The 55,701-nt window shown below is 68.5% G+C and carries 57 protein-coding genes and 2 pseudogenes (2 of these 59 running past the window's edge); 36 read left to right on the top strand and 23 right to left on the bottom strand.

The genetic code is table 11. The features are described from left to right. From EL338_RS25450 to EL338_RS25440, 3 genes are all read left to right on the top strand, one after another. On the top strand, positions 1 to 812 hold the 3' portion of the coding sequence (locus tag EL338_RS25450) for a CoA-acylating methylmalonate-semialdehyde dehydrogenase (protein ID WP_308213076.1). The gene continues 700 nt to the left of window position 1, outside the view; 812 of the gene's 1,512 nt are visible here — the last part of the coding sequence; the start codon falls outside the window, past its left edge; the stop codon is at positions 810 to 812. A 4-nt stretch (positions 813 to 816) separates the two neighbouring features. Next, positions 817 to 1,977, top strand: a complete 1,161-nt coding sequence (locus EL338_RS25445) for an iron-containing alcohol dehydrogenase (protein ID WP_126336406.1) — start codon at positions 817 to 819, stop codon at positions 1,975 to 1,977. A 180-nt stretch (positions 1,978 to 2,157) separates the two neighbouring features. Beyond that, positions 2,158 to 2,355 carry a hypothetical protein gene (locus EL338_RS25440; RefSeq protein WP_126336404.1) on the top strand — a complete coding sequence of 66 codons (198 nt, stop codon included), beginning with the start codon at positions 2,158 to 2,160 and terminating at the stop codon, positions 2,353 to 2,355. Here the strand turns inward: EL338_RS25440 and EL338_RS26905 are convergent. Genes EL338_RS26905 through EL338_RS25425 form a run of 3 tightly spaced genes read right to left on the bottom strand, consistent with a single transcriptional unit; the run spans position 2,262 to position 4,925 of the window. Beyond that, positions 2,262 to 3,314 (bottom strand): MOSC domain-containing protein, encoded by a 1,053-nt coding sequence (locus EL338_RS26905; protein WP_353961618.1) that lies wholly within the window; start codon positions 3,312 to 3,314, stop codon positions 2,262 to 2,264. The two genes, EL338_RS25440 and EL338_RS26905, sit on opposite strands and share 94 nt — an antisense overlap. After that, positions 3,229 to 4,113: a dihydrodipicolinate synthase family protein gene (locus EL338_RS25430; protein ID WP_126336402.1), complete on the bottom strand. Its 885-nt coding sequence runs from the start codon at positions 4,111 to 4,113 to the stop codon at positions 3,229 to 3,231. The genes EL338_RS26905 and EL338_RS25430 overlap by 86 nt, the downstream gene beginning before the upstream one ends. A gap of 26 nt (positions 4,114 to 4,139) precedes the next feature. Next, positions 4,140 to 4,925 carry an aldolase gene (locus tag EL338_RS25425; RefSeq protein WP_126336400.1) on the bottom strand — a complete coding sequence of 262 codons (786 nt, stop codon included), beginning with the start codon at positions 4,923 to 4,925 and terminating at the stop codon, positions 4,140 to 4,142. Between the two features lie 86 nt (positions 4,926 to 5,011). On the opposite strand from EL338_RS25425, the gene EL338_RS25420 reads away from it, so the two are divergent. Both EL338_RS25420 and EL338_RS25415 read left to right on the top strand, forming a co-directional pair. Continuing rightward, positions 5,012 to 5,605 (top strand): helix-turn-helix domain-containing protein, encoded by a 594-nt coding sequence (locus EL338_RS25420; RefSeq protein WP_126336398.1) that lies wholly within the window; start codon positions 5,012 to 5,014, stop codon positions 5,603 to 5,605. A 110-nt stretch (positions 5,606 to 5,715) separates the two neighbouring features. Further along, positions 5,716 to 6,843, top strand: a complete 1,128-nt coding sequence (locus EL338_RS25415; protein WP_126337142.1) for a coiled-coil domain-containing protein — start codon at positions 5,716 to 5,718, stop codon at positions 6,841 to 6,843. 1 nt (position 6,844) lies between these two features. On the opposite strand, the gene EL338_RS25410 is transcribed toward EL338_RS25415, so the two are convergent. Continuing rightward, entirely contained in the window at positions 6,845 to 7,645 is an 801-nt protein-coding gene (locus EL338_RS25410) for a DUF1906 domain-containing protein (protein ID WP_235666297.1), read from the bottom strand. A gap of 127 nt (positions 7,646 to 7,772) precedes the next feature. Between EL338_RS25410 and EL338_RS25405 the strand changes: the two genes are divergently transcribed. From EL338_RS25405 to EL338_RS25385, 5 genes are all read left to right on the top strand, one after another. Further along, the gene (locus tag EL338_RS25405) at positions 7,773 to 8,996 is read left to right on the top strand and encodes an oxygenase MpaB family protein (RefSeq protein ID WP_126336396.1); all 1,224 of its coding nucleotides are present in this window, start codon (positions 7,773 to 7,775) and stop codon (positions 8,994 to 8,996) included. 87 nt (positions 8,997 to 9,083) lie between these two features. Next, a complete protein-coding gene (locus EL338_RS25400; protein ID WP_126336394.1) occupies positions 9,084 to 10,472 on the top strand; it encodes an oxygenase MpaB family protein in 1,389 nt (462 codons plus the stop codon). Positions 10,473 to 10,517: 45 nt separating this feature from the next. Then, positions 10,518 to 11,942: an aldehyde dehydrogenase family protein gene (locus tag EL338_RS25395; RefSeq protein WP_126336392.1), complete on the top strand. Its 1,425-nt coding sequence runs from the start codon at positions 10,518 to 10,520 to the stop codon at positions 11,940 to 11,942. Positions 11,943 to 12,081: 139 nt separating this feature from the next. Next, a complete protein-coding gene (locus EL338_RS25390) occupies positions 12,082 to 13,038 on the top strand; it encodes a VldE C-terminal domain-containing protein (protein ID WP_126336390.1) in 957 nt (318 codons plus the stop codon). A 205-nt stretch (positions 13,039 to 13,243) separates the two neighbouring features. Further along, positions 13,244 to 13,462 (top strand): hypothetical protein, encoded by a 219-nt coding sequence (locus EL338_RS25385; protein WP_126336388.1) that lies wholly within the window; start codon positions 13,244 to 13,246, stop codon positions 13,460 to 13,462. Positions 13,463 to 13,467: 5 nt separating this feature from the next. On the opposite strand, the gene EL338_RS25380 is transcribed toward EL338_RS25385, so the two are convergent. From EL338_RS25380 to EL338_RS25370, 3 genes are all read right to left on the bottom strand, one after another. Further along, positions 13,468 to 15,612 (bottom strand): DNA gyrase subunit A, encoded by a 2,145-nt coding sequence (locus tag EL338_RS25380; RefSeq protein WP_126336386.1) that lies wholly within the window; start codon positions 15,610 to 15,612, stop codon positions 13,468 to 13,470. Positions 15,613 to 15,629: 17 nt separating this feature from the next. Further along, the gene (locus EL338_RS25375) at positions 15,630 to 17,663 is read right to left on the bottom strand and encodes a toprim domain-containing protein (RefSeq protein WP_126336385.1); all 2,034 of its coding nucleotides are present in this window, start codon (positions 17,661 to 17,663) and stop codon (positions 15,630 to 15,632) included. Positions 17,664 to 17,905: 242 nt separating this feature from the next. Then, positions 17,906 to 18,793, bottom strand: coding sequence for a serine hydrolase (locus EL338_RS25370; protein WP_126336383.1), 888 nt, complete (start codon positions 18,791 to 18,793; stop codon positions 17,906 to 17,908). Between the two features lie 112 nt (positions 18,794 to 18,905). Here EL338_RS25370 and EL338_RS25365 point away from each other — a divergent pair, with 112 nt between their 5' ends. Continuing rightward, positions 18,906 to 19,721, top strand: coding sequence for an LLM class flavin-dependent oxidoreductase (locus EL338_RS25365; RefSeq protein ID WP_126336381.1), 816 nt, complete (start codon positions 18,906 to 18,908; stop codon positions 19,719 to 19,721). 94 nt (positions 19,722 to 19,815) lie between these two features. Next, positions 19,816 to 20,679, top strand: coding sequence for a superoxide dismutase[Cu-Zn] (gene sodC / locus EL338_RS25360; RefSeq protein ID WP_126336379.1), 864 nt, complete (start codon positions 19,816 to 19,818; stop codon positions 20,677 to 20,679). Here sodC and EL338_RS25355 read toward each other — a convergent pair. Further along, complete coding sequence (locus tag EL338_RS25355; protein ID WP_126336377.1) at positions 20,665 to 21,879, bottom strand: MalY/PatB family protein; 1,215 nt, start codon at positions 21,877 to 21,879, stop codon at positions 20,665 to 20,667. The two genes, sodC and EL338_RS25355, sit on opposite strands and share 15 nt — an antisense overlap. Positions 21,880 to 22,085: 206 nt before the next feature. Here EL338_RS25355 and EL338_RS25350 point away from each other — a divergent pair, with 206 nt between their 5' ends. After that, positions 22,086 to 22,523, top strand: a complete 438-nt coding sequence (locus EL338_RS25350) for a hypothetical protein (protein ID WP_126336375.1) — start codon at positions 22,086 to 22,088, stop codon at positions 22,521 to 22,523. Positions 22,524 to 22,551: 28 nt separating this feature from the next. Here the strand turns inward: EL338_RS25350 and EL338_RS25345 are convergent, their stop codons facing one another. Continuing rightward, a complete protein-coding gene (locus EL338_RS25345; protein ID WP_126336373.1) occupies positions 22,552 to 24,138 on the bottom strand; it encodes a serine/threonine-protein kinase in 1,587 nt (528 codons plus the stop codon). Positions 24,139 to 24,304: 166 nt separating this feature from the next. Between EL338_RS25345 and EL338_RS26695 the strand changes: the two genes are divergently transcribed. Further along, positions 24,305 to 25,135, top strand: coding sequence for a peptidoglycan recognition protein family protein (locus EL338_RS26695; protein ID WP_235666296.1), 831 nt, complete (start codon positions 24,305 to 24,307; stop codon positions 25,133 to 25,135). Between the two features lie 97 nt (positions 25,136 to 25,232). Then, positions 25,233 to 26,338 (top strand): annotated as a pseudogene (locus tag EL338_RS25335) (glutamate--cysteine ligase). Positions 26,339 to 26,342: 4 nt separating this feature from the next. Here EL338_RS25335 and EL338_RS25330 read toward each other — a convergent pair. After that, positions 26,343 to 26,582 (bottom strand): DUF6480 family protein, encoded by a 240-nt coding sequence (locus EL338_RS25330; protein WP_126336371.1) that lies wholly within the window; start codon positions 26,580 to 26,582, stop codon positions 26,343 to 26,345. 107 nt (positions 26,583 to 26,689) lie between these two features. Here EL338_RS25330 and EL338_RS25325 point away from each other — a divergent pair, with 107 nt between their 5' ends. Further along, positions 26,690 to 27,031 carry an ArsR/SmtB family transcription factor gene (locus tag EL338_RS25325; protein WP_179967135.1) on the top strand — a complete coding sequence of 114 codons (342 nt, stop codon included), beginning with the start codon at positions 26,690 to 26,692 and terminating at the stop codon, positions 27,029 to 27,031. A gap of 4 nt (positions 27,032 to 27,035) precedes the next feature. After that, a complete protein-coding gene (locus EL338_RS25320; protein WP_126336369.1) occupies positions 27,036 to 27,521 on the top strand; it encodes an SRPBCC family protein in 486 nt (161 codons plus the stop codon). Positions 27,522 to 27,529: 8 nt separating this feature from the next. Here the strand turns inward: EL338_RS25320 and EL338_RS25315 are convergent, their stop codons facing one another. After that, positions 27,530 to 27,967: a type II toxin-antitoxin system VapC family toxin gene (locus tag EL338_RS25315; protein WP_126336367.1), complete on the bottom strand. Its 438-nt coding sequence runs from the start codon at positions 27,965 to 27,967 to the stop codon at positions 27,530 to 27,532. Next, positions 27,964 to 28,218: an antitoxin gene (locus EL338_RS25310; protein WP_126336365.1), complete on the bottom strand. Its 255-nt coding sequence runs from the start codon at positions 28,216 to 28,218 to the stop codon at positions 27,964 to 27,966. The genes EL338_RS25315 and EL338_RS25310 overlap by 4 nt, the downstream gene beginning before the upstream one ends. Before the next feature lie 105 nt (positions 28,219 to 28,323). On the opposite strand from EL338_RS25310, the gene EL338_RS25305 reads away from it, so the two are divergent. Further along, the gene (locus EL338_RS25305) at positions 28,324 to 28,686 is read left to right on the top strand and encodes a cupin domain-containing protein (RefSeq protein WP_235666295.1); all 363 of its coding nucleotides are present in this window, start codon (positions 28,324 to 28,326) and stop codon (positions 28,684 to 28,686) included. A gap of 141 nt (positions 28,687 to 28,827) precedes the next feature. Next, a complete protein-coding gene (locus EL338_RS25300) occupies positions 28,828 to 30,216 on the top strand; it encodes an alanine/glycine:cation symporter family protein (protein ID WP_126336363.1) in 1,389 nt (462 codons plus the stop codon). 37 nt (positions 30,217 to 30,253) lie between these two features. Here EL338_RS25300 and EL338_RS25295 read toward each other — a convergent pair whose 3' ends face one another. Continuing rightward, a complete protein-coding gene (locus EL338_RS25295; RefSeq protein WP_126336361.1) occupies positions 30,254 to 30,811 on the bottom strand; it encodes a TetR/AcrR family transcriptional regulator in 558 nt (185 codons plus the stop codon). Positions 30,812 to 30,928: 117 nt separating this feature from the next. On the opposite strand from EL338_RS25295, the gene EL338_RS25290 reads away from it, so the two are divergent. Then, complete coding sequence (locus EL338_RS25290) at positions 30,929 to 31,678, top strand: SDR family oxidoreductase (RefSeq protein ID WP_126336359.1); 750 nt, start codon at positions 30,929 to 30,931, stop codon at positions 31,676 to 31,678. Positions 31,679 to 31,891: 213 nt separating this feature from the next. Continuing rightward, positions 31,892 to 32,998, top strand: a complete 1,107-nt coding sequence (locus EL338_RS25285) for an NAD(P)-binding domain-containing protein (RefSeq protein WP_126336357.1) — start codon at positions 31,892 to 31,894, stop codon at positions 32,996 to 32,998. Here the strand turns inward: EL338_RS25285 and surE are convergent. From surE to EL338_RS25265, 4 genes are read right to left on the bottom strand one after another with little or no spacing between them, the layout of a single operon-like run. Further along, complete coding sequence (gene surE / locus EL338_RS25280; RefSeq protein WP_126336355.1) at positions 32,990 to 33,775, bottom strand: 5'/3'-nucleotidase SurE; 786 nt, start codon at positions 33,773 to 33,775, stop codon at positions 32,990 to 32,992. The genes EL338_RS25285 and surE overlap by 9 nt on opposite strands. Before the next feature lie 26 nt (positions 33,776 to 33,801). Beyond that, positions 33,802 to 34,791, bottom strand: a complete 990-nt coding sequence (locus EL338_RS25275; protein WP_126336353.1) for a 1-phosphofructokinase family hexose kinase — start codon at positions 34,789 to 34,791, stop codon at positions 33,802 to 33,804. Between the two features lie 34 nt (positions 34,792 to 34,825). After that, a complete protein-coding gene (locus EL338_RS25270; RefSeq protein ID WP_235666294.1) occupies positions 34,826 to 36,214 on the bottom strand; it encodes a serine hydrolase domain-containing protein in 1,389 nt (462 codons plus the stop codon). A 10-nt stretch (positions 36,215 to 36,224) separates the two neighbouring features. Then, a complete protein-coding gene (locus tag EL338_RS25265; protein ID WP_235666293.1) occupies positions 36,225 to 36,662 on the bottom strand; it encodes a DoxX family protein in 438 nt (145 codons plus the stop codon). A gap of 145 nt (positions 36,663 to 36,807) precedes the next feature. On the opposite strand from EL338_RS25265, the gene EL338_RS25260 reads away from it, so the two are divergent. Further along, the gene (locus EL338_RS25260) at positions 36,808 to 37,377 is read left to right on the top strand and encodes an antibiotic biosynthesis monooxygenase (protein WP_126336349.1); all 570 of its coding nucleotides are present in this window, start codon (positions 36,808 to 36,810) and stop codon (positions 37,375 to 37,377) included. Between the two features lie 9 nt (positions 37,378 to 37,386). Here EL338_RS25260 and EL338_RS25255 read toward each other — a convergent pair whose 3' ends face one another. Then, positions 37,387 to 38,160, bottom strand: a complete 774-nt coding sequence (locus tag EL338_RS25255) for a DUF1684 domain-containing protein (protein ID WP_126336347.1) — start codon at positions 38,158 to 38,160, stop codon at positions 37,387 to 37,389. A 180-nt stretch (positions 38,161 to 38,340) separates the two neighbouring features. Between EL338_RS25255 and EL338_RS25250 the strand changes: the two genes are divergently transcribed. Together EL338_RS25250 and EL338_RS25245 are read left to right on the top strand one after the other, a co-directional pair. After that, the gene (locus tag EL338_RS25250) at positions 38,341 to 39,285 is read left to right on the top strand and encodes an aldo/keto reductase (protein ID WP_126336345.1); all 945 of its coding nucleotides are present in this window, start codon (positions 38,341 to 38,343) and stop codon (positions 39,283 to 39,285) included. A 27-nt stretch (positions 39,286 to 39,312) separates the two neighbouring features. Then, positions 39,313 to 40,554, top strand: a complete 1,242-nt coding sequence (locus tag EL338_RS25245) for a UPF0158 family protein (RefSeq protein ID WP_126336343.1) — start codon at positions 39,313 to 39,315, stop codon at positions 40,552 to 40,554. A 12-nt stretch (positions 40,555 to 40,566) separates the two neighbouring features. Here the strand turns inward: EL338_RS25245 and EL338_RS25240 are convergent, their stop codons facing one another. From EL338_RS25240 to EL338_RS25230, 3 genes are all read right to left on the bottom strand, one after another. Then, positions 40,567 to 40,821, bottom strand: coding sequence for a hypothetical protein (locus EL338_RS25240; protein WP_126336341.1), 255 nt, complete (start codon positions 40,819 to 40,821; stop codon positions 40,567 to 40,569). Between the two features lie 72 nt (positions 40,822 to 40,893). Further along, the gene (locus EL338_RS25235; RefSeq protein ID WP_126336339.1) at positions 40,894 to 42,147 is read right to left on the bottom strand and encodes an MFS transporter; all 1,254 of its coding nucleotides are present in this window, start codon (positions 42,145 to 42,147) and stop codon (positions 40,894 to 40,896) included. Continuing rightward, a complete protein-coding gene (locus EL338_RS25230; RefSeq protein ID WP_126336337.1) occupies positions 42,144 to 42,905 on the bottom strand; it encodes an SDR family oxidoreductase in 762 nt (253 codons plus the stop codon). Before EL338_RS25230 ends, EL338_RS25235 begins: the two co-directional genes overlap by 4 nt. Positions 42,906 to 43,048: 143 nt before the next feature. Here EL338_RS25230 and EL338_RS25225 point away from each other — a divergent pair, with 143 nt between their 5' ends. The 8 genes and pseudogenes from EL338_RS25225 to EL338_RS25190 all read left to right on the top strand — a co-directional run bounded on the left by EL338_RS25225 (position 43,049) and on the right by EL338_RS25190 (position 51,007). Beyond that, positions 43,049 to 43,807, top strand: a complete 759-nt coding sequence (locus tag EL338_RS25225; protein WP_126336335.1) for an SDR family oxidoreductase — start codon at positions 43,049 to 43,051, stop codon at positions 43,805 to 43,807. Between the two features lie 3 nt (positions 43,808 to 43,810). Beyond that, the gene (locus EL338_RS25220) at positions 43,811 to 44,485 is read left to right on the top strand and encodes a GAP family protein (protein WP_126336333.1); all 675 of its coding nucleotides are present in this window, start codon (positions 43,811 to 43,813) and stop codon (positions 44,483 to 44,485) included. 72 nt (positions 44,486 to 44,557) lie between these two features. Next, a complete protein-coding gene (locus EL338_RS25215) occupies positions 44,558 to 45,016 on the top strand; it encodes a PPOX class F420-dependent oxidoreductase (protein WP_126336328.1) in 459 nt (152 codons plus the stop codon). Positions 45,017 to 45,067: 51 nt separating this feature from the next. Beyond that, a pseudogene (gene abc-f / locus EL338_RS25210) lies at positions 45,068 to 46,725 on the top strand (ribosomal protection-like ABC-F family protein). Between the two features lie 40 nt (positions 46,726 to 46,765). Beyond that, entirely contained in the window at positions 46,766 to 47,842 is a 1,077-nt protein-coding gene (locus EL338_RS25205; RefSeq protein WP_126336326.1) for an NADH:flavin oxidoreductase, read from the top strand. A gap of 81 nt (positions 47,843 to 47,923) precedes the next feature. Beyond that, positions 47,924 to 49,081, top strand: a complete 1,158-nt coding sequence (locus tag EL338_RS25200) for an acyl-CoA dehydrogenase family protein (protein ID WP_126336324.1) — start codon at positions 47,924 to 47,926, stop codon at positions 49,079 to 49,081. An 8-nt stretch (positions 49,082 to 49,089) separates the two neighbouring features. Then, positions 49,090 to 50,196 carry an acyl-CoA dehydrogenase family protein gene (locus tag EL338_RS25195; RefSeq protein ID WP_126336323.1) on the top strand — a complete coding sequence of 369 codons (1,107 nt, stop codon included), beginning with the start codon at positions 49,090 to 49,092 and terminating at the stop codon, positions 50,194 to 50,196. A gap of 52 nt (positions 50,197 to 50,248) precedes the next feature. After that, a complete protein-coding gene (locus EL338_RS25190) occupies positions 50,249 to 51,007 on the top strand; it encodes an SCO6745 family protein (protein WP_126336321.1) in 759 nt (252 codons plus the stop codon). A gap of 38 nt (positions 51,008 to 51,045) precedes the next feature. Here the strand turns inward: EL338_RS25190 and EL338_RS25185 are convergent, their stop codons facing one another. Both EL338_RS25185 and EL338_RS25180 read right to left on the bottom strand, forming a co-directional pair. After that, the gene (locus EL338_RS25185; protein WP_126336319.1) at positions 51,046 to 51,903 is read right to left on the bottom strand and encodes a TIGR03619 family F420-dependent LLM class oxidoreductase; all 858 of its coding nucleotides are present in this window, start codon (positions 51,901 to 51,903) and stop codon (positions 51,046 to 51,048) included. A gap of 67 nt (positions 51,904 to 51,970) precedes the next feature. Beyond that, positions 51,971 to 52,570 carry a TetR/AcrR family transcriptional regulator gene (locus EL338_RS25180; RefSeq protein WP_126336317.1) on the bottom strand — a complete coding sequence of 200 codons (600 nt, stop codon included), beginning with the start codon at positions 52,568 to 52,570 and terminating at the stop codon, positions 51,971 to 51,973. A gap of 182 nt (positions 52,571 to 52,752) precedes the next feature. On the opposite strand from EL338_RS25180, the gene EL338_RS25175 reads away from it, so the two are divergent. The 4 genes in view from EL338_RS25175 to EL338_RS25160 are tightly spaced (at most 34 nt apart) and all read left to right on the top strand, a layout consistent with a single transcriptional unit that may run on beyond the window. After that, positions 52,753 to 54,117 carry an aromatic ring-hydroxylating oxygenase subunit alpha gene (locus EL338_RS25175; RefSeq protein WP_126336315.1) on the top strand — a complete coding sequence of 455 codons (1,365 nt, stop codon included), beginning with the start codon at positions 52,753 to 52,755 and terminating at the stop codon, positions 54,115 to 54,117. 34 nt (positions 54,118 to 54,151) lie between these two features. Next, on the top strand, positions 54,152 to 54,676 hold the full coding sequence (locus EL338_RS25170; protein ID WP_126336313.1) for a hypothetical protein: 525 nt from the start codon (positions 54,152 to 54,154) through the stop codon (positions 54,674 to 54,676). After that, the gene (locus EL338_RS25165; protein WP_126336311.1) at positions 54,673 to 55,137 is read left to right on the top strand and encodes a hypothetical protein; all 465 of its coding nucleotides are present in this window, start codon (positions 54,673 to 54,675) and stop codon (positions 55,135 to 55,137) included. Before EL338_RS25170 ends, EL338_RS25165 begins: the two co-directional genes overlap by 4 nt. Then, on the top strand, positions 55,134 to 55,701 hold the start of the coding sequence (locus EL338_RS25160; RefSeq protein WP_126336309.1) for a cytochrome P450. It continues 725 nt past the right edge of the window; 568 of the gene's 1,293 nt are visible here — the first part of the coding sequence; its start codon is at positions 55,134 to 55,136; the stop codon falls past the right edge of the window. The genes EL338_RS25165 and EL338_RS25160 overlap by 4 nt, the downstream gene beginning before the upstream one ends.

The following is a 55,701-nucleotide window of genomic DNA, read 5'->3' as shown; positions in this document are numbered from 1 at the left end:
CCCCGATTGCCCAGTATGTCTACACCACCGGCACGGCCGCCGGTAAGCGCGTCCAAGCGCTCGGCGGCGCCAAGAACCACGCTGTGATCCTGCCCGACGCTGATCTCGACCTGGCCGCCGACGCCATGGTCAACGCCGGCTTCGGCAGCGCCGGTGAGCGTTGCATGGCGATCAGCGCCGTAGTGGCCGTTGGACCGATCGCCGACGCACTGGTCGCCAAGATCGCCGAGCGCGCCCACGGCATCAAAACTGGAGACGGCACCCAGGATTCGGATATGGGGCCGCTGGTCACCCAGGCGCACCGCGACAATGTCGCGTCCTACGTGGACGCCGGTGAAGCGGACGGCGCCAAGGTTGTCCTCGACGGACGGGGAGTGGCGCCGCACGGCGGCCAGGGTGGGTTCTGGCTCGGCCCCACCCTGCTGGACGACGTGACCCCGGAGATGAGCGTCTACACCGACGAGATCTTCGGACCGGTGCTCTCGGTGCTACGAGTCGAAACTTACGACCAGGCCGTCGATCTGATCAACTCCAACCCCTACGGCAACGGCACCGCCATCTTCACCAATGACGGTGGCGCGGCGCGACGCTTTCAGAATGAGGTGACTGTCGGCATGGTGGGCATCAACGTGCCGATCCCAGTGCCGATGGCCTACTACAGCTTCGGAGGGTGGAAGTCCTCCCTGTTCGGGGACACCCACGCGCACGGCATGGATGGCGTGCACTTCTTCACTCGGCAGAAAACCATCACGCAGCGTTGGCTCGACCCCAGCCACGGCGGCATCAACCTCGGCTTCCCGCAGAACGGATAATCCATTGTCATACAACGTCACTCTTCCCCGGCACAGTAAGATCGGCGCCGGTGCCGCCGAGGAGCTGGGATTGCTCTGCATGCAGGTCGGCATTCGTCGACCGGTCCTGGTCACGGATCAGTACCTCACCGAAACCGGCAAGACTGATCGGCTGATGGGCATCTTGCGCTCCGCCGGTTGCGAGCCGGCCGCCTTTTCCGAAACGGTGCCGGACCCGACGTCGTCATCGCTGGTTCCCGGTCTCGAGGCAGTGCGAAGGCACAAGGCCGACGGTGTGATCGGTTTCGGTGGCGGCAGCCCGATGGACACCGCCAAGGCGCTGGCCGTGCTGGCCAACTCCGAGAACAGCATCGCTTCGTTCAAAGCGCCCAATCTCTACAGCGGTCCAGCGTTGCCGATCGTCGCAGTTCCGACCACCGCCGGGAGCGGTTCGGAAGCAACGCAATTCACGGTCATCACGGACGACGAAACCGACGAGAAGATGCTGTGTCCGGGATTGTCTTTCCTGCCGTTGGCCACGGTGATCGACTTCGAACTGACCGTGTCGATGCCCGCGCGACTCACCGCAGACACCGGCGTGGATGCGCTCACCCACGCCATCGAAGCCTATGTGAGCCGCCGGGCGAATCCGTTCAGTGACGGGCTCGCGCTCGTGGCCATGCGCACGATCGGCACACACTTGCGCAGGGCGTACGCGGACGGTGAGGATCGAGCGGCACGGGAAGCGATGATGCTCGCCTCGACCCAGGCCGGGATGGCCTTCTCGAACGCCAGTGTGGCCCTGGTGCATGGGATGAGCCGGCCCATCGGCGGGCACTTCCATGTGGCGCACGGACTCTCGAACGCCATGTTGCTGCCGGCCGTGACCCGGTTCTCTGCGGACGCCGCCACCGACCGTTATGCAGACTGCGCCAGGGCGATGCAACTGGCCGATGACTCGGCCGGCGATGCTATCGCCGCGGGAGCGCTGGTCGACGCACTCGATGTCCTTTGTGAGGACGTGGCGGTGCCCTCGCCGGCGGGGTACGGCATCAACGAGACAGACTGGAACTCGCGCCTCGAGGTGATGGCCCAGCAGGCTCTCGCCTCTGGATCGCCGGACAACAACCCGCGGATACCCGACACCGATCAGGTTATCGAGTTGTATCAGTCGATCTACAACTAGCGGATTCCAGGTGTGGCGCCCGGATGCCTTAATCTAGCGGCCCGAAAGCCGTTCACCACGGCCGAGATCGAACTGCTGACAGCAGAATTGGGCGCGGACGCAATCCTGGGCCGGGCAGCCACCGTGCTGTCGAGCCAGACCGTCGGCAGCTTGGTCCAGAGCAGACGATCGGTGCCAGCTATGGCGGCTCTGCTGGCGGCAATCGGCGTCGGGCTGGTGCCACCCGAAACCGACTGGACTGTGATCGCCTCGGAGGTCACCCCAGATGCCGACAACAGTGAAAGCTACGACCTCGTATACCCAACGTGGCGTGAAGTGTACGCAGCGACAGAGGATTTGGTGCACCGGTTATCAGCTGAACCGACGAAAGAGCGTTGATGTGACCAACCCCGGCCACTGTCGAAGGGTGTTGACCCGAGGCGACGACTGACAACGATCACGGAGCGGTCACGAGGAGGTGCCGTAGAGACGTTCGGTCTGATCGTCGGGGGCGCCGTCGAGGCGTTTACGCAACGCCCGCGCCAGTGCGCCGGCAGCACATCGGCGTGGGCGAGAAGGCGGCGCGCAGCCGCTCGGTCAAGGCGGTCGATATTGAGGACGCGGTGCGTTTCGGCAGCAGTGATGCCGTGGCGAGGCTGGGAAACCAGCGCGATCGCGTCCCCGGCGCACACTGTGCCGGGCTGCAGAACGCGGAAGTAGACGCCCGTGCGGCCAGTCTGCTGGGTGCGCACCGCCATGTCTGGGCGTCGGTGAAACGCCGCCAGCTTGTAGCAGGGTTGGCGAGGCTTGGTGACCTGCAAGACCGTGGTGCCAATCTGGTAGACGGCACCGAGAACGATAGTGCTCTCCAGAAGACCTGTGGTGGTGAGGTTTTCGCCGAAGGCCGGATAGGCTAGGTCGCCCAGCTGCTCGGACCAGGCGGTGTAGTGTTCGCTGGCGTACGCGAGCACTGCTTTGTCGGGACCGCCATGATGCACTGTGTCGCCCTGCTCGTCACCGGTGAGGCCGAGTCGTGTGACCGCCACCGGGTCCCTCGTCGGCGACTTCGCGATCGCCGTGGTCACAGTGCGCCCTCGCCACGGTATCTGCCGGGCGCGGCCGACAGATACCGCGACAACCGCGGCTGCCGTCACGAGTTCGACACTGTTATTGCGGCGGCGGCGGCGGCGGGGCCGGGGCCGTAGGCCGGACCAGCCGGCTTGCCGGGAGAATCCGATATGGCGCTTCTGGACTTCGGGGGCGGCGAGCCCATCACGAGCGCCCCGCGAGCATGGCCTCCAGTTCGGTCCGCCTGGTGGCGTCCAGCGGCAGCAGCGGCGCGCGCGGGTCGCCGACATCGGTGCCCAGCAGGTCCAGACCGGCTTTGATGGTGGTGGGCAGACCGCCGGCGACGATGAAGCGCAGCAGCGGAGCCAAGTCGTCGTAGATCTGCTCGGCTCGCTGCACGTCATCGTCGCGGACGGCGGCGTAAAGGTCCAGGCACGGTTGCGGGCGCAGATTCGGTGCGGCGGTGCACCAACCGGAGGCGCCTTCGAGGAGGGCTTTCAGCACCAGTGGATTGCTGCCGTTGTAGAACGGCAGCGCGCCGCCGGAGAGTTCCTTGATGCGTTGCATTCGGGTGATGTCGCCGGTGGACTCTTTGACCATCTGAACGTTGTCGATCTCGGTGAACATCTGCACCAGTAGTTCGGGGCTGATGTCGATGCCACTGGTGGCCGGGTTGTTGTAGACCATGATCGGAAGGTCCACGGCCGCAGCCACCGCAGCGTAATGCTGGAAGATCTCGCGCTCAGTCAGCTTCCAGTACGAGATCGGCAGGATCATGACGACGTCAGCGCCGGCCTGTTGCGCGTACCGGGCGCGCCGAATGGTGTTGGCGGTGGTCAGATCTGACGCACCGACGATCACCGGGACGCGACCGTTCACGGTGGCCACGGTGGTATCCACGACGGTGTCGAACTCCTCCTCGGTCAGATAGGCGGATTCACCGGTGCTGCCGAGCGGGGCGATTGCGTGCGCGCCGGTGCTGACCAGCTGCTCGATGAGCGCGGCGAGCTTGGCCGTGTCGACCTTGTGGCCGCCTTCAGTGAACGGGGTGACGGGGTAGGCGATGATGCCTGCGATCGGGTGGTTCATGGGGCTGTCCTATCGGGGTGGTCGGGTCAGTTTTCGAGGGCGTCGGGGTGGTTGCGCAGCGCGCGGCGGGCGTAGTAGGCGAAGTTGGCCTGGCTGCGCTTGGGCCTCAGCGTCCAGTCGTGGGCCTCGCGCGCCAGCCGGTCGGGCAGCGGGGCGATGGTCCCGGCGGCCATGGCGGCAAGTTGGAGCTTGGCCCCCCGCTCGATCAGCATGGCCAGCGAGCAGGCCTCTTCGATGCTGGCGCCGGCGACGACGTGGCCGTGGTGGGCCAGCAGGATCGCCTTCTTGTCGCCGAGGGCAGCGGAGATGATCTCGCCTTCCTCGTTGCCCACCGGCACGCCGGGCCAGTCCGCAAGGAACGCGCAATCGTCATACAGCGGTGCGATGTCCATCTGGGAGACCATCAACGGGACCTCTAGCATCGAGAGCGCCGCAACGTGAAATGGGTGGGTGTGCACAATGCACTGGACGTCCGGCCGGGCGCGGTAGATCCAGGAATGGAATCGGTTGGCCGGGTTGGCCATTCCCGTCCCCTCGAGCACGTTGAGGCCCTCGTCGACCACGAGCAGGTTGCCCGCGGTGATCTCGTCGAAGCCCAGCCCGAGGCGCTGGGTGTAGTAGGTGCCGGGTGTTTCGGCGCGGGCGGTGATCTGGCCCGCCAGCCCGGAGTCGTGGCCGGCGTCGAACAGGGCGCGGCAGGTCAGCGCGAGCTTCGCCCGCGGCGTGAGTTCCGAGTCCGCGACATTGCGGCTCAGATCGTCGAGCGCGCGGCGCATCAGGTCGTCCTTGGAGTCCTGCAAAGTGCTGCTCATCGTTCTCCCTCAAGTTTCGTCTGGGACACGATAGACACTGTAGGACAACGTGTGTCATATAGGCAAAGCGCGTATAGTGCGTTGACGTGAGTGGTTTGGTACGTGCGGTGCGGCAGCAGCGCGGGATGACGTTGGATGAGCTGGCGGTGGGCACCGGCCTGACCAAGAGCTATCTGTCCAAGGTGGAACGTGGGCAGAGCGTGCCGTCGGTGGCGGCGGCGCTGAAGATCGCCAGCGCACTCGATGCGGATGTCGCACAGCTTTTTTCGGACGATCCGGAGGTCACCACCTTTGCCGTCGGACGCGCTGCAGACCGCGGTTCGGCCCGGCACCACGCCATCGCGGAGCGAATGCTCGGCAAGTCGATGTCACCGTTTGCGGCGCGCCCGGGCCGGCAGTTCAGCGCGTACCCACAGCCGACGCATCCGGGTCAGGAATTCCTGTTCGTGCACCGAGGCGCCGTCGAGCTGAATTACAACGGGGAGGTCACTCGACTCGACACCGGCGACTGTGCGTACTTCGACGCCGCGGCGCCGCACAAGCTGCGGCAAGTGGGAGATGAGCCCAGTGAGGTAATCGTGGTCACCTCGGATGTCCCCGCGCCCGGTAGCGGCGGGCCCGACAAGCCCAGCCGCACGGCGCCGTACCGCGCGGCGAAGCTGACCCCGCCGCGCATCTGACGAATCCGCCCTCACGGGTGGACATCCCACCAACCAGTTCGTAGCCTGTCCGAGGACGTAGACAGCTGGGCCACGAGCGGTCCTTGCAGTGAAGGACCGTGACAATCCGTATGACCTGGGCGCGCCGTTCTGTGCGGCGAGTGGTGTGCTGTTCGGCGGCCACGGTCTTGGTCTTCTCGGCTTCGGTCGCGAGCGTGAACGCCGATCCCGCCGCCGACGCGATGGCCAAACTCGAGGAGTTGTCCCAGCAGGCGGTGCAGACGCGCGAGGCCGTCACCGCGGCTCAGCACGAGGCCGACGCCAAGCTCGCCGAGCAGGTCGCCGCCGAGGAACGCCACCGCGCCGACGCCGAGACCCTGGCCGTCGTCAACGCCGAACTGCAGCCCCACCAGGAGGCGGCCAACCGGGTGGCGGCGATGACCTACATGAGCGGGCGCACCGGCGCGATGGCCGCGGTGCTGACCGCCGGGTCGCCCCAACAGCTCATCGACCGGCTGTCGCTGCAGCGCGCCGTCGCCGACATCACGGCCGACCAGTTGGCGGGCTTGCACGCGGCCCGCCAGCGTGCCGCCACCGCCGCCGCGGCCTCGGAGAAGTCGGCCGCCGAAGCCCGCGCCGCGGCCGAGCAGGCCACCGCGGTGCGCGCGGACCTGCAGGGCAAGTGGAAGGAACTGCTGCGGCAGATCGCCGCCGCCGAGGCGCAGTACGCCACGCTGACCCCGCAGCAGCAGGCGATCGTCGACAGCGCGCCCCCACCAGAGGCGGCGCCGCCCGCGCCGGAAGCACCGCCGGCCCCGCCGGAGGACCCGGCGATCCTCGCGTTGCCCGGCGAGCCGCCCGTCGAGAGCAACCCCCTGCTGACCGCGGCCCGCGTCGACCTCCCCGAGGTGTTGCCCGTCGGCGTCGCGAGCGAGGCGGGGCTGCAGCCGAACTCCATCGTGGCCGCCCGGGCCGTCAGCGCCCGGTTCCCCCAGATCGCCGAGATCGGCGGGGTGCGGCCGGACTCCAAGCCGTGGCATCCCAGCGGTCTGGCCATCGACATCATGATCCCCAACCACAACACCCCGGAGGGCATCGCGCTCGGCGATGCGATCATGGCTTTCGCCCTGGAGAACGCGGGCCGGTTCGGGCTACAGGACGTGATCTGGCGCGGCACCTATTACACGCCGGCGGGTCCGCAGGCGACGGGTTACGGCCACTACGACCACGTGCACATCACCACGACGCCGCGCCGCTGATTCAGGGGTGCAGGTTCCACTGGCCGACGTCGGCGGCCAGCACGTCGTTGACGTCGACGCGGCTGCCGCCGACCAATGGACCCGGGTTCGACGCGGTGTCGATGATGCGCTGGTAGAGGACGGCGGCGGGGTGGATCTTGCCGCGAGACCACGACCGGGTCTGCCAGGCCCACGCCTTGCCAGGCGTGCTCGACCGCCCGATGACACCGTCGGCGATCGCCCACTCGCAGACGTCGATGCCCCCGTAGACACCGGTGCGCAGTACCCCGATCACCGAGTTGATGCCGCGAAACCACGGCAGCGCCACGGTGTTCCAGGTGTTGCGGTCGATGTCGTCGTCGACACTGAAGTAGACCGGTGCAGTCTGGCCGCCGCCGGCCGCGGTATGCAACTGCCAGGCGGTGCGCGCGTCGGCGACGCCGCCGGCGAACCCGCGGGTGAAGTCCGACGGTGCGGTGCCGCCCGGCTTGCCGTACTGGAAGTTGCTGACGATCACCAGGCCCGCGGCGTGCAGGGAGCGGGCGTAGGGCAGCGTGATCGGCTTGGCCCCGAACGACGATCCGGGTCGTGACGTCGACACGTAGTTGATGACGCCGGCGTGCCCGGCGGCGCGGATGGCCTCGGCCGGGATCTGTTTCATGGCGAAGTCGATCAGCGTGGCCCCGGCGGCCGACGCCGTGGGCGCCGCGACCCCGGCGGCCGTTGCACCCAGGCCGGCCACCGCGGAGGCGGCGGCGGCGTAGCGCAGTGCCTCGCGCCGAGAAACCGCGCGCGACCCTGGGCCGCTCGGTGTGTCCCGCACGCCGGGGATGTTAACAAAGTGGCAGGTGTGAACAGCGGTGCCGCGCCGTGCGTTGACAGCGCCGAACGCCGAGCCTACTGTTTTGACTACATAGGTTGTCAGAATGAGTTCGAGGGGGCCTCCCGTCATGAGCGTGGCCATTCCGACGCGCCACCCGGACCGACCGCGGCCGATTCCCGCCGGTGTGCGCGCCATCGCGACGGCGCTGGCCATCAAGGATCCGTCGCCGCAGCAGTGGCAGTTGCTCGGCGAGCGGCTCACCGTCGGCGACGAGCCGATGGACCGCCTCGTCGCCTGGATGGCCGAGGTCGGCATGGCGCAGACCCGCCCGCTGTTCGAACGCGCCCTGAGCGACGGCATCGCCACCGTTCCCGATGCCCCGCAACCGCTGCGCGAATTCTTCGAGACCTACGAGGCGCGGCCCGACTGGGTGGACCCGGACACCGTGCGCAAGGGGCAGCGCGCGCTGCGCCGCGGCGGCGCCGACGGCATGTACGTCGCCCGGGACGTCTCGCTGCTCGGCGGCTATCAGTTCTCCGGATTCAACAAGACGCTGCTGCGCACCGGTGCGCTGGAGAAGGGCTCCAACAAGCGATTCGCCGAGACCATGCAGTGGGCCATGGACGTGATCTCCGAAGACGGCCTCGAGCCGCTCGGGCTCGGGTACCGGTCCACCATCCGGGTGCGGCTGATCCACTCGCTGGTCCGACGGCACGTCTCGGCCATGCCCGACTGGCGCGCCGACGAGTGGGGCCTGCCGATCAATCAGACCGACATGGCCGCCACCCTGGTCGGTGCGCTGGTCGCCCCGGCGGTCGGCGTCGCCGGCATGGGGGTGGTCCTCTCGCCCGCCGAATACGGCGCGGTCGCGCACTTGACCCGCTACGTGGGCTGGCTGATCGGCGTCGAAGATCAGTGGCTGCCAACGGATTTCCGCGACAGCGTCCGGGTGCTGGCCCACACGCTGTCCGCGCTGGCCGCACCGGACGAATCCAGCCGGCAGCTGGCGGTGCCCATGGTCGAGGACCCGCTGGTCTGGCACTACGACGTGTTGCCGAATCTGCGTCGCCGGCTGGCGCGCGCCCAGCATCTGTCGATCACCAGCGCCTTCCTGGGGCGGCGCGCGGTGCGCTCCCTGGGTCTGCCGTCCTACGCGCTGCCGTGGTACCCGCTGCTGCGGCTGCCGGTGAACCTTGCGCGCAGCCTCGCCGCACTGACGCTGCCGGGCGGACTGGAGCGCGCCGATGCCCGCGGCCGCCGCGAACATCAGCAACTGATGCGCACCATGATCGGCGCCGGCACCCCGGCCACCATCGGCGAGTCCGCCGCCCACGTCGGCCAGGTCGCCTGATGCCCCGCGGAATGACTGTTCACATCGGCGAGGTCCTGAGCTAACGTCGAAATCAGTGCCCTATTACTCAGCGAAGGGATTTACCGCATGACTGTCACCGGTGAACGTCCGGAAATCCTGCTCGAGGACGTCGAGTTCAACCGGCGCGACCATCCCGAGAAGCCGCTGCGGCCCATCCCGCCGGGCCGCGACCACTTCGCCGACCAGTGGCGGCACATGCGCGAATTCATGTTCGGCCAGTGGATCGACATCGACAAAGAGGTCGAACCCAACGAGCTCACGCGGCTGCGCGACGACTACTTCTGGCAGCGCGACGAACACATGATCGGCGTCGTCGACGCTTTCGAGCGCATCGGCCACGAGAAGGGCCGCGCGCTGTTCGAGCAGGCGCTGACCCAGGGCATCGACACGGTCGAGGACCCACCCCAGGAACTCGTCGACCTCTTCGAGCATCTGGATCAGCTGCCCGGCCAGTTCGATCTGGTCTCCGCCGAGCGCGGCCGGATGCTGGCGATGGCCAGCACCAGGGCCGCCACCACGATCATCCAGGGGTGGGCGTTCTACGAGACCGCGATGACCGGCGACATCTCGGCGTCCACCGGCGCCACCGGTCGGTTCGCCGACGACGGCCCCCGCCGCTTCATCGAGACCGCCCGGGTGTTCTCGCAATTCACGCTGCCCGACATCTTCGACCGCAACTCGGAGGCCTTCCAGGATGTGGTGCGGGTGCGGCTCATGCACGCCCTGGTCAGCAGGGGGCTGCGGCGCAAGTGGGGCGACAAGGTCTACCTCAAGTTCGGCGAGCCCATCCCGGTGACATCGCTGCTCGGCTTCGGCAGCGGGATGCTGCTCGGCCGGCTCGTCGACCACGGCTTCGGACGCAAGCTGACCGCCCAGCAACTCGAGGATCTCGCCGAATACTCGTCGTACTCCGGGCGGCTGTGGGGCGCCCCGGAACTGCTGCACTCGCCGAACGGGCTCGAGCTGATCAAGTCGTTGAACTATGTCCTGGCCCGGGGCGGCAATCCGTCGCCGTGGCGTGCCGAACTCGTCGACGCCATCGCCGGCCCCGACCACATCAAGACCCTGACCGAGACCATGCCCGACTGGGCCAAGAAGCTGGTGGCGCGCTACGCCAATCAGCTCACGGCCACCATCGCGCTCGCCCCGGCCGGCGTCGTCTTCGGATATCAGCAGATCGAGGCGATGATCGCGGGCTCGCTGTTCGAACCGCTGGGCTACAACTTCGAGCGACGGGTGCGGATCTTCGAGAACTTCACCAAGCTCAACGTCGCCCTCGCCCGGGTGGGAGACAGGCTGCCGTTCTCCAACCCGCGCCGGGAACACCGCAAGCGCACGGGTGCAGCGGCCCGGGAGCGGATCGCGATGCTGAACAAGGTCGCCCGCGGCAAGCAGATCCCGCTGACCTACACCCACCACGACCAGTCCACCCGGGGCGAGGGCTTCACCGGATAAGACCGCTGTGTCCACAACCGAACCGAAGCTGGAAGAGTGGGAGCCATGCGTGAGTATCTGAAGTTCTACATCAACGGCCAGTGGGTGGATCCGATCGAGCCCAAGACCCTCGACGTCGACAACCCGACCACCGAGCAGGTCTCCGGGCGGATCGCGATCGGCGGCGCGGCCGATGTCGACGCCGCGGTGGAGGCGGCCCGCAAGGCGTTCACCACCTGGTCGCAGACCACCCGCGACGAGCGCCTCGCGCTGCTGGGCGCCGTGCTGGCCGAGTACCAGAAGCGTTCCGCCGACCTGGCCGACGCGGTCAGCGAAGAGATGGGCGCCCCGGCGTCCCTGGCGGCCGGCCCGCAGGTCCAGATGGGCATGGGACACCTGGCCACCGCCATCGAGGCGCTGAAGAAGTTCCAGTTCGAGGAGGAACACGGCAGCACCCTGGTGGTCAAGGAGCCCATCGGGGTCTGCGGCTTGATCACGCCGTGGAACTGGCCCATCAACCAGATCGCCTGCAAGGTGTTCCCCGCGATGGCCACCGGCAACACCATGGTGCTCAAGCCGTCGGAGGTGGCGCCCTACTCCGCGCAGATCTTCACCGAGATCATCGACGCGGCCGGGGTTCCCGCCGGGGTGTACAACCTGGTTTACGGCGACGGACCCGGCGTGGGCACCGCGCTGGCCAGCCACCCCGACATCGACATGGTGTCCTTCACCGGATCCACCCGCGCCGGCATCGAGGTCGCCAGGAACGCGGCGCCGACGGTCAAGCGGGTCACGCAGGAACTCGGCGGTAAGAGCCCCAACATCGTGCTCGACGACGCCGACTTCGCCAAGAGCGTGGCCGCCGGGGTGTCGGTGATGATGGTCAACAGCGGGCAGAGCTGCAACGCCCCGTCGCGGATGCTCGTCCCGAACTCCCGGATGGAGGAGGCCGCCGCCATCGCCCGCGACATCGCGGGCGCGGTCAAGGTCGGCGACCCGGCGGAGAAGACCGCGATCGGGCCCGTGGCCTCGAAGGTGCAGTTCGACAAGATCCAGGGGCTGCTGCAGAAGGGCGCCGACGAGGGCGCCACCGTCGTCGTCGGCGGCGTCGGTCGCCCCGACGGACTCGACACCGGCTACTACGTCAAACCGACCGTGTTCGCCAATGTCACCAACGACATGACGATCGCCCAGGAGGAGATCTTCGGCCCGGTGCTCTGCATTCTGGGCTACGACGATCTCGACCAGGCCGTGGAGATCGCCAACGACACCGAGTACGGACTGGCCGGTTACGTGTCGGGCGCGGATCTGGAGACCGCCCGCGCCCTGGTCCGCCGCATCCGGGCCGGCTCGGTCGCGATCAACCACAACTTCGACATCAGCGCACCGTTCGGCGGGTACAAGCGCAGCGGCAACGGCCGCGAGTGGGGTCACTTCGGGTTCGACGAGTTCCTGGAGACGAAGGCCGCGGTGGGGTACGCGCCGCAGTAGATCCTGGTCCTGCGGTTGGACAAGGCCGACGCCGCTTCCGTAACCTGCACGGCAACTACGCCAGATGAACAGGTAGTTCGACGGGTCAGACGTCGATATCGTCAAAGGAAACGCAGTCTTGCAGGTACACCCACGGACGGTGGCGAAGCACGTCGTCTACAAGCCGGTGGTCGGTGCTCTCGTCGGATTGGTGGCTCTGAGCGCGGTGTCGGGCGGCGCGGCCTACGCCGAAGAGGCCGAGGACAGCGTGGCGAGAATCCACGAGCTGTCCCGCGAGGCCGAACAGCTGTCCGAGACCATCCTCAACGCGCAGCCGGACCTCGACAACAAGCTGCAGCTGCTGGCGGAGGCGGACAAGAAATACGCCGACGACCTGGCCGCGCTCGAAGCGACCACGACGCAGTTGGCCACCCACCAGGGTGCGGTGAACAAGTTCGCCGCCGCGATCTATATGGGCGGGCAGCCCGGCGACGTCAGCGCGATGTTGACCGCCTCGTCGCCCGCGGTCCTGATCGACACGCTGGCCACTCAGCGGGTGGTCGACACCGAGATGTCAGAACAACTGCGCGGCCTCCGCCGGGCGAACGAGGAGGCGCAGGCCGTCGAGGCGGCCTCGGCGGAGTCCGCGGCTGCAGCCAAGGCTGCCGTCGACGAGGCGGTTGCCGTGCGAGGAGATCTGCAGAACAAGCGGGCCCAGCTGCGGACCCAGATGGCGGCGGTCAACGCGAGCTATGCCGCGCTCCCGCCCGCTGCGCAGGCCGGGCTGATCCTCCCGACGGCGGCCGTCACGGCAGCGTTGGGCCCGGTCGCGCCCATTCCCACGGTCGGGATGCGCGGGTTGGTCCCCAACGCGAGGATCCTTGCGGACTACATCATGGCCACCTATCCCGGCGTGCAGTCGATCGGCGGGGTACGGGCGGACCCGCTTCCTGATCACCCGAGCGGGCGCGCCGTGGACATCATGATCGGCTCGGACATGGGTCTGGGGGACGCCATCAACGCCGACCTGCAGCAGCAGGCGGGACGCTTCGGCATCGACTACACCATGTGGCGAGTGGCAGCCCACTACGACCACGTCCACGTCACGGTCTCCTGAGGAACTCGTTGCCGCGAGGCCCTGTGGACCCAGCGTCGGAATCACGTTGGTACATCGCCTCTTTGGCGTCGTCCCAGCGTGATTCCGGGGCGGCAGAACACCTCGAGTGAGAAACGCTCCGGAATCAAACCGCCGGATTCCCTGTTGAAGCCGGTGTGGCGGGAGGCAACCCGCGTGGGACTTGATACGGAGAAGGGGCGATGGGATGAAGAGGTTCGGAGCGGCGGGATTGGTGGCCGGCATGGTGACGGCGGCGCTCGTCGGATTCTCCGGTACCGCCCAGGCTTACGACGACCCGGGCAGCAGCCTCCGAGACCGCGACGCGGGAATCTACCGCGGCGACAGCAACAACCCCTGGCGGCACTGGATTGTGCCGCGGGTGAAAGTACCGGAGGTCGACAACACCGTGCGCACCTCGCCGTAGGTGCGCTACTCGGCCGGCGTGACGTCGCTGCCGGAACCCTTGATCGCCGCCTTGGCACGGTTCTCCGCGCGCACGGACCGCTTGCCGCGCACATAACCGGTCGCGGAGATCGCGGCGGTCACCAGGGCCGCCTCGCCCTTGACGAAGGGATGGAATCCGACGCCGGCGCCGCCGCGGCCCTTGACCGGAATGTCGGCGACTTCGGTCACCTTCCAACTCTTTTCGGACACCGACAGGATGGCCTCGCCGTTGCCGCACGACACCGGCAGCGCGGCGATCACCTCATCCTCCGGGTCCTGCGCCGCTAGCTTCACGCCGGCCACGCCGTTGCCGGCCACACCCTGCGGGTTCACCGCGGCGGGGTCGATGCGCAGCACCTTGCCGCGGCGTGTCACCAGCGCCAGGTGGTAGCCGAGTGGGAGCACGCCCGAACCCAGCAGTCCGGTGATGTCCGGGGCCACCGGGATGTCGCGGATCTTGTACGGCAACCCGCTGCCGGTGGTGAACTTGATCCGCCCGTCGGTCCACACCGCCCAGCCCAGCCCCGAGGTGAGCAACTCGCCGTGGCTGTCGGAGAACACGCCCCGATCATCGAGGCGCCAGGCCGTGTTGACCTTGCGCTCGCGGGGACCGTCCTCGTCGGTGTTGGCCGTGACGGGCGTCGCTTCGAAGTCCAACACGGTGCGACGGTCGAACTCGGGGCCCTTGAACAGCTTTGCGGTCTCCACCAACTCCTTGTCGATCACCTTGCGTCGGGCGTCGAGGTTGGTCACCAGCTCGGTGAGCTCGGCGAACTCGGCGTCGAGCTTCTCGGCCTCGGCCTGCAGCTCGATGACGTCGAGTTTGGTCAGTCGCCGAAGCTGCAGTCCCAGAACGTAATCGGCCTGTAGCTCGTCGATCTTGAAGCGCTTCTGCAGGCCCTGCCGGGCGTCGTCCACGGTCTCGGATCCGCGGATGACCGCGACCGCGGCGTCGATGTCCAGGTGGATGGTCATCAGACCGGACACCAGGTGGCGGCGCGCGGTGACCTTCTCCAGCCGGTACTCGCTGCGGTGCAGCACCACCGAGTCGCGCAGGTGCAGGAACGCCGAGATCAGCTCGCGCACCGACCACCAGCGCGGCACCCGGTTCTCGTCGAGTGCCACCAGGCTGGCCGCGAACGTCGACTCCAGCGGGGTCAGCGCCAGCAGTTGCTCGCGGATCTTCTCCGCATCGTGGCCGCGCTTGGCGGTGACGACGATGCGCAGCCCGTTGCGGCGGTCGGTCAGATCCGACATGTCGGCCACACCCGACAGGTCCCCGGACTCGACCATGGACCGAATCCGGTCCTGCACAGTGCTACTCGCGACGCCGGGCGGCAGCTCGGTGATGATGCAGTTCTTGCCCTCGACGGTGACCTTGCCGCGCACCGTGAAATGGCCGCGTCCGGTGGTGATGTACTCGCGCAGTCCGGCGGTCCCGACCACCGAGGCTCCGCAGCCCCAGTCGGGTCCCGGGATGAGTTTCACGAGCCGGTCGTCGGTCATGTTCGGGGTCTTCAGCAGCGCCCTGCAGGCGGCCATGACCTCGCGGGGGTTGTGGGCCGGCACCCGGGTGGCCCACCCCTCGGCGATGCCGACGGCGCCGTTGCACAGCAGCACCGGCCACTGCGCGGGCAGCCACGTCGGCTCCGTCCACTCGCCGTCGAAAGTCGGCACCATCGGCACCGCGTGGCTGTCGAGTTCGGCGGTCAGGGCCGCCCCGGGCGCCGACAGCCGCATCTCGGTGTAGCGGTCGGCGGCCGGGATGTCGCCCTGGATACGCGGGAAAGCGCCTTGGCCGTCAATGACTTTCACGCGCTGGAAGTCGGCGGCCATCAGCGCGGCGGCCCCGTACATCGACGCGCCGCCGTGCGGGTGCAGGTTGCCGGTGACCGCCGAGCACACCTTGGAGGACTTCTGCGGCTTGTTGCCGGGCAGCAGCCTCGAGTCGTGCATCTGGTAGAGCAGGCGGCGCTGACCGGGCTTGAGCCCGTCGTAGGCCGACGGGATGGCGCGGTCGCTGACGCTGTAGAGCGCGAAGGTCAGCTGGTACTGGTTCCAGTAGTCGTCGGCGCTCTGGTCGAGCACCAGGTCCGGATTCTGTTCGGGGATGTCCAGGGTGGCGGTCACAGTCTTCTACCTACGTCCTACGTCAGATCCAGCGCGGAGGTGTCGATGCGGGAGGCCACGTCGGCCATCCAGGTGCGTCGACCCTCGGGCGGCCCGCCGAACAATGTGTGGTGCAGCTTCTTCTCGCTGATGTCGGGATGCACCCGAATCACGGTGCGCCGCTGCGGATCCAGCACGGTGTTCCAAAAGTCGTCGGCGTCCATCTCGCCGAGGCCCTTGTTGCGCTGCACCTCCACCCGCTTCTTGGAGGTCGCCTTCAGCTGGGCCACCGCGGCGTCGCGCTCGGATTCGTCCTGGCAGTAGATCCGCTCGTCCCCGCACTTGACGACGAACAGCGGCGGCAGCGTCACGTAAACCATCCCGGCCTCGACCAGCGGACGGTAGAAGTCCAGGAACATCGAGATCAGGCTGGAGTTGATGTTGCCGCCGTCGGGGTCGGCGTCGGAGGCGAACAGGATCCGGTCGTAACGGCACAGTTCCGGATCGCACGCGTCCCGCACCCCGCAGCCCAGGATGCGCTCGATCGAATCGAACTCGTCCTTGCCGCGTGCCTTGCTCAGCGCGAACCCATAGACGTTGGGCGGCTTGCCTTTCAGCGGGAACGCGGCCTGGAAGGCGGCGTCGCGGGCGGCCTTGATGGTGCCCAGCGCGGAGTCGCCCTCACACAGGAACAGCTCCGCACCCGACCCGCGGCCGGTCTCCCGGCTGGGCAGCAACTTCGGCGGCAGCGACAGGTTGGTGCCCAGGCCCTTGGCCTTGGACGCCGCGCGGGAGCGGGCCTTGGCGCCCTCGGCGCTGCGCCGCGCGCGGGCGGACTCCAGCGCCAGTTTGGTCCACAGCGTGACCGCATCGCCGTTGGCGGGGTTGGCTGCCCAGATGGTGACGCTGCGCGCGACGTCGGGGGCCATCGCCATGTTGAGCGAGCGCGAGGACACCGCGGTCTTGGCCTGCGAGTCCCACGCGACGTCGGGGGCGCGGGTGTCCACGGCCAGTGCGGTCACGGCGGCGAAATCCTGTGGCTCCGGGCCCTCTTCGCCCTTGGCCAGGCCCAGGTCCCGGATCCGGGAGGCGCGGTCGGCCAACGCTTCCGACAGGCCCTTGATGGCGGCGGTCAGATGCGAGCCCCCGCCGGGAGTGCGCACGGTGTTGCAGAACGCGGCCACCGTCGCCGGTTCCGCCGGACCCGCCGTCAGCGACCAGCGGAACGGGGTTGGCCCGCGGCCGGTGGTGTATTCACCGCGGCCCTCGACCACGGCGCGGACCTCGGGCCGGGGAGTGCCGGCGGCGGTGCACATGAGGTCCAGCAGGGTGTCGCTGCCCCACGGCCCGGCGAACGGTTCGAGCAGCGCCGGCGGGATCTCCTCGCCGGGCCAGCCCTCGTCGACGACCACCAGATGCACCCCGGGCGACATCCGCGCCGCCGCCTGCGCGCGCAGCAGCACCTCGCCGATGTCGATGGTCGAATCCGGCACCACCACGGGGTCGAACAGGATGCGCACGGTGGTGCCGTGCGCGTCGGGTTTGCGGTTGGCGCGCCCGCGCAGCTTCTGCGCGTCGGCGCGGGTGAAGGGGGCGTCCGGATCGAACTCCTTGCCGTCGAACTCGCCGGGGTAGCCGCCGCCGAAGCTCTGCAGGTAGGTCTTGCCCGCCCGCTGCACCGTGACGTCGGTCCGGGCGGAGATGAAGACCGCCGCCGCGGCGCCGATGCCGTTGAGGCCGGCGCCGGTGCTGGCCGCGTCGGTGTGCGCGGAGAACTTGCCGCCCGCCCGCGCGGTGCCCAGCGTCTTGACGATGCCGTTCTTGCCGGTCGTCGGGTCGGTGTCGACGGGCAGTCCGCGGCCGTCGTCGGCGACGCTGACGGAGCCGTCGGCGTGCAGGGTGATCGTGACGGTCGAGCCGCCGTGGCCCGGTTCGGCCACTTCCTCGATCGCGTTGTCGATGATCTCGCGCAGTGCGGTGTTGAGGATGTCCAAGCCCAGGTTCACCGCCGGCCGCAGGCGCGTGTGCTGGACATCGTCGAGTTCGGTGATGTCCGCGGCGGTGTAACTCACTGCTCGTCCTCTCCCATTCGTGCCAGGTGTAGCCGGTGGAATGCTAATCGGCCGAGCTGACATCGCCGTCGACCCGAGTCGGAGAGTCCGTCAACTACCGCCGTGGTAAGACGACCCATTGCCGCCCGGACCTGCGCAGTAGCAAAAGCGCGCCGCTCACCAGGCCGCTGAACTGCGCTTTTGCAGTGACCAGTCACACACCCCCGACGGCCGCGGAGACCGCGTGGACGTTGCGGGAAGTGTCAGACCTTCCCGCCCGGGAAGATGGTACGGACAGCCTGGGTGATGTGCTCGCGGGCGCTGGCCTCGTCGGTGGGGTCCAGCGAACTGATCGCCATCACGTAGCGGTGGTCGGGTCCGATGATGCCGGTGGAGACGTGCAGTTGGTTGCCGCCGTTCCAGCAGCAGAACCAGCCCTGCTTGACGGCGACCTGCTCGCCGCTGAGGCCCTCGGGGATGCCGAACCGCTGCGGGTAGCCGTCGTTGCCGGTCGGGGTGAAGCGCGCCAGGTTGCCGATGATGACGCTGGATTGCTCGGGCGACAGGCCGCCGCTGCCGTTCAGGAGCTTGTCGTAGTAGCGGACGAGATCGGCTGCGGTGCTTTCGGTGACGTCCCAGTGCCCGTTCCAGGGCGCCGTGGTGCCGCTCAGCCCGTAGCGCGCGACGATGCGGGAGATGATGTCGTTCTGGCCGCCGCGGTCCCAGAACGTTTGGGCCGCACTGTCATCGGAGGAACGCAGCATGGCGTCCATGGCCTTGCGGTCGGCGTCGGAGAGTTCTGTCTCGCCCTGCGAGGCCCGCAGCAGCAGATCGTCGGCGATGAACAGCTTGACCACCGATGCGATGGGGAAGGCCTGGTTGGACCCGCTGGAGGCGAAGTGGCCGGTGGTGCGGTCCAGTATCGCGGCCTCGATGTCGGCGCCGGACTCGGCGGCCTGGGCGGTGGCCTGCCGGACGCGGTCGTCGAGTCCGGCCGGTGGCGTCGGGGGCACCGCGGGAGCCTTCGGGGCGACGGAGACCGGGGCCTGCGGCGGATCGTGGGCGGGCGGGGCGCCCCACACCTGGCCCGCACAACCGCTGACCAGCAGCGCCGCACCGAGAGCCGCCGCCGTTGCCATCCGCCTACGCATGAGTCTCCTTCGAGCAGATCCTGACCGGAAGTGGCTCCCCGCTGGATGCTTGGTACCCCAGGCTAAACCGCTGGCCGGCGGTCGCGCGCCGGACCGCTGGCAAGCTGGGGGCATGGTCGCCATCGGTATTGTGTTCCCGCCCCACCAGCCGCCCGAACGCCTCCGGGACCTCGCCCTCGCCGCCGAGGCCGCCGACCTCGAAGAACTCTGGCTCTGGGAGGACTGCTTCTACCACTCGGGTCTGGGCTCCGCGGCTGCGGTGCTGGCCTGGACGAACCACATCAAAGTCGGCATCAGCCTGATGCCCGTGCCGCTGCGCAACGTGGCTCTGTGCGCCATGGAGATCGCGACGTTGGCCCGGCTCTTCCCAGGCCGATTCCACCCGGGCATCGGCCACGGGATTCTCGACTGGATGGGCCAGGCCGGAGCCCGCGCGAAATCGCCCGTCACGCTGCTGCGGGAATACAGCAGTGCGCTGCGTTCGCTTCTCGACGGCCAGACCGTCACGACCACCGGTGACTATGTGCAACTCCGCGATGTGCGTCTCGCCTACCCGCCCGAGCACGTGCCGCCACTGCTGATCGGTGCGACCAAGCCCAAAACGCTGGCCATTGCAGGCGAATTCGGCGACGGAGTCCTACTCGGCGGCGGCGCGGAGACACCCGACGACGTCCGAGAGAGCCTCCGCGTGGCCATGGCGGCGCGCCAAGCTGCGGGCATCGACGCGCCGTTCGACGTCATGACCCCCGTGATGGTGCCCGTCGGCGCATCCGCCGACGACATCGAAGATCGGGTTCGGAATTTTGTTGCGGCCGGGGTCACCCGAGTCACCATCTGCGGAACGGACGCCGACGGCACGCCTGACGGCAGCGATCAGGTGCTGCGGCTCGTGGACGCCGTCGCGGCGGTGCGCCCCCGCTTCACCTGAGCGGTCGAGGCCTGACCCGTCTCTTCGGAACCCGCGGATGCATTTCCTCTCCGATCCTCCGATTGAAACCGGCGCAGCGGGGTAGGTACGGAGTATGCAAAATCACACCCACACCGTTGCGGCGGCGCTGGCGGTGCCCGTCGCCTTCGCCTTCCTGGCCGGTTGCGCGCAGGGCGAGCAGGCCGCCGACGAGACGACGTCCCCCACGACCAGTCCCGCCCCCAGCGGCGACACCCTCAGCACCGAGTTGCAGACGGCCGATGGTCGGTCGGTGGCCAATGTCGACATCGAATTCGTCGACGACTACGCCACCATCACCCTGGAAACCACCGAAGCCGGCATCCTCACGCCGGGCTTCCATGCCTTCCACATTCACGCGGTGGGTCTCTGCGAGCCCAATTCAGTAGCCCCAGGCGGCGGTGAGCCGGGCGACTTCCTCTCCGCCGGCGGCCACCTGCACGGACCGGACAACCACGCCGCCATCGGTGACCTGACCCCCATCGACGTCCGCTCGGACGGGTCGGCGCGGTTGGTCGCCACGACGGACTCGTTCACCATCGACGACCTGCGCGGCCCGCAGGGATCGGCGCTGATGATCCACGAGGGGCCCGACAACTTCGCCAACATCCCACCCCGCTACACCAGCAATGGCGTGCCCGGCCCGGACGCCGAGACGTTGGCGACCGGTGACGCCGGCAGCCGGGTGGCCTGCGGCGTGCTCGCGCCGGCCAGCACCACTCCTGCCGGTACGACGGAAACCGCCACGGTCACGGAGACGACGGCGATGGTCCCGCCGCCGCCCGGCCCCGCCACGACGACGGAGATGCCCCCGGTCGAGACCACGACGCCGACCGAGACCACCGCCCCGACCGAGACCACCACGAGCCCGACCACCACTACGGAGACCACAGCCGAGACCACACCGCCGGCAGAGGGTGAGGAGTTACCCGCGGAGTGAGCGGCCCATCCGGGTGACCGCCTCGGTGAGGATCGCCGGTGAGGTGGCGAAGTTCAGTCGAATGTGACCGGCGCCGCCCGAGCCGAAGACGTGCCCGGAGCTGAGCGCCACCCGGGCCCGGTCGAGGAACACCCGCGCCGGGCCGGCGAGTTCGCTGACGATACCGGGGCCGTCGGCGCCGTCGGGATCGTCGAAACCGAGTGGGCGGCAGTCGATCCACGCGAGGTAGGTGCCTTGCGGCGGTGAATAGCCGACCTGCGGTAGGTGCTCGGTGAGCAGTTGTCCCAACAGGTCGCGGTTCGCCGCCAGGCCCGCGAGTAGTGCGTCGAGCCAGGGCTCGCCCTCGTTGAACGCCACCGTGTGCGCGAGGACGCCGAGGTGGCTGGGGCCGTGGCTGACCTCCTCGGGCATCCGGTCGAGGTCGGCCTGGGCGGCGGGGCCCGCGACCGCGAGGGCGGCCTTGAGCCCGGCGAGGTTCCAGGCCTTCGAGGCCGAGACGACGGCGAAGGCGTCCTCGGCGCCCGGAACGCTCAGATACGGCGTGAAGTCGGCGCCGGGTAGCACCAGCGGCGCGTGGATCTCGTCGGCGACGACGCGGACTTTGTGCGTGTGTGCGAGTGCGGCGATCTGTCCGAGTTCGTCGGCGGAGTGGACGACCCCGGTCGGGTTGTGCGGGTTGCACAACAGGTAGGCCACCCGGTCGCTGGTCTTGGCGGCCGACGCGAACGCCTCCCCCAAGACGGCCAGGTCCACGCGGCCGGTCCCGTCCAGGGGCGCCTCGACCACGCGGCGGCCCGCGTTCGTGATGAACGCGTAGAACGGCGGGTAGACGGGTGAGTTGATCACCACCGCGTCGCCGGGGGCGGTGACCAGCCTCAGCACCTCGACGATGCCGAGCATCACATCCGGTACGAGCGCGGTGCGCTGCGCCGTCAGCCCATCCCAGCCCCAACGCCGCGCGGCGAAGCCCGCCAGTGCCTCGGCGTAGGCGCGCCGGCCCGGCGGGTAGCCGGTGTCGCCTCGCGCGACCGCCTGATGCAGTGCCTCGGCGATGGGTTCGGCCAGCGGCACGTCCATCTCCGCGACCCACAGCGGCAGCACGTCGGGCGGATACAACGTCCACTTCATGCTGGTCCGCTGCCGCAACTGCTCGATGGTCAGCTGCTCGAGGGGATTCGCGACTCTCGGGCTCGGCGTCATCGTGGCAACCCTAGCGCCGCTGAGGGGATCCGTTGTGGTGGCGGCGTTTATGGTTTCCGGCTGGCTGCGCACTTCGATTTGCCCGCCTCTGAGCGACAGGTTCTGCGGGCTGTCGCTCAGAGGCGGGCAGTTCGGCGGCCGGTCCGGTCCCGGAAAACCCGTGGGTTCTGACTAACGCCGTCGACGCGCCGGGCGATACACCGGGCATGAGGCAGTTCCGTCTGGTCGTCGCGTTTGGTGTCGCCGTGTTTGCGGGATGGCTCGGTGCAGGCACGGCCCAGGCGGAGGCGTCCGCGCAACTCGAGGCCGTGCCGGTGGTGGCGTCCCCGACGTGTGGCGGCACGGTCAGCGCCGAGGCGCAGGTGGCGCCGGTGCAAACCGAGGATCGTGTCGAGGACGGCGTGCGCGTCGCGATTAACTACGACGCCGGTGTTTACGACGGGTCGTGCGCGCTGACCGTGACCGCCGGCTGGACCAATCTCGACACCGGCGCCTCGGGGAGCGACGACATCACCGCCGTGTCGACGATTGACGGGCACTACGGCTTCATCGGCTACGCCAACACCACCTTCACGACGGGTCAGGGCGCCGTGGTGGTCACGCTCAGTTCGCACCCCGGCGCCGAGATGCGAATCACGACGTAGGCCACCGTGGCGGTTGAATCCCGAGGTCTCAGCAGGGGATTCGGTAACTCGGATCTGTGGTGTAGTCCAGCCATTTCCCGTATGCGTCACCGCCCGCAGCACGTACGGCGCTGCAAACCCCTGCGGTCGTGTTTCCGGCGGGTCGGTAGACGGCGTAGATCGGGTTGCCGCTTGCGGTCGCGGCGCGCAGCGACGGGCAGGTTTGGTCGGTGCGAAGATAGGACGCCCCTGGGAACGCCGCTAGAAGCCGTTGCACGCCTGCGGCGTATTGGCCGGGCGTGGTGACGGATCCGAGTACGACGATGCCCTGCCCGTTGCAGCTGGGGCGGCTCATCGGTTGGGCCAAGCCCAAATCGCCACCGCCTCCTGCGGGTGTGCGTGGCGGTACCGGCGGACGTGGTGGGGGAGAAGCCGGTGCTGGATTATTGGGCTGGGTGATGGTGACTGGCGGCGCTGTCTCTGTCACCGTTCGCGGCTGATCGACGGTTTCAGACCAGGCGGGTGGGAGTAACGACGGTGAGGGTGTGGAGGCGGACGGGTCGGCCGGCGATTGGGCGAGTTTGGCCCCGATGAATGCGACGAGTCCGACAGCCGCCAGGGCTGCCGCGGCTGCCGCAACGATCAGTCCGGTCCGTTGCCGGGGACGACCTGCTTCCGGTGGCGGGGCGGGCGAGCTCTGCGGCGGTGCTGATTCCGGCATTACCGGTTCGGTGCGCGGTGCCAGTTGCGTGGCAGCGTACGAGCTGACTGCCGGGGCGGCCCCGCCGACCGGGATGACGGTGGCGCGACCCGCCAGCGCGGCTGCGAACTCGCGACATGTCTGGAAACGATGGTGCGGCTCCTTGGCCATCGCGGTGGCGAGCGCCGAATCCATCCGTCCGAGATCGTCACGCAACGTACTCAATACCGGCGGGGGCGAGCTGAGGTGATTTCCGATCACCACGGCCGGGTTCGAATTGCCGAAGGGGACGGTGCCGGTGAGGAGATGAAAAGCAGTAGCGGCCAAGGCGTACTGGTCGGCACGCCCGTCGAGGGCCTTGCCGGTGAGTTGCTCCGGAGCGGCGTAGGCCACCGATCCCACCGTCATGTTGGTGGCGGTCAGACCGTTGCTGTCATCTACACCACGAGCGATCCCGAAATCGGCTAGGACTATGCGCCTTTCGTCGTGGCGTAGGTCGCCGAGGAGAATGTTGGCGGGTTTGACATCCCGATGAAGCAGGAACCGCTCGTGGGCGTAGTCAAGGGCGTCCGCAACGGCGGTGACGATATCGATGACGTCGGTAGGTGGCAGTCCATGTGGATAGCGTTCGCGCATCAGTCGCGAAGCATCGGTGCCCTCGACGTAGTCCATCGCGAGCCACAACTGACCGTCGTGCTCACCGCGATCATGGACAGCGACGATGTGTGGGTGCCACAGCGACGCGACGATGTCGGCTTCGCGCGCGAACCGTTGGCGGTAGTCCGGATCCGCGCTCACGCTCGCCGGGAGGATCTTGAGCGCCTCCTGGCGGGGCAGTCGGGGGTGTTGCACGAGGTAGACCTCGCCCATCCCCCCGCTGCCCAACAAGCGCTGAATGGTGTAGCCGGCAAACACCGCCCCTTCAGCAATGGGCATGGGCGAAGCTTAACCAGCATCACCGACAGGGGCGGCAGGTTCGGCGATGCGGTACCCGCGACACGCAAACGGCAGTTGCGCACCCGCTGGCCTGGCGTCGCTGCAGCGCGGTCGATGTTGTCAGAAAGAACCAACAATCCGATGCCGCTGTCCGTATCGTGAGCACGTGCACGAACGCGGTCCTGAACGGACTGGGCGGCTTCTCGACACCGCGGTGAACCGCCGAAAACTGCTGGCCTTGGCGGGCGCAGCGGGGTTGTCGACCGCCTTGGCTGGGTGCGCGCAGCGCCCTGAGGGGGCGCGGGTCGTCGCTGTCAGCCCGGCCGCGAGCCCACTCGCCCAAACCATGACTCCCACAACCACCGAGCTTGCTCTCGAACCCGTCGAGTCGACTCTGCCGCCGGCGGCGGTCGTGGCGGACATGATCTGTCGCGACGGCTGGCGCGCGCAGTCGCCCACTGGGTCAGGCGTCGAGCACACGATCACCAAAATGACGATCCACCACACCGGCACGGCATTGGGTGACAATCGCAACGCGCCGTCGCGACTTCTTCAGCATCAACGGCTTCACCAAAACGATCGCGGCTGGATCGACATCGCCTACCACGTCGGTGTCGACCGCAATGGAAACATCTATGAACTCCGAGACTGGCGCGTCAAAGGCGACACTGCTACCGAGTACAACCCGGAGGGCCATTTCCTCGTCCTCTGCGAGGGCAATTTCGATGAAGAAGCGGTCACCCCCGAACAGTTGGAGGGTGCTGCCAAGGCTTTCGCCTGGGCGGCGTCCACGTTCAACGTAAGTCTCGACGAGCTCAAGGGGCACCGAGATTTCGCCGCCACCGCCTGCCCGGGAGCGGACCTGTATTCGAAGGTGAAATCCGGAGAACTCAAAGGTCTCGTCACCGACTTGCTGGCCAGGGGCCCTGTCGAATTACGCGAGATCTGCGGTCCCGAAGCAGCGGAACGAGTGGCGGCAATCGAGGCCGGCACCTAGAACAGACTCCGCCCCGGGCCTGCCGCCACCCCGGCGCGTTTCCCCGATCCCTGTTCGGGCTAACCGGGAACACACCCGGCGAGCAGCGGAGGATTCAGTGAGCGCGACGTCAGGCCCTCCGACGATCGGCGTCGAAGAGGAGTTCCTTCTCGTCGACCCGGGCTCGGGTGACCCGTCGCGCGCAACACCGCCGTCGCGCAGATCGCCGCGGCCAAGGGCGTGGAACTGCAACTCGAGCTCACCAGCTGCCAGGTCGAGACGGCCACCGAAGTCTGCACGGGCACAACGGATTTGCGGGCACAGCTGACCCGGCAGCGGCGCACCGCCGTCGAGGCGGCCGACGCGGCCGGGACGCGGCTGCTCGCGGTGGGGCTGCCGCCGACCGTCCCGCAGCACTTCCCGGTCACCGACTCCCCGCGCTACCGCCAGATCGCGGAGCGGTTCGGGATGATCGCCCACGAGCAGGGCATCTGCGGCTGCCACGTGCACGTCGCGGTGCCGTCGCGGGAGGCGGCGATCCGTGTCAGCAACCGGCTGCGCCCGTGGTTGCCGCTGCTGTTGGCGCTGACGGCCAACTCGGCGATTTACCGCAACGCCGACAGCGGTCATGCCAGCTGGCGCTACGTGCTGTGGTCGCGCTGGCCCAGTGCCGGCCCGCCACCGCACTTCGACTCGGTCGACGAGTACGACGCGGCGGTGCAGATGATGCAGGATGCCGGCGCGATGCTCGACGACGCCATGGTCTATTGGGACATTCGCCCCTCGGCCGATTTTCCGACGGTGGAGGTCCGCGTCTCGGATGTGCCCGCGACGGTCGCCGAGACGGTGCTGCTCGCCGCCCTGGCGCGCGCCGCGGTGATGACCGCACTCGAGGACGACCGGCGGGGCTTCGAAGCACCGCGCATCTCAGCGCTGGCGCTCGAGGCGGCGTACTGGAAATCCGCGCACGACGGCCTCGATGGGCACGCGGTCGACCTCCTGGGCGGCGGTGCGGCACCCGCGGTCGAGGTGCTGCGGGCGTTTGTCGACCGAATCACGCCGGCTTTGCGGGCCGCGGGTGATCTGAACCTGGTGCGTTCCGAACTCGACCGGATCCTCGACACCGGCAATGGCGCCATGCGGCAGCGCATCGCGTGGCGGCGACGGGGTCAGGTCGCCGATGTGATCGATGCGGCCGCCGCGGCAACCGCCGAGGGCTGCTGAGCGGTCAGGAAGCCATGTTCATGATCATGCCCACTGCCGCCGCGACGAAGACGAGGACAAAGAGCACGACCGCGATCAGCGTCACGATTTGTGTGGCCGTGTAACGACGCCGGGGTCGCGGTTCCGGCTCCGCCAAACCTGACGTCTGGCCCGAGTCCGGCGGCGTCGCACCGGGGGAGACGCCACCACCGGGCTCCAGGTCGGGCGTGGTCGCGGGATCGGGGTCCGGGGGCTGGGCGGTCATCGGGGAAGGCCTTCGCGCATTCCTTCTGGGTGCCCGTACTGCCTCGAGCCAAACCCAGGGACGAAAAGCCTTGACAACGTACAACCGATCGGTTGTATATTTGGGGTGTGACCGAGGACGACGAGGATCGGGCGGACGCCCTGTTTCACGCCCTCGCCGATCGGACCCGACGCGACATCATGCGCCGGGTGCTGGCCGGGGAACACTCGGTCTCGGCGCTCGCGGCGAACTACGAAATGAGTTTCGCTGCAGTGCAAAAGCACGTCGCCGTGCTGGAAAAGGCCGGCCTGCTCACCAAGCAACGCAGTGGCCGTGAGCAACTGGCCAGCGGCGACGTGGCCGCCGTGCGATCGGTGGCGTCCATGCTGACCGAGCTGGAGCAGATCTGGCGCGGTCGCATCGCCCGCATCGACGAACTCATCGCATCCGACCCGACCGTGAAGGACTGACATCATGCCTGTCATCGACGCCAAGCACGACATCGACAACCTGACGCTAACCATCACCGCGCACTTCGCGGCGCCGGTGCAACGAATCTGGCAGATCTACGCCGACCCGCGCCAGCTGGAGAAGATCTGGGGCCCACCCACCTTCCCGGCGACCGTGGTCCAACACGACCTCACCGCCGGCAGCCGCACCACGTACTACATGACCGGTCCCGACGGCGAGAAGTACGGGGGCTACTGGGATGTCACCGCGGTGGACGAACCGAACAGCTTCGCCTTCGACGACGGGTTCGCCGACGCGGATCTGAACCCGGACCCGTCGATGCCGGTGTCCAAGTGCGTCTACACCTTCGCCGAACACGACGGCGGCACCCACGCCACCTACGCCAGCACCTTCGCCTCCGCCGAGGCGCTGCAGCAGGTCCTGGATATGGGTGTGGTCGAGGGATCGACGTCGGCGATCAACCAGATCGACGCGCTACTGGCCGCCTGACTGGTTGGTCATTTGACTAGCGCGTCTGGGGTGTGCCAACGTACGCCGTCGAACCGGCTGAAGTCGTTGTCGTAGCTGACAATCGACGCACGATGTTCGATGGCCAGCGCAGCCAGGTGCGCGTCGCTCACGATGTTTCCGCCGGTCCCCAGCTGGGCGAGCAGGGTGTGCAGGATGTCTCCATGCCGCGCGGTAGGCGCGATAGTCGTCGCGCCCGGGGCGGTGGCCCATTCAACAACCTGACGCATCGCGTCCGCCGGCGGCAGCGGGGAGGGGAACAAGCCGGTCTTCGTGCTGAGTCGAACGAAGGCGAGCAGCGGCACCCACGCTAGGCCAACGGTGTCCGAGCCGGACAGGGCCCCATCTAGCCAACGGCGACTCGCCTCGTGCTGCGGGCTTGCGGAGTTCACCGCGTACAGAAGTACGTTCGCATCGACAATTTTCACGCGCCACGCCGTTGCTTGCGCAGTAGTTCCTCGTCTTCGAGTTCGGCGGCGAGTTGCAGTGCGCGGTCCAGATTCACTGTCGGTACCCCTAGATCGGCGGTCCGGGTAGCGAAGTGGACGGGACGTGGTTGGCCAAGGGCGCCATCGCGGATCGCGTCGTTGAGTGCGGTCTTGAAAGAGACGCCGCGTTCGCGCATCCGCCGCTGAACCAACGCCAGCGTGTCATCGTCAAGAGTGACTGTCGTACGCATAGTTGACAGCATAGCATCAGGTGCAGTGATGTTCTGCTGTCATTTTCCTGCCGCCGTACGATCTCACTGCACCCGACATCCACGCACGATGCGAAGGAGCCCACGTTGGCGTACCACCCGGCGATGCAGAAGGCCACGATGGCCGACATCCCCAGCGACGTGCACGGTCTGATCTCGAAGCGCACCGCGGAACTCGACGGGGTCGCCGTCACCGAGGTCACCTTCGACGTCGGTGCCCGCTGGTCCACCGACCTCAAGGACTACGCCGGAACGCAGCTGTGCGAACTGCCGCACGTGGCCTACGTCCTGGCCGGCACGATCGCGATCCGGATGACCGACGGCGCCGAGCAGACGTTCTCCGCCGGTGACGTGATGCTGCTCCCGCCCGGACACGATGCGTGGACGGTCGGCGATGAGGCCTGCACGTTCGTCGAGTTCTCCCGCGGGAACGACTACTACGAGGCCTGAGGCGCGCTCGCCCTATCGAAGCGACCGAAGTCATTGTGGTAAACGGTGATCGACGCATGATCTTTCGCGGGAAAAGCCGATCTGCCTGAGCCGTTGCACTACCGTCTTACCGGTCCGAACTCTCGGCGATACGGCGGTGCGATGACAGCTTTCGACGACATCCTGGGCAACATCAGTTCCTTCATCTGGGGTCCCTGGCTGCTCATCCCGCTGTTGCTGCTGACCGGCCTCTATCTGACCGTGCTGTTGCGCGGCATCCAGGTCCGCCGGTTCCGGTTGGCGTTCTGGCTGGCATTCATCCGCCGCAAGGACCTCGGCGCCGAGGGTGACATCTCGCATTACCAGGCACTGTCGACCGCTCTTGCGGCGACCGTGGGTGTCGGCAACATCGCCGGTGTCGCGACGGCGATCGCCCTCGGCGGGCCCGGCGCGGTGTTCTGGATGTGGTTCACCGGGATGGTCGGCATGGCCACCAAGTACAGCGAGGCCTTTCTCGGCGTCCGGTTCCGCCGCACCGACGCCGCCGGCGAACAGTCCGGCGGCCCGATGCACTACCTACGGCAAGGCATCAAGGGCCGGCTGGGCGTGATCCTCGGCGGCTTCTTCGCCGTCGCGGGAGCGCTGGCCGCCTTCGGCATCGGCAACATGACGCAGGCGAACACCGTCGCGGCCAACGTCAACGAGGAATGGGGGGTGGCCGCGCCGATCACCGGTGCGGTGATCGTGGTGCTGGCCGCCGCGGTGATCCTGGGCGGCATCAAGAGCATCGGTCGGGTCACCAGCCTGTTCGTCCCGGTGATGATCGTCATCTACATCGTCGGTGCGGCCGCCGTACTCGCATTCAACATCGGCGAGGTGCCCGCAGCGCTGGCCACCATCTTCAGCGACGCCTTCACCGGCACGTCGGCCACCGGAGGCTTCGCGGGGGCGGCCGTCGCCGCCGCGATCCGCTACGGCGTCGCGCGCGGCATCTTCTCCAACGAGTCGGGCCTGGGCACCGGCGGTATCGCCGCCGCCGCGGCGAAGACCACCCATCCGGTCCGGCAGGCGCTGGTGTCCATGACCCAGACGTTCATCGACACCCTCGTCGTGGTGAGCTTCACCGCGCTGACGATCGTGGTCACCGGTGTGTGGAAGGAAGCCGGACCCGACGAGGCCGCCAGTTTCACCGCCCGGGCCTTCGCGCAGGGCCTGCCCGGGACGTGGGGCAGCGTGATCGTCACCCTCAGCGTCATCTTCTTCGCGTTCTCGACCCTGCTGGGGTGGTCCTACTACGGCGAACGCTGCGTCGAGTACCTGTTCGGCCGCAGGGCGGTGTTCCCGTACCGGATCGTGTTCATCCTCGTGATCTACATCGGCGCCACCACCGCGCTGCAGACGGTGTGGACCTTCTCCGACGTCATGAACGGGCTGATGGCGCTGCCGAACCTCGTCGGTCTGATCATCTTGTCCCCCTTGGTGTACCGGGAGACCCGGGCCTACTTCAGGGGTGAGGAGCACGCGGCGGACATGCAGGCGCGCCAGCACTGACGACCGACCCGACGCACACCTGCCGTCGCGCCGTCGGTTATACCCGGCCGGCACCCGGCCAGCCGGCCAATGCGGCGTCGGCGACACCGTGTAGCTCGGCGCGGTCGGCCCCGCTGCGCGCTTGGACGGCGATCCCCTGACAAATCGCGGCGATCCAGCGCGCGAGCACCAAGGTGTCAACTCCGGGCAGTTCGCCATCTGCCACCGCAGCGTCGAATCGTTCAGCGAGCCGATGTACCGCGGCCTCGCGAATATCGGCCAGGCCCGGCCCGTCATCGACGGTCAGGCACCCGTGCGGGTCGCTGCTGACCGCGTCGGCCGCACCGTGCACCATCGCTTCGACCACCTCGCGCGCCGTCGGCAACGTGAGCGCCGGAACCAGGTAGCCGCCCGGGCCGGCGAGGTAACGCTGGACGGCTCGTTCGTAGAGCTTCTCCTTCGAGCCGAACTCGGCGTAGATGCCGCGGCGGTTCACCCCGGTCGCCGCGGCGACATCGGAGATCGAGACGCCGTCGAAGCCATGCGCCCAGAACAGTTTCATCGCCGCGTCCTCGACCTGATCGGGGTCGAACTCCCGCGGCCGCCCCACCGCCATCCGCCACGCCCCTTTCTGTGACTCCCGTCACACCGGGAATGCATCGGTCGTCGAACGGTCTTGACCTGAGCGTACTAAGTAACAGAGCGGTTCGTAATTACCTGGAGAGGCGACGAGATGAGCACAGCACCCTTGACCGGCCGGCGGGCACTGGTCACCGGAGGTACGCGCGGGATCGGCGCGCAGACCGTGCGGCGATTGGTGGCCGACGGCGCCGCGGTGGCCTTCACGTACTCGGCGTCGAAGACGGACGCCGACAGGTTGGTTGCCGACGTCGCGGCCGAGGGAGGGACGGCCGTCGCCATCAAGGCGGACGCCGCGGATCGTGTCCAGGTCGCCGCCGCGGTCGAGCGGGCCGTCGCCGAACTCGGCGGCCTCGATGTCCTGGTGAACAATGCCGCGGTCGCCCATATGGCGCCGATCGAGGAATTCCCGGCCGAGCAGTTCGACCGGCTCGTGGCGGTCAATATCGGCGGCATGTACTGGGCGGTCCGCACCGCGGTGCAGCATCTGGGCGAGGGGGCACGGATCATCAACATCGGCAGTATCAACGCCGATCAGATTCCGAGCGCGGGCTTTTCGGTGTACGGGCTGACGAAGGGTGCGGTCGCCTCATTCACCCGGGGGCTGGCCCGCGATCTCGGACCCCGCGGCATCACCGTCAACAACGTGCAGCCGGGACCGATCAACACCGATGCCAACCCCGACAACGGCGACGACTTCCCCGAAAGCCTGAAGAAGATGATGGCCCTCGGGCGCTACGGGCACGTGCGCGACGTCGCGGGCGTCGTGAGCTTCCTGGCCGGCCCGGAATCCGGATTCGTCACCGGAGCCAACTGGAACGTCGACGGTGGCTTCACCGTCTAGCGGCATCTGACGGCGCTACGCTCGACGACGAGATCTGTTGGCGCCGAAAGTGCAGTCCCGGTTTCCTTTTCGGCGAACTCGACCACCCGCGAGCCGGGATGGGTCGGCTGGCTGACGACGGGGGAGCCCGCGGCCCGCAGCCGCCGATTCACGGGGCGCAGCGTAGCGTCGGGGCCAAGGAATGGTCGCCGTCGAGCCAAGATTGGAGCCCGCATGGATCCCGTCGATGTCCTGGTTATCGGCGCGGGCCAGGCGGGTCTCTCGGCGGCGTATCACCTGCAGCGGCGCGGGTTCGTGCCGGTGCGACGCGCCTCGGCGGGGGACCGGACGTTCGTCGTGCTCGATGCGGAGGAGGCCGCGGGCGGCGCGTGGCAGCACCGCTGGCCGTCGCTGAAGATGGGCAGCGTCAACGGCATCTACGAGCTTCCGGACTACGCCGTGCCCTCGGCGGACCCGCAGGACCCCAGCCGCGAGGTGTTGCCCGCCTACTTCGCCGCGTACGAGCAGCGGTTCGCGCTGGACGTGCGACGGCCGGTGCGGGTGCGCGCCGTGCGCCGGTCCACGCCGGACGACGACGCCGAAGACCGGCTGATCGTCGAAACGGACGGGGGAACATGGGCCGCGCGTTACGTCATCAACGCCACCGGCACCTGGACCCGGCCGTTCCGGCCGCACTACCCGGGGGCGGCGGACTTCCGGGGGCGCCAGCTGCACGTGCAGGAATACGTCAGCGCCGAGGAGTTCGCCGGACAGCGCGTCGTCATCGTCGGCGCCGGGGTCTCCGCTTTGCAACTGCTCGACGAGGTCTCGGTGGTCACCGACACCTTCTGGGTGACCCGCTCCGAGCCGGTGTGGGAGGACGACCTGTCGCCCGAGAAACTGTCCGCGGCCGTGGCCGGTGTCGAGGAACGCGTCCGGCAGGGCCTGCCGCCGACGAGCATTGTCCGGGTCACCGGGATGCACCGCGGCCCGTGGGTGCAGCGCGCCGAGGAGCGCGGCGCGCTGGTGCGGCACCCGATGTTCACCCGCATCGAAGAGCGCGGGGTTCGCATGCCCGACGGCTCCTTTGAACCCGCCGACGTCATCCTGTGGGCCACCGGGTTTCGCGCCGCGGTCAAACACCTTGCGCCGCTGCGGTTGCGGACCCCGCAGGGCGGCATCCGCGTCGCCAACGGCAGGTCGATGGACGAGCCGCGGCTGTTCCTGATCGGCTACGGCCCCTCGCAGTCCACCGTCGGGGCCAACCGCGCGGGCCGCGACGCGGTGCTGGCGATCCTGTCGGACCCGGAACCGCTTGGCGTCGGGGTTGTTTCAGCGTGAGTCGACGCTGGCCGCTGTCCCCAGCCAGTCGAGCACCAGGTCCCCGTCGTCGGCATCGACCGACCGCAACGCCGTGAGGGTGGGATGTCCCGCGGCGAGCAGCGCACTGTCGGTGCCCTCCTCGGGCTCATCTGACATCTCGACCTCGGCCAACCGCAGGTCACCGTCGCGGATCTCGTCGACTCGGGTCTGCACGGCGCCGCCGCGGGCCAGGCGCGCGTAGCGCAGCGGTCCGAGTTCGTCGCCCGGGCGATCGGGCACGTTGAGCGACAACACGGTGTCCTCCGGGGCGTCGAACACCAACTCCAGCACCGGCGCCAGCAGACCCGCGGCGGCGGCCCAGTGCCGCTCGCCGGTGGGGTGCAGCGCCACATCCAACGACACCGCCACCGCCCGGGTGCCGTTGATCTTCGCGGTCAGCGCGGCGCCCACGGTGCCCGAATGCAGCACGGCCCGACCGACATTGGCGCCGTGGTTGATCCCCGAGAGCACCAGATCCGGCGCCGGGTCGAACCAGCCGTTGAGCGCCGCGGCGACGATGTGTCCGGGCTGGGCGTGCACGGCCCACGCCTCGACATCGAGGCCTGGCAGCTCTCGGCGTTCGACCACCGTGCGGCCGTCGCGGCGGATCGCGCTCAACGCGGCGCTGGCGCCGCTGGACTGCTCGGCCGGGGCAGCCACGATCACTTCCAGTCCGGCCGCGCGCGCGGCGTCGGCCAGTGCGTGCAGGCCGGGGGAGTCGATCCCGTCGTCGTTGGTCACCAGTGCGCGTCGCACGTGTCGTCCTCCTTCACTTCTCCCCTTTACTTCCATGGCCGCAGTTCGACCCGTTCGGCCAGCGTCTCGACGGCGCGCGCGCCGCCGGTGCCCAGGCCGTGCCGCACGACGTTCAGCGCCCCGCACGCGGCCCCGATCTGCAGCGCCTCCCGGATCGATCGGCCGCCGGCCAGCGCGGCGACCATGCCGGCGGTCATCGAGTCGCCGGCCCCGGCGGGGTCGGCCGGTTCGAGCTTGGGCATCTCGATCTCCACGACGTCGGCCTTGGCGGCCGAGCCGTCCAGCAGCGCCAGGGCGGGGGCGGCGCCCGAGCGGGAGACCACGATGGTGCCCGCGCACTCCTCGCGCATGGCGCGCATGGCCTTGACGAGGTCCTCGGCGTCGTCGGACTTGGCCTGGCCGTCGTCGAGCAGTTCCTCGTGGCTGACCTTGATCAGGGACGGGTTGCCGGCCAGCACCGCCTCGAGCCGCTCGCCGGACAGGTCGGCGGCCACCTTGCACCCGTTGGCACCCAGGTCGGTGGCCAGGCGCCGATACAGATCGGCCGGCAGCACGTCGTCCTCTTGCGGCCCGGACAGCAGCACCCAGCCGTGCTCGAGTCCCTCGGTCAGGGTGAGTTCGTACAGCGAGTCGAGTTCGTGCCGATCCAGCGGGCTGCCGGGGCTCTCGGCCACCACCTCGCGGGTGCCCGTGCGTCGGTCGTGGACGTACGAGCCGTTGCGCGCGCTCACCGGCACGATCCGCGCCGTCACGTCCTCGATGGGCAGCAGATGGTTGAGCACGTCGCCGGTCTCGCCGCCGAGGGCCGCGCACAGCACCACCGGCACCCCCAGCGAGGACACCATGCGGGACTGCCACACGCCCTGGCCGCCGGCGTGGACGTGGATGTCCGCCTCGCCGGAGCGGTCCTCGACCGTCACGGTCAGGACGGGCAGCGGGGCGAAGATCACCACGGCGTCGGGTCGCTCCTGGTCCGACCCGGCGGGGGTGTTGGCGCGGCTCTGCGTCTTCGTCATGCGGGAGGGAGTACCCACTCCGCGGGCTACCGCGTCAATTGCCGTAAAGATGCAGCGCGCGGGCACTCGCCGTGGCGACCGCACCGCTCAGCGTCGTGATCGGCGGGCCGCCGCGCACGTGGATGACGTTCGCCAAGACCACCACGTAGGTGTCCGAGCCCGGGTCGATCCACAGCGTGGTGCCGGTGAAGCCGGTGTGGCCGAAGCTCCCGACGGGAAAGATCCGGCCGCGCGGCCCGGAGTGGGCGGTGTCGATGTCCCAGCCCAACCCGCGCCCCGATCCGGGCTGCTGCACCGTGGTCATCAGTGTCGTGGTCTCCCGGGTCAGCGGGAACCGGCTGGGGCGGCCCGCGAGACGGTCGAGCAGGGCCTGGGCGTACAGGCCGAGATCGTGTGCGGTGGAGAACACCCCGGCGCTGCCGGCCACCCCGCCCATGCGCCGCGCGGTCGGATCGTGCACGGTGCCGCGCAGTGGGTGCCCGTAGTTCGGGTTGATGCCGGGGGTGTCCTCGTCGAGCGCGGTCGGGGCGACGCGCGCCAGCAGTTCGGTGCTCCAGGTGCCGTCCGCGCACTCGTCCGGATCGGGGCCGCCCGGGTCGGGCACGATCGCGTTGCCCCGGATCCGGTGCGGGCCACAAGCTTTGGCGACGGGCAGATAGTAGGTGTCCGACATTCCCAGCGGCGCAAACACATTGCGCTCGATGTAGACGTCCTCGGGTTCGCCGGTGATCTTCTCCAGCAACGCGCCCAGGATGATGAAACCGATGTCGGAGTAGTGGAAGCGCTCGCCGGGCTCCGCCACCACCCACGCGCCCAGGGCCCGGCGGATCCCCTCCTCCTTGTCGGCCCGCACCAGACCCCAGGGCCCGTCCAGGCTCAGATCCCCGGCGATGCCGGAGGTGTGGGTGAGCAGCATCCGCACCGTCACCTTCGCGCGACGCGGGTCGCCTGTCGGATTGAAGTCGGGCAGGTACGTCTGCACCGGCTCGTCGAGCCCGACGTGGCCGCGCTCGTAGAGCTGCAGGATCCCCGTCGCGGTGGTGAGTGGTTTGGTCAATGACGCCAGGTCGAACAGCGTGTCCTCGGTCATCGGCTCGGCGGGCGCGGGCCGCCCGTCCAATCCCGGTTCGCCGGCGAGCTTGCGGGCGCCGAACGCCCCACGGAACACCACCGCGCCGTCGTGGCCGACCGTGACCACCGCGCCGGGTAGCCGGCCGGCCGCGACGGCGTCCTCGACCAGTTGCGCGACGGGAACGAACTCCGGCGCCGGGGTGACGGGGGAGGGTGTGACGGTCACCCGGGGTGGTGCGACGGTTGTCGACGTCGACCGCGGCGGGTCGGCCGGCGGCCCGCACGCGGCGAGGCTGAACACGACGGTCCCGGCGGCACAGAGCCGGGCCAGACGCGAGCGTGACGTCGTCACCGCATCGACGTTAGCGGGGCGTCGGTGACCCCGAGGTCTGTGCCTCCGAGGAGCGGTTGACGATCCTCTGCGCCGCCCACGCGCCCGGTCCGGCAAAGGCGATGTAGAGCATCGCGAAGCAGTACAGCACCGCACCCTCGCCGCCGTTGTTGATCGGCCAGAAGCCATCGGGGAAGTGCCGCCAGAAGTAGGCGACGGCCATCGTTCCCGAGGCGAGGATGGCGGCGGGAACCGTGAACAGGCCGGCGGCAACCAGCAGGCCGGTGACCACCTCGATGACACCGGCGTACCAGGACGGCCAACTGCCGACCGCGGCGGCGGCTGACGAGGTCGGCCAGCCGATCAGCTTCGCGGTTCCGTGTTGCACGAACATGAGCCCGACGATGATGCGGAAGACGGCGAGGGCGGCGGGGGCGAAGGGTGCGAGCCGGCCGCTGGTGAGAGTCATGGGCGCCAAGGTAGGCGGACTGCGGTCCGCATTCAACCCCTACGTCGGGGCTCTGCCCGGTGGAAACTGATGGCGATCGCGCGAATTCCCCACTCGGACATGGCAGGATCGGCGTCTGGTCGAACCACGAGGCTCCGGAGGCGAGATGACCGTTCCCGACCCGTCCACCGCCGTGACCCGCATCGCGCGGCGGATGGCCAAACCGGGCCACGAGCGGCAGTACGAACAGCTGGTCCGGGAGATGTTCGCGGTGATGAAGAAGCACCGCGGCTTCCGCGGCGGCGAGCTGATCCCGCCCGCAAACCCCGGCGAGCCGTACCAGGTGGTGGTGAACTACGCGACCGAGGCCGACCTGACGGCCTGGGACAACTCCGCCGACCGCAACCACATCCTGGGCCGGATGCGCGAGCACGCCGAGAGCGAACCGGAGCACCGGCGACTCGACGTGCTCGAGGAGTGGTTCGTCGGCCCGTCGGTGCCGGCCTCGGTGCATCCGCCGCGGTGGAAGACCGCGGTGGTGACGTGGATGGGCATCTGGCCGCTGGCCTCGATCGTGATCTGGCTGCTGACCCCGGTCTGGGAGCGGATGGGGCTGCCGTTCCTGCTGATCACCGCCATCAACGTGGTCTTCATCGTCGTGTTCATGACGTTCCTGGTCGCACCGCTGCTGACCCGACTGATGAAGTGGTTCCTGGTGCCGGGGGCCGGGAAGTAACCGCCGGGCTCAGCCGGGTGACTTCTCCCCGGCGCGGACCGGGACGGTGATGGTGTTGCCGGTCACCGGCATGGGGCAGGTCGCGTGGTCGGTGAAGGCGAACCACATGTTGATCGCCCGGTTGAAGTCGAGGACGACGGTGCCGTCCGGGGCGGGGTCGTCGAACTTCAATTGGCGCCACGGCTCGGTCTCGACGCCGTTGGTGGGGTCGTGGAACTCGATGCTCAGGCCGGTCTTGATGTTGGTCGCCACCAGCCGCTGGGGTTGGCCGTCGACGGTGAACACCACCTCGCCCATCGCCGGCAACTGCTGGCGCAACTCGGGCTTGTGGGTCGCGACGTCGACCTTGCGCCCGTCCGGGTAGGGCTCGAAGGTGGCGGTGATGACCCACGCGGGGTCGTAGTCGAAGGTGGGCACGCCGGCGAAGTTCTCCCGGTCCGGCGAGGTCTGCGCCCGCATCCGGATGGCCAACCGGCCGCCGCGCCGCAGCAGTTCGATCTCGGTGTCGCCGAATTCGACCCACGGCGCGCGGCTGGTCTCGGCGACGGTCTTGCGGGAGCGGCCGTCGACGAGCGTGCCGTCGACGCTCAGGCCGTCCCGCGGTGCTGCGTCGAGGAACGCGTCCTGCCCGTCGGTCGACCAGCGCCCCGGCAGGTCACCGAGGCGCGTCGGGGTCTCCGGCAGCCAGTGAAATCCGGTGAGCGTCAGCCAGCCGCGCGGTTGGCGCAGTTCGGTTTCGCGGGCGCGCCGGAACTCGCGCCACTGCTCGATTCCCTCGGTCATCGCCCACTCCTCACCGGGTCGAATCTCCTCGCATTCCACCACAGTTCTACCGCCGAAACGCCCATGTCAGGGCGACGGGCGCAAACCGGTGCAGGAACTTCGGTGGGCTCTGAACCGTTATCCGTCATCGAGGCTGTGATGGCTTCGTTCCACGAATTCGTCTGAACGGAAAGGAACAGAGTGCGCACCATCGGAACTTCTGGCATCGAGATCTTCCCGCTCGCGCTAGGCGCCAACACCTTCGGCTGGACCTCCGACGAGGCCGAGTCCCAGCAGGTCCTGGATGCTTTCGTCGCGGCCGGCGGGAACTTCATCGACACGGCGGACATGTACTCGTCGTGGGTGCCGGGCAACTCCGGTGGGGAGTCCGAGACCGTCCTCGGCCGGTGGGTGCGCGAGCGTCGCAACCGCGACTCGGTGGTCATTGCCACCAAGGTGGGCGCCCACCCGGACTTCAAGGGGCTGGCCCGGGCCAACGTGCAGGCCGCCGCGGAGGCGTCGCTGCAGCGTCTCCAGACCGACTACATCGACCTGTACTACGCGCACTACGACGACGAAGACGTCCCGATGGTCGAGATCGCGGCCGTGTTCGACGGTTTGGTGCAGGCCGGCAAGGTGCGCCACATCGCGCTGTCCAACATGTCGCCCGAGCGCATCGACGAGTGGATCCGGATTGCGCAGACCGAGGGGATGGCGGTGCCGGTTGCGCTGCAGCCGCACTATAATCTGGTGCACCGCAAGGACTTTGAGCAGAATTACGTGCCGTTGGTCCAACGGCACGGGTTGGCGGTGTTCCCGTACTCGTCCCTGGCATCCGGCTTCCTGTCCGGCAAGTACCGCACGGCGCAGGACGCCGACGGTGCCGCGCGGGGGCCCATGCTGGAGTCCTACCTGACCCCGGACGGGTTCGCGGTGGTCGACGCGCTGGACAAGGTGGCCACGGCCCGCGGTATCTCGTCGACGACGGCGGCGCTCGCGTGGCTACTGACGCGCCCCACGATCACGGCGCCGCTGGCCAGCGCCCGCACAGTCGAGCAGTTGCCGGATCTGCTGGCCGCGGTGGAGACGGAACTCAGCGCCGAGGAACGTGCCGTCCTGGAGGATGCGTCGAGTCCTTTCTCCTGACCGTCCCGTTCGTGTAATCCTCGGAGGATGGCGCGCACCTGGTTGTCGGTGACGGTGGAGTTGCTCGGCGGACGCGGCGAGGAACTCTGGCCGTGGCCGGGCCGCGTTTTCGCGGTCGGGCCATCGCATACCTTCATGGACCTGGCCGATGCCATCAACGACGGTTTCGGCCGGTGGGACAGAGCGCACCTGTCGATGTTCACTCTGACCGACGGACGCCTCGTCACCGACGAGGAGACCGGCGACGAGCTGGCAGGCTTGATCGAGGGTGCCATCACCGAGCCGCTGGACATCGAGCGCGCCAAGGTCTCTCGCGTGGTGTCCCCCGGTGCGGAGTTCCAGTTCGTCTTCGACCTCGGCGACGAGTGGACGCACCGCTGCGTGGTCGGCGACACCAAGATCGACCCGGAGGAAACGCTGGGGATCAAACCGCGAAAGCCGTTGCCGCACTGGGGCTGGGGCACCATCCCGGACCAGTACGGGCGGCGCTGGGCCGACGACGACGGGCGCAGTCGCATTCCCAACCGGCCCACCGAGCCCCATCCGATGCTGCGACACGCGTGGCCCGGACCAATCCAGGCCCCGCCGCTCGACCTGCATGAGCTGCGCGCGGCAATCGCGACAGCGGATGCGGCGCGCTTCCTGGCCGCTCTGGACGGCCGCGACCTCGGCGACGCGCTGCAACAGGTCGGCGCCGGACTGCCGATGGCCTTGGAAAAGCGACGGAAGCAGGCAGAGTCGGTCGCACTGTCGGTGATCAACCGCCTCGTTCATCGCGCCGCCACGGGAGATGACATCTTGGCCGAAGACCTTCTCGCGCACCTGCGCGGGGCACCCCTTGCGGGACGCGCGGTGCCGGCCGACCTCGAGATGCTCGCCGCCGAGATGGAGGGCGATCCGACTGCGTCCACCGGGGGCTACGTGGACCTTGACACCGGCGACGTGCTGGATGACAGCAGCACCGACCCGGGCATGGTCGGCGAAGACGCCGCCATCGACGTGGAGGAGGAACCCGACCGTTGGCTCGGTTTCGACCGCGTCGGGTCCCGCGACGGCTGGCGCGACATGGCGGATTTCGCTGCGCGGCAGTCCGATCCGGGCCTGCGGTCCCGTCTGGAACGCGCGATCGAAGCCAAGGGCGCGTTCCGGCGGTTCCGCGATCTCGTGCACGAAGAGGGACTCGCGCAACAGTGGTACGCCTTCTCCGAGGATCGCAAACTCGGCCGTGCCCGCGCATTCCTGGCGGATCAGGGCATCCGAGTGGGTTGAAGCCCTACCGCGTCACGGCTCCGCGTTGGGCGTGGGGCTCTGCGTGGACTCCCACTTGGCCTCCAGGGAACGCTTGACGGGCGTGCCGGCGGCCATCTCGAGCTGACACGTCTCACCGTCGTTGCCCTCGAGGGTGATGAGGAAACCGGTCTCGACCGGTTCTTTGTGGACCACCTTGAAGGTCTGCTCGCCGGCGCCGCGATCGAGGGCGAGGATGTCGCCGGGGGCGGCGTCGTCGATGCGGGCGGTAACAATTGATTGAGCCATTGCCGCAGGGTAACCAGTATCGCCCGACGCTAATCCTCCTCGGCGGTTAGCTTGTCGGACAGGTGGTTTGGCTCACACCGCGGCGGGTTCGAACCGGTCCTCCAGATACCGGCCGGGCTTGCTCATCATCCACGCGCCCAGCAGCATCGGGACGCCCATCAACGCGTACACCAGCAGCGGCAGCGTCCAGCTACCCGTTGCCGGGTTCAACCAGCCGCCCAGCAGCGGGCCGACGGTCCCAAACAGGTAACCCACTCCCATGGCGAAACCGGACAGTGCCCCGGAGCCGTGTTCGGTGCGGGTGCGCTGGTTGAACATCGCGATGGCCAGCGGGAAGGCGCCGCCGATGAGGCCGATCAGCGTCGCCCACAGGAACGGCAGTCCGGGCGCCAGCACCACTCCGAGGAAGCCGAGCGCCGGGAGGACCGCCAGGGCCGCCGCATACGGGAACGGGTTTCGCATCTTCGACCCGATGATCGGGCTGACGACGGCCATCGGCAGCGTCAGGAATGTGAAGATGGCATAGGCCGCGGCGGCGGTCTCCGAACTGTGCCCATTGTCCTGGAGGATCGTCGGCATCCAGGACAGCATGGCGTAGGTGTTCAGCGAGGCCATGGCGTAGAACAGCGCGGTTCCCACCGAGATCGGGTTCCGCAGCAACTGGCCCAGGCCGTATGCGCGCCCACCGGACTGCGCCGGGGCATCATCCGCGTGGTCCTCGCGAGAAACCTTGAGCAACTGGATGACCCACGGGATGGCTGCCACGATCGACAGCAGCGCCCAGGACCCGATCGAGAACCGCCAGCCACCCCCAAGATCGGCCAGTGGCAGCGCCAGCATCGCGGGGATCGTGGCGCCGGCCTGCATCAGCAGCGCGAACGCGGTGAGCACGGGTGCCGGCCGGTCCGAGAAGTACTTCTTGACCAGCGGCGCGCCCACCACGTTGCCCATCCCCATGCCGAACAGCGCGACCGCGGAGAGCACCAGGAACAGTGGGACGCTGTCGAACAAGGGGCGCAGCGCCGTGCCGGCCGCGGCCAGGCCCATCGCCGTCACGGCGGTCAGTTCCAGCGAAGTACGTCGCATCAGCACCGGCGCGCAGAAGCCGGCCAGGCCGAAGAACAGCGTCGGCAGCATGGTCAGCAGCGTCAGCGGGGCGTCGCCCATCCCCAGATCGGCCTGGATCTGCGGCAGGAACGGCGACAGCCCCGTTACCGCGTAGCGCAGCGAGACGCCGAGCAGGACGATGCCGACAATGAGCAGGATGCGACCGCGCCACAACGAACCGGGCGCTTGTCCCGTTCCGTCTGGCGCGTCGAGTGTCATTGGGCCGCTTTGGAATCGCCGTCGATGCTGAACTGCTGACCCGAGATGGTGCGCGCGGCCGGGCTGGTCAGGAAGACCGCCAGGGCGGCGATGTCCTCGGGGCCGGTGAACTCCTTGATGGCCTGATTGGCCAGGGCGCTCTCCCGCTCCTCCTCGACGGTGCGGCCGGAGACCTCGGCGCGGCCTTCGAACACCTTGTCCAGCCGGGGGCCTTTGACGCCGCCCGGGTGGATTGAGTTGACGGTGATGTTGTGCGGGCCCAACTCCAGCGACAGCGTCTTGGTGAAGCCGACCAACCCCCACTTGGTGGTGGAGTAGCCGATGCGGTTGGGATAACCGAAGCGCCCCGCCAGTGACGACATGACGACGATCGATCCGCGGTCGTTGGCCTTCAGCAGCGGCACGGCCTTGCGGACCACTTCGAAGGATCCGTTCAGGTTGACGTTGACGACGGCGGCCCAGGCCTTGGGGTCGTACTCCTCGACCGGGGCGGTCGGTCCGGCGATGCCGGCGTTGCTGACCAGCACGTCGAGGCCGCCCAGGTGGGACTGGACATCGGCCATCATCGCGTCGACGTCGGCGGCCGAACTGACATCACCCACCGACGCCGTGAAGCCCGGATTGTCGGCCAGCGCGGTCTCGACGGCCTGGGCGTCGATGTCGGCGATGTGGACTTTGGCGCCCTCGGCGGCGAATGTCCGGGCGATGACCAGGCCGATCCCGCCCGCACCGGCGGTGATCAGAACGCGCTGTGGCATGGCATGACTCCTCATCGTTGAGCGGGCCGTCGGGCACGGTCTTGGTGCGGAGTACCCGAAGCACCGGCCGAGAAACGCTCAGCGGACCGGCGCCGGCGGCGTTACTCTCACTGGGCAACACGCCGGCCGGCCGTAGGGGCAGCATGAAAATTTCGGGCAACACCATCTTCATCCCGGGCTCCACCAGCGGTATCGGGTTGGCCCTGGCACTGGCCTTGAAGGACAAGGGCAACACGGTGATCCTGGGTGGTCGCCGCAGCGCAGAACTGGACCGGCTCACCGCCGAACATCCGGGGCTGGGCGCGGTCACCATCGACACCGCCGACCCCGCCAGCATCGACCGCGCCGCGAAGCAGGTGCTGGCCGAGCATCCCGACCTCAACGTGGTGATCGCGATGGCCGGCATCATGCAGACCGAGGACTGGCATCGGCGCTCCGACTTCCTCGACACCGCCGAGTCGATCATCACCACCAACGTGCTCGGACCCATCCGGCTGATCGCCGCGTTCGTCGAACACCTTCAGGCACAGCCGGATTCGGCCATCGTCACGGTGTCCTCCGGCCTGGCGTTCACGCCGCTGCGGGTCACCCCGACCTACAACGCATCCAAGGCCGCGATCCACATGCTCAGCGAATCGCTGCGCCTGCAACTGGCCGATACCAGCGTGCAGGTCATCGAACTGGTGCCGCCGTCGGTGCGCACGCCGCTGATGCCGGGGCACGAGGACAACGAGCACGGAATGCCCCTGCAGGAATTCATCGACGAGGTCATCGCGCTCCTCGAAGCCGAACCGGACGCGCACGAGATCCTCGTCGAGCGGGTGAAGTTCCTGCGGCACAGCGAGGTCCGCGGGGAGTACGAGCAGGCGCTGGCCGTCCTCAACGCCAGCGACCCGCACTGACGGATGTCGGGTCTGTCCGCGGCGCTGTTCGGTCAGCTGACGGCCCCGGCCATGGTGGTCGCGCTGTCACCGGTGTCGATCGTCGCGGTGCTGGTCCTGCTGCTGCACAATGACCGGCCCCGCCCGGCGAGCCTGGCCTTCCTGCTCGGGCGGCTGGTCGCCCTGGCGGCCGCGACCGCGGTATTCCTGCAGGTGCCCCGGTTGGCCGACCGGTTCGCCGAACCGAACCCCGCCGCCACCACCTGGTTGCTGGGGATCTTCGGCGCGGTGTGCGTCGCGCTCGGGGCCGTGCTGTGGCTGCGCCGGGATCACGTCGGCGCGCAGCCGCGGTGGGAGGCCAGGATCGCCCGACTCGGCTGGCTGGGGGCCGCCGCGATCGGCGCCGTCTTCGTGGTGGCGAACCCCAAGATGATGGCCGCCAACGGGGCCGCGGGAGTCATGATCGGGGCCACCGTCGTCAGCGGGGTCGCCGCGGCGGCGGCCATCGCGTTCTACACGGTGCTGGCCAGTTGCACCGTCACCGCGCCGGTACTGGCCTACATGCTGTTCGGGGCGCGGATCGATCCCGCGTTGGCCCGGCTCAAGCTGTGGATCCAGCGCCGGCGCAACCTCGTGACCTCGATCGTGTTGCTGGTCGTAGGCCTGGCACTACTGGTCGCCGCGCTGCGCGGGTTCTGACGACGGAGATCGTTGCGCGCCAGTAGGGTTCCTGGGGCGGGGGACACCGACTTCGAAGCTGAGAGGCGCACGATGAGCAAGAAGTATGCGACCGCGGACCACGTCGAACGTGCGGAACTTCTCGAGTTCGTCCGGCCCCGGCACAAGATGATCCTGACGACGTTCCGGGCCGACGGGTCGCCGCAGAGTTCCCCGGTGACCGCGGGCGTGGATGATCAGGGACGGATCGTCATCGCCAGCTATCCGCAGCGGGCCAAGTCGGTCAACATCGGCCGGCGTCCGCAGGCCAGCGTGGTGGTGCTCTCCGATGAGTTCAACGGCCCCTACGTGCAGGTCGACGGCGACGCGGAAGTCATCACGCTGCCCGACGCCGTTGAACCGCTCGTCGACTACTTCCGCGCGGTCGCCGGCGAGCACTCGGACTGGGACGAGTACCGCCAGGCGATGCGCGACCAGGGCAAGTGCCTGATCAGGCTCACCCCGACGCGGTGGGGTCCCGTCGCCACCGGCGGTTTCCCGCCGCCGAAGTAAGCGCCCGCCTCCGGTCGGTCGGACGCATCGTGGTGGTGCGACGATGAGGCCATGACCGCAACCCTTGTCGCCAAAGACGTGGCCGGCGGGTTCGCCCACCGGACGCTGTTCGAGGGCGTTGACCTGACCGTGGCCCCGGGGGACGTGGTCGGGGTGGTCGGGGCCAACGGCGCCGGCAAGAGCACGCTGCTGCGGATCCTGGCCGGCGAACTCGAACCTCTGGCCGGGACGGTCAGCGTCGCTCCGGCCGACGCGTTCGTGGGCTGGTTGCCCCAGGAGCACGAGCGGATCCCCGGGGAGACGACCGCGGCCTACATCGCGCGGCGCGCCGGCTGCACCCAGGCGACCGCGGCCATGGAGGCCGCCGCCGCGGCGTTGGCGGATCCGGCGCCCGGACAACCCGATCCGGCCGAGGCCTACGCGGTGGCGCTGGACCACTGGTTGGCCACCGGCGCCGCCGACCTCGACGAGCGGCTGCCGGCAGTGCTGGCCGACCTCGGCCTCGACACCGACGCGGTGCGCCCGGACACCACCGAGATGACCGCGCTGTCCGGCGGGCAGGCAGCGCGGGTCGGGCTGGCGGCCTTGCTGGTGTCGCGCTTCGACATCGTGCTGCTCGACGAACCCACCAACGACCTGGACCTCGACGGCCTGGAGCGCCTGGAACGCTTCGTCGGTGAACTCCGGGGTCCGGTGGTGCTGGTCAGCCACGACCGGGAGTTCCTGGCGCGCACCGTCACTCGCGTGCTGGAACTCGACCTGGCGCAGAACACCACCACGGTCTACGGCGGCGGCTACGAAAGCTATCTCGAGGAGCGCGAGGTGGCGCGGCGGCACCGCCGCGAGGAATACGAGGAGTTCGCCGAGAGGAAGGCCGACCTGGTGGCCCGCGCCCGCACCCAGCGCGAGTGGTCCAGCCAGGGCGTCCGCAACGCCATCCGCAAGGCCCCCGACAACGACAAGATCCGCCGCCGCGCGGCCACCGAATCCAGCGAGAAGCAGGCCCAGAAGGTGCGGCAGATGGAGAGCCGGATCGCGCGGCTGGAGGAAGTCGTCGAACCGCGCAAGGAATGGACGCTGCAGTTCACCATCGGCGCAGCGCCCCGATCCAGCTCGGTGGTGGCCACCCTCGACAACGCCGTTGTGCGGCAGGGCGATTTCGTCCTGGGCCCGGTGTCGCTGCAGGTGGCCGCGGGTGAGCGGATCGGCATCACCGGTCCCAACGGCGCGGGCAAGTCGACGCTGCTGCGGCTGCTGCTCGGCCGTCGGCAACCCGACGAGGGCCGCGCCAGTATCGGGTCCAGCGTCGCCATCGGCGAGATCGACCAGGCCCGAGCCGAATTCACCGGATCGGAACGACTGGTCGACCGGTTCGAACAGCGCGTGCCCGATTGGCCGACCGCCGACGTGCGCACCCTGCTCGCGAAGTTCGGCCTGGGTGCCGACCACGTGGAACGCGCGGTCGACGACCTGTCGCCGGGGGAGCGGACCCGGGCCGGGCTGGCGCTGCTGCAGGCGCGCGGCACCAACGTGCTGGTGCTCGACGAGCCCACCAACCACCTCGACTGCCCGCCATCGAACAACTCGAGCAGGCTCTCGACAGCTACGACGGGGCGCTGCTGCTGGTGACCCACGACCGCCGGATGCTGCAGAACATCCGGCTGGACCGGTCGTGGCGCGTCGAGAACGGCGCCGTCACCGAGCGGTAGCCTGACCGACGACCTCGCCCCGCCTGCCTGGAGAACCCCGATGACCGACCTGTCCGCCCCGTTGGACTTCGCCCGCGGGCCCGCGTGGCGCAACCGACTGGCGTTGGCGCCGCTGACCAACATGCAGAGCAACGACGACGGGTCGCTGCACGACGACGAGTACCGCTGGCTGGTCCGTCGCGCCGAGGGCGGCTTCGCGATGGTGATGACGTGCGCGGCGCACGTCAGCCAGGCCGGGCAGGCCTTCGACGGACAATTGGGCATCAGCGACGACCGGCACCTGCCCGGCCTGAGCAGGCTGGCTGCGGGGCTGCGGGCCGCCGGCGCCGTGTCATCGGTGCAGTTGCAGCACGGCGGCCGCCGCGCCGAGACGCGGCTGACCGGTCTGCCGGTGGTGGCGCCGTGGGACGACCCGGACAAGGGCGCCGTCGCGCTGACGACGGCGCAGGTCGAACAGGTGGTCCAGGACTTCGTCGACGCGGCCGTCCGCGCGGAGAAGGCCGGCTTCGACGGCGCCGAGATCCACGGCGCCCACGGCTATCTGCTGGCCCAGTTCCTCGACACCCGCCGCAACCACCGCACCGACCGCTACGGCGGGTCGGCCGACAACCGGTTCCGCATCATCCACGAGATCATCGCCGGCATCCGCGCCGCCACCGTCGCCAACTTCCAACTCGGCCTGCGTCTTTCGCCGGAGCGCTACGGGATCGTGCTCGACGAGGCACGCACCCTGGCCGGCGACGTCCTGGCCGACGGGCACCTGGACTACCTCGACCTGTCGCTGTGGGACGCGTTCAAGGAGCCCTACGAGGAGGCCCACCGCGGCCGCCGTCTCGTCGACGTGTTCATGGACCTGCCGCGCGGGGCCACCCGGGTGGGTGTGGCGGGCAAGATCACCGATGTCGCGTCGGCCCAGAGCTGCCTGGACAGCGGCGCCGACTTCGTGCTGATCGGCAAGGCCGCGATCCTGCACCACGACTTCGCGCGCCAGGCACTGGCCGACCCCGCGTATCGGGCGACCGCGTTGCCGGTGTCCCGGGAGCATCTGGAGGCGGAGTCGGTCGGCCCGCGGTTCCTCGACTACCTGGCGACGAACTGGGACGACTTCGTCGCCTGAGCCGCCGACCGACCTCCCGCTGAACGGGCCAAAATGGCGACTCTCGAGGCTCCCAACCAACCGGTCGGCTAACCTGGTGCCATGCAGCTGGCACTGACGCCGGAGGAAGCCGCCTTCCGCGACGAACTCCGCACCATCTACACCACCAAATTCCCCGCTGACATGCGGGAACGTGTCCGACAGGGCGGTCACCTCAGCCGCGAGGACATCGTCACCAGCCACAAGATCCTGCACGAGCACGGACTGGCGGTACCGAACTGGCCGGTGGAGTGGGGCGGCAAGGACTGGACACCCACCCAGCACCAGATCTGGCTCGACGAGATGCAGCTGGCCTCGGTGCCCGAGCCGCTGACCTTCAACGCCAAGATGGTCGGACCCGTCATCGCCGAGTTCGGCTCGCAGGAGATCAAGGAACGCTTCCTGCCGCCGACGGCCGCGCTGGACATCTTCTGGTGCCAGGGCTTCTCCGAGCCGGAGGCCGGCTCGGACCTGGCGTCGCTGCGCACCACCGCGGTGCGCGACGGGGACAGCTACGTGGTCAACGGGCAGAAGACCTGGACCACGCTGGGCCAGTACGCCGACTGGATCTTCTGCCTGGTGCGCACCGATCCGCAGGCCCCCAAGCGCCAGGCCGGCATCTCGTTCCTGCTGATCGACCTCGACACCCCGGGCATAACCATGCGGCCCATCAAGCTGATCGACGGCAGCTTCGAGGTCAACGAGGTCTTCTTCGAAGACGTGCGCGTTCCCGCCGACCAACTCGTCGGGCAGGAGAACCAGGGCTGGACGTATGCGAAGTTCCTGCTGGGCAACGAGCGCACCGGCATCGCCCACATCGCCACCACCAAGGTGCGCCTGGCCGAGGTGAAGCGGCGCGCGAAAGAGACTGGCCTGCTGGCGGATCCGCTGTTCGCGGCCCGGCTCGCCGAGACCGAGAACGACCTGCTGGCGCTGGAACTCACGCAGATGCGGGTGGCGTCCGGATCCGCGGACGGCCAGCCGAACCCGGCCTCGTCGGTGCTCAAGCTGCGCGGTAGCCAGCTGCAGCAGATCACCACCGAGCTCATGGTGGAGGTCGCCGGCCCGGACGCGTTGCCGTACGAGACCGATGACATCGTCTCGCCGGAATGGGCGCAGGGGAGCGCCCCGCACTACCTGAACTACCGCAAGACCTCGATCTACGGCGGCAGCAACGAAGTGCAGCGCACCATCATCGCCTCCACCATCCTTGGATTGTGAGTTAACACATGGACTTTCAACTCAGCGACGAGCAGGAACTGCTGCGCGACACCACCCGGGATCTGCTGGCGCACCACTACGACGCCGAGCGGCGCAATCAGGTCATCGAGACCGACCTGGGTTGGAGCCGCCAGGTGTGGGGGCAGCTGGCCGAGACCGGCATCCTCGGGCTGGGCTTCGACCCCTTGGAGTCCGGGCAGCTCGAAATCATGTTGGTGCTCACCGAGATCGGTCGCCGGCTGGCGCCGGAGCCGGTGCTGCACGCGGCCCTGGCGCCCGGCTCGATCATCGCCGAGCAGGGCACCGACGAGCAGAAGCAGCTCCTCGACGAGGTATCCGAGGGCCGGCTGCTGCTGGCCTTCGCGCACACCGAGCCGGGCATGCGCGGCGCCACCGCCACGGTGAGCACCACCGCCCGTGCCGACGGTGACGCCTGGGTGCTCAGCGGCCGCAAGAACCCGGTGCTCGCCGGGGACACCGCCGACACGTTGGTGGTCACCGCGGCGCTGCCCGACGGCGGCACCGGCCTGTTCCTGGTGCACGGGGATGCGGTGAGCAAGAAGGGATTCCAGACGTTCGACGGGCTGCGCGGCGCGCAGATCGACCTGGACGGTGCGCCGGCAACGGCCCTGGGTTCGGCCACCGACGCGACCGCGGCCATCGAGCGCGCCCTGGTGCGCATCCAGTCGGCGCTGTGCGCCGAGGCGTTCGGCGCCATGGAGGAGTCGCTGCGGCTGACTTCGGAATACCTGAAGAGCCGCAAGCAGTTCGGCGTCACGCTCAACACCTTCCAGACGCTGACCCAGCGCGCGGCCGACATGTACGTCTCGCTGGAACTGGCCCGCAGCATGAACCTCTACGCCGCGATGTCGATTTCCGACGGGGTGCTCGACCCCACGATCGCCGCCCGCGCCAAGCTGCAGATCGCCCGTTCGGGTCGGCACATCAGCCAGGAGTCGATCCAGCTGCACGGCGGCATCGGCATCACCGCCGAGTACCCGATCGCGCACTATGCGGCACGGCTCACCGCGATCGACAACACCCTGGGTTCGGCTCAGGATCAGTTGGGTGTGTTGCGCGGTCAGGTCGGCGACTACGACATCGCCATGCTGTAGACCCCACCATTTCGCCGGAAGCCCGTGGCGCCGATCAGGAGGACTTGTTGTCATGAGTAATAACGACATGGTGGCCGCGGCCGCCGGCACGGGGGCGGCGATGGGAGAGGCCGTCGGCATCTTCATGCTGCACCCGGAGACCTTCGCCGGCAGCGTCGCGGCCGGTTATCAGAATCCGCTGGCGGGGTACGTCGCCGGCCGCGCCGGGGTGCTCGGTGAGGCCAGCGGCGCCACCGTCGGTGCGGTGCTCGCGGTGTTCGAACCGGCCACCATCGCGGCCCTGTGGGACGAGGGCATCGCGGTGCGCGGGGCTCTCGGTGCCTCCCAACAGTATTGGGAACAGACCGCCGAATTTGGCCGCAAGTACCTGAACGGCGCGCAAGGGCTCGACCGGATCGCCGCGCTGGGCGAAAAGGTGATCGCGAGGGCCGCCACCGCGGGAACGCCGATGTTCGCGGGCTGGCGGGCAATGCCGCTGGCCGACGACGCGCCGGCGCGGGCCCTGCAGGTCATGCTGGTGCTGCGGGAATTGCGTGCCGAGGTGCACTTCAACCTGCTCACCGTCTCGGGGATCGCCCCGGTCGAAGCGCACATGCTGCACAGGGGCGTCGAGTACACCAAGATGTTCGGCTGGCCCGAGCCCCTCGCCGACGGCGCGGACAAGAAGGAGCGCTACGCCGAGGTCGAGCAGGCCACCAACCGGCGGATGGCCGAGATCTTCGCGGACGCACTGGATCCCGCCGAGGCCGACGAACTCGCCGGGCTCAGCGCCGCGGCGCTGGACGTGCTCAAGGCCAACGTCCCGGCCTGATCAGAGGCCGGGCGGCCCCCGCCTCACCTGACCCTGCCTCACCCGAGCGCGGCGCTGACCTCCTTGAGTGCCGCCAGGTATTCGAGGTACTCGGCCAGCGAATCTTGGGCTCGGCCCACGGAGATGATCGTCGCGCCCGCAGCGACGGTCGCGGCCAGGGCATCCACGGTTCGCGCCGGTTCCTTGACGGGGTCCAGCGGCTCGACGGGAGGCAGCACCACCTCGAAGTCGGCCGGCGCCTCGACCCGATCCAGCCACTGCCGGGCGGTGTCCGGGGTGACGGCGAACGGCGTCCACCCGTCGCCGAGGGTGACGGCGCGCCGCAGCGAGCGCAGCGTGCGCCCGCCCACCCAGATCGGCACCCGCGGTTGTACGGCGCACGGATCGATGACCATGCCTTCGAAGTCGTAGTAGTCGCCGTGGTAGGCCGGGGTGCGCTGCGACAGCGCGGCGCGTAGCGCGCGGATGCTGTCGTCGGAACGCGGCCCCCGGTCGTCGAACGGCGCCTCTATGAGTTCGAATTCCTCCTCGAGGCTGCCGACGCCGACCCCGAGGATGACGCGGCCGTTGCTGATCAAATCCAGTGTGCCGTAACGCTTCGCGATCTCGAGCGGGTGATGGTAGGGCAACACCAGCACGTGGGGGACCAGCCGGATCTGTCGGGTGCGCGCGGCCAGGTATCCGAGCGTGGCCAGCGGGTCCCAGTAGCGCGGACCCCGCCGGGCGAGTTCATGGGCGGGCAGGGCGATGTGCTCGCTGCAGGTCAGGTGGTAGTAGCCGAGTTGATCCGCGGTCTCGGCGACCCGCACGAGGTCGTCGATCGTCGCGGTCACCTCCCACGGCCCGTGCGCTCCGGGATGTAGCGAGACGACGGGACTGGCGATCGACAGCTTCATGTTCTCATCCTTCTCCTGCGGCGCATCGAAACACCTTTGATACCAGGTGGATTCCCCGCACGTGCGGTCAGGCCGGGGTGTGGATGCTCGAGATGACCAGCTGCAGATAGGGCCGGTAGAGGTCTTGGCCATCGAGGTGGCTGTCGAGGGTGATGCCGTCGTTGGCGGCGAGCACCACCCGCGCCAGGGTGTCGGCGTCGATGGTCAGCACCCCGCCGATCCGCGCGACGTTCTTGCTGATGAACTCGCCGAGCGCCCGGATGGTCTCCAGCCGTTGGCCGGCCACCGCCTCCCGCGCGTCCGGATTGCGCAGCAGGTACAGCGTAAGTTCGTAACCGAGCGCCGCGCGGTCCGTGCCGCTGCTCAACTGCCGCCAACGGTCGGCGAGTTCGTCGATGTCGACGTCGTCGAGGCGATGGAACGACATCATGACCTCGGCGAATCCGTCCAGGAACCGTTGGCGCTGCCGGTCGACCACCGCCAGGAACAGCTTCTCCTTGGCGCCGAACTGCGAATAGATCGCGCCGCGGGTGAACCCGGCCGCGTCCGCGATCTCCTCGAGTGCGGCCCCGGTCAGGCCCTTCCGCGCGAAGACCTCCTCGGCGGCATCGAGCAGCAACCCGCGCAGATGCTCGGCGCGGCGCTCCTTGGTCCAGCGTTCCACCACCGGTGCATCCTCCCATCACCACACAAAGTGTGACCCCGACCACTCTAATACAGTCTTGTATCCGCGATACGTTCATGTATCGTGAGGCCCGTCACACCAGCGGATCCGAAACGCCCGGCAGGCCCTCGCCGGCACCGAACCGCTGCGAGTAGTCGCTGACGACTCCAAGGAGGACTCCATTGATGCCGGCAACCCGCCCCGGAGACTGGCTCGACCCCGCCTCGGGCCTCGGTCTGGGCCTCGACGACGTGCAACCCGGCACGTTCAACATGACGATCCCCACCGACCGCTACACCTGCCCGGACTACGCGGCGCGGGAACGCGACGCGATCTGGCTGCGGTCCTGGCAGATCGCCGGCCGCGTCGACGAGATCCCGAAGGCCGGCGACTGGAAGCGTTACCAGATCCTCGACCAGTCCTTCCTGATCGTCCGCGGAAAAGACGATGTACTACGGGGTTTCGTCAACTCCTGCCGGCACCGCGGTAACGCGCTGTGCATCACCGAGACCGGCAACGCCAAGCGCGGATTCCTCTGCCAGTACCACCTCTGGTCCTATGACCTGGAGGGCAACCTGAAGGGCATGCTGCGGGAGAACCTCGCGGGCCCCATCGACAAGACCGAGAACTCGCTGCTGCCGGTGTCGGTGGACACCTTCGCCGGCTTCATCTTCCTCAACCCCGACCCCGACGCCGTCCCGCTGCGCGAGTACCTCGGCGACGATGTCGTCACCCTGCTCGAGCCCTACAACATCGACCAGTTCACCGTCGTCATGGACGTCAAGGAAGCCATCGAGTGCAACTGGAAGGTCGTCATGGACGCCTTCGAGGAGGGCTACCACATCAACGGCATCCACCCGCAGTTGCTGCAGGTCCTGCACATCAACCCGGCGACCGCCCGCTACCGCTTCTTCGAAAACCACAGCGTCGCAATGGCTCCCTTCGAGGTTCAGGGGGCCAGCACCCAGGAACAGGTCGAGGGCATGCTGGCCCTGCCGGAGACCTTCCCCGGCACGGTCGCGGTCATCCCGCGCTTCCAGGAACTCCTGGCGCCCTACCGGGACGACGACGGCAAGGTCGAGTTCCCCGACGGCGTCACCGCCCGCGCGCTGCTGCAACAGGCCACCCGCGAGGTGCTGACCGGCATGGGCCTGGACGTCAGCAACCTCACCGACGACCAGATGGTCGACAACCAGGGCTGGGTGCTGTTCCCCAACTACTTCATGACGGTGCGCGCCGGGGAATGCCACGTCATCATGTCGGCGCCGCATCCCGACGGCGACCCCAACCGCTGCATCTGGCACGTCGCCAGCTACATGTACCTGCCCGAGGAGTTCCGCGACGCCGTGCGTGCCGAGGCCATCGTCGTCGACACCCCGGGCAGCCACAAGTATTTCGAGGCGCTCCAGCAGGACTACGAGCAGATGCCGCGCCAACAAAAAGGCCTGCGCAACAACCGACTCGACCACATGTCGCTGGTCAAGGAGGAAGTCGTCGTCGCGCACTTCCACTCGGTGGTCGACCGCCACATGGCCGCCGCACAAAGCTGATCAACCAACCCTGGAACCCCGAAAGAAGGACATAGTGAACCTCGAAGAGCGCATCGCCCACCACGTTCGGATGGCGGAGGCCTACCGCGACGCCTACCTGGACCAAAGCGTCAAGGACGGCGCGGCCTTCGCCGATGCGTGGAAGTTCGCCGACGACGGCGTCTACGTGTCGCCGTACTTCACCGGCGATCAGGTCTTCCCGTTCAGCGAGTTCCCCACCGACACCGCCCGGGCCTCGACCATGGAGGCCAAGGCCTACTCATTGACCTTCCCGGACTGGAAGCCGGCCAGCTTCGACTACTGGCCCGCCAGCAACGGCGTGGTGATGAAGACGCGCTGGGAGGGCCACACCAAAGACGGTGTGAAGATGGGCTTTTACTCCTACAGCTTCATCCAGACCAACGACGACGGACAGCTGACCCGCTGGGAGACCCACGTCAACGACGAGTACAACGCGTTCCTGGATGTGGCGATCGGGGTGCACGGCCCGTTCAACGGCACCAGCGAGTACGTCGAGGCCCTGGAGCGCACGCTGGCCGCCGCCGGGGTGACGGTGTGACCACTCTCGACGACGCGCTCGGTGCGGCCACCGGGCGGTCGCGGACGGTACTGGAGTACAGCAAGACGATGAAGGCGTTGGTGGACAGCGCCAAGCAACCCGACTTCTCCGTCGAGAGCTGGGCGCCGCTGGCGGAACTGATCGCCACCGACGACTTCGTGCGGATCGGCCCGTTCAAAGAGGTGATGAACTGGACCGAGTACACCGAATTCCTGACCAATTGGGCGAAGTCTTCGGACTGGGACTGCTCGTTCAAGCGCCTCTCCGAGGCGGGCGAGGTGGCGTTCCTCGAACTCGAAGAGCACAGCCGGGTAGGCGATTTCAGCAGTGTCGTGAACACCGCCTCGGTCTACGAGTTCAACGCGGACAACAAGATCACCTACATCGCGGTGTACCTGCAGATGGAGTTGCCGGATCCGGCCACCATGCCCGCCTTCGAAAGCGCCGGGGAGGCGGAGTGACCGACCAGCGGACCGCGCTCGACGTCGACGCGGTCGACTTCTTCACCGACAACAAGCTGCTCCACGACCCGTACGACTACCTCGCCGCACTCCGCGAGCTGTGCCCCGTGCGCCGCGAACCCCACCACGACGTCGTGATGATCACCGGCTACGAGGAGGCCGTGGGGGTCTACAACGACAACGTGCGGTTCTCGGCGTGCACCGCGGTCACCGGTCCGTTCCCCGGGTTTCCGGTGCCGCTCGAGGGTGACGACATCTCGGACCTGATCGCCGAGCACCGCGACAAGCTGCCGTTCAACGATCAGCTGCCGACGCTGGATCCGCCGGTGCACACCGATCACCGCGCACTGCTGTCGCGGATGATCACCCCCAAGCGCCTCAAGGAGAACGAGGAGTTCATGTGGCGGCTGGCCGACCGTCAGTACGACGAGGCGCTGGCCGGTGGAAGTTGTGAATTCGTCGCCGATTTCGGCAACCCGTTCGCGATGCTGGTGATCGCCGACCTGCTGGGTGTGCCGGAATCCGACCACGACGACTTCCGCGCCCAACTGCTGACCGCGACCG

Origin of the sequence: Mycolicibacterium chitae (assembly GCF_900637205.1) — a bacterium.
Lineage (GTDB): Bacteria > Actinomycetota > Actinomycetes > Mycobacteriales > Mycobacteriaceae > Mycobacterium > Mycobacterium chitae.
This window is presented reverse-complemented; position numbering and strand designations above follow the sequence as displayed.

What these genes read in the sequence shown, in the direction of transcription:
- EL338_RS25175 (WP_126336315.1), top strand. Translation starts at nt 52,753, where the DNA reads ATGCCGGCAACCCGCCCCGGAGACTGGCTCGACCCCGCCTCGGGCCTC.
- EL338_RS25285 (WP_126336357.1), top strand. Translation starts at nt 31,892, where the DNA reads ATGGATCCCGTCGATGTCCTGGTTATCGGCGCGGGCCAGGCGGGTCTC.
- EL338_RS25425 (WP_126336400.1), bottom strand. Translation starts at nt 4,925, where the DNA reads ATGAGCAGCACTTTGCAGGACTCCAAGGACGACCTGATGCGCCGCGCG.
- EL338_RS25365 (WP_126336381.1), top strand. Translation starts at nt 18,906, where the DNA reads ATGGTCGCCATCGGTATTGTGTTCCCGCCCCACCAGCCGCCCGAACGC.
- EL338_RS25255 (WP_126336347.1), bottom strand. Translation starts at nt 38,160, where the DNA reads ATGACCGAGGGAATCGAGCAGTGGCGCGAGTTCCGGCGCGCCCGCGAA.
- EL338_RS25310 (WP_126336365.1), bottom strand. Translation starts at nt 28,218, where the DNA reads ATGCGTACGACAGTCACTCTTGACGATGACACGCTGGCGTTGGTTCAG.
- EL338_RS25200 (WP_126336324.1), top strand. Translation starts at nt 47,924, where the DNA reads ATGCAGCTGGCACTGACGCCGGAGGAAGCCGCCTTCCGCGACGAACTC.
- EL338_RS25230 (WP_126336337.1), bottom strand. Translation starts at nt 42,905, where the DNA reads ATGCCACAGCGCGTTCTGATCACCGCCGGTGCGGGCGGGATCGGCCTG.
- EL338_RS25185 (WP_126336319.1), bottom strand. Translation starts at nt 51,903, where the DNA reads ATGAAGCTGTCGATCGCCAGTCCCGTCGTCTCGCTACATCCCGGAGCG.
- EL338_RS25320 (WP_126336369.1), top strand. Translation starts at nt 27,036, where the DNA reads ATGCCTGTCATCGACGCCAAGCACGACATCGACAACCTGACGCTAACC.
- EL338_RS25345 (WP_126336373.1), bottom strand. Translation starts at nt 24,138, where the DNA reads ATGCCCATTGCTGAAGGGGCGGTGTTTGCCGGCTACACCATTCAGCGC.
- EL338_RS25245 (WP_126336343.1), top strand. Translation starts at nt 39,313, where the DNA reads ATGGCGCGCACCTGGTTGTCGGTGACGGTGGAGTTGCTCGGCGGACGC.
- EL338_RS25355 (WP_126336377.1), bottom strand. Translation starts at nt 21,879, where the DNA reads ATGACGCCGAGCCCGAGAGTCGCGAATCCCCTCGAGCAGCTGACCATC.
- EL338_RS25225 (WP_126336335.1), top strand. Translation starts at nt 43,049, where the DNA reads ATGAAAATTTCGGGCAACACCATCTTCATCCCGGGCTCCACCAGCGGT.
- EL338_RS25295 (WP_126336361.1), bottom strand. Translation starts at nt 30,811, where the DNA reads ATGGCGGTGGGGCGGCCGCGGGAGTTCGACCCCGATCAGGTCGAGGAC.
- EL338_RS25350 (WP_126336375.1), top strand. Translation starts at nt 22,086, where the DNA reads ATGAGGCAGTTCCGTCTGGTCGTCGCGTTTGGTGTCGCCGTGTTTGCG.
- EL338_RS25275 (WP_126336353.1), bottom strand. Translation starts at nt 34,791, where the DNA reads ATGACGAAGACGCAGAGCCGCGCCAACACCCCCGCCGGGTCGGACCAG.
- EL338_RS25440 (WP_126336404.1), top strand. Translation starts at nt 2,158, where the DNA reads ATGGCGGCTCTGCTGGCGGCAATCGGCGTCGGGCTGGTGCCACCCGAA.
- EL338_RS25205 (WP_126336326.1), top strand. Translation starts at nt 46,766, where the DNA reads ATGACCGACCTGTCCGCCCCGTTGGACTTCGCCCGCGGGCCCGCGTGG.
- EL338_RS25415 (WP_126337142.1), top strand. Translation starts at nt 5,716, where the DNA reads ATGACCTGGGCGCGCCGTTCTGTGCGGCGAGTGGTGTGCTGTTCGGCG.
- EL338_RS25385 (WP_126336388.1), top strand. Translation starts at nt 13,244, where the DNA reads ATGAAGAGGTTCGGAGCGGCGGGATTGGTGGCCGGCATGGTGACGGCG.
- EL338_RS25300 (WP_126336363.1), top strand. Translation starts at nt 28,828, where the DNA reads ATGACAGCTTTCGACGACATCCTGGGCAACATCAGTTCCTTCATCTGG.
- EL338_RS25260 (WP_126336349.1), top strand. Translation starts at nt 36,808, where the DNA reads ATGACCGTTCCCGACCCGTCCACCGCCGTGACCCGCATCGCGCGGCGG.
- EL338_RS25190 (WP_126336321.1), top strand. Translation starts at nt 50,249, where the DNA reads ATGAGTAATAACGACATGGTGGCCGCGGCCGCCGGCACGGGGGCGGCG.
- EL338_RS25395 (WP_126336392.1), top strand. Translation starts at nt 10,518, where the DNA reads ATGCGTGAGTATCTGAAGTTCTACATCAACGGCCAGTGGGTGGATCCG.
- EL338_RS25195 (WP_126336323.1), top strand. Translation starts at nt 49,090, where the DNA reads ATGGACTTTCAACTCAGCGACGAGCAGGAACTGCTGCGCGACACCACC.
- EL338_RS25215 (WP_126336328.1), top strand. Translation starts at nt 44,558, where the DNA reads ATGAGCAAGAAGTATGCGACCGCGGACCACGTCGAACGTGCGGAACTT.
- sodC (WP_126336379.1), top strand. Translation starts at nt 19,816, where the DNA reads ATGCAAAATCACACCCACACCGTTGCGGCGGCGCTGGCGGTGCCCGTC.
- EL338_RS25290 (WP_126336359.1), top strand. Translation starts at nt 30,929, where the DNA reads ATGAGCACAGCACCCTTGACCGGCCGGCGGGCACTGGTCACCGGAGGT.
- EL338_RS25265 (WP_235666293.1), bottom strand. Translation starts at nt 36,662, where the DNA reads ATGACTCTCACCAGCGGCCGGCTCGCACCCTTCGCCCCCGCCGCCCTC.
- EL338_RS26905 (WP_353961618.1), bottom strand. Translation starts at nt 3,314, where the DNA reads ATGTCGGCGACCCGCGCGCGCCGCTGCTGCCGCTGGACGCCACCAGGC.
- EL338_RS25405 (WP_126336396.1), top strand. Translation starts at nt 7,773, where the DNA reads ATGAGCGTGGCCATTCCGACGCGCCACCCGGACCGACCGCGGCCGATT.
- EL338_RS25430 (WP_126336402.1), bottom strand. Translation starts at nt 4,113, where the DNA reads ATGAACCACCCGATCGCAGGCATCATCGCCTACCCCGTCACCCCGTTC.
- EL338_RS25330 (WP_126336371.1), bottom strand. Translation starts at nt 26,582, where the DNA reads ATGACCGCCCAGCCCCCGGACCCCGATCCCGCGACCACGCCCGACCTG.
- EL338_RS25240 (WP_126336341.1), bottom strand. Translation starts at nt 40,821, where the DNA reads ATGGCTCAATCAATTGTTACCGCCCGCATCGACGACGCCGCCCCCGGC.
- EL338_RS25400 (WP_126336394.1), top strand. Translation starts at nt 9,084, where the DNA reads ATGACTGTCACCGGTGAACGTCCGGAAATCCTGCTCGAGGACGTCGAG.
- EL338_RS25220 (WP_126336333.1), top strand. Translation starts at nt 43,811, where the DNA reads ATGTCGGGTCTGTCCGCGGCGCTGTTCGGTCAGCTGACGGCCCCGGCC.
- EL338_RS25370 (WP_126336383.1), bottom strand. Translation starts at nt 18,793, where the DNA reads ATGCGTAGGCGGATGGCAACGGCGGCGGCTCTCGGTGCGGCGCTGCTG.
- EL338_RS25235 (WP_126336339.1), bottom strand. Translation starts at nt 42,147, where the DNA reads ATGACACTCGACGCGCCAGACGGAACGGGACAAGCGCCCGGTTCGTTG.